The 57,671-nt window shown below is 57.5% G+C and carries 40 protein-coding genes, 7 pseudogenes and 1 riboswitch (1 of these 48 running past the window's edge); of the genes and pseudogenes, 27 read left to right on the top strand and 20 right to left on the bottom strand.

Annotated features, from left to right (window positions below; translation table 11 throughout):
- Together OK142_RS17905 and OK142_RS17900 are read right to left on the bottom strand one after the other, a co-directional pair.
- A protein-coding gene (locus OK142_RS17905) for an ABC transporter substrate-binding protein (RefSeq protein ID WP_444759029.1) crosses the window boundary here: on the bottom strand, positions 1–634 show its 5' portion. It extends 242 nt beyond the left edge of the window; only the first 634 of its 876 coding nucleotides appear in the window; the start codon lies at positions 632–634; the stop codon falls past the left edge of the window.
- Positions 628–2,754, bottom strand: coding sequence for a TonB-dependent siderophore receptor (locus OK142_RS17900; RefSeq protein ID WP_498684322.1), 2,127 nt, complete (start codon positions 2,752–2,754; stop codon positions 628–630). The genes OK142_RS17905 and OK142_RS17900 overlap by 7 nt, the downstream gene beginning before the upstream one ends.
- A 360-nt stretch (positions 2,755–3,114) precedes the next feature.
- Here OK142_RS17900 and OK142_RS17895 point away from each other — a divergent pair, with 360 nt between their 5' ends.
- The 3 genes from OK142_RS17895 to OK142_RS17885 are packed head-to-tail and all read left to right on the top strand — an operon-like array spanning position 3,115 to position 6,700.
- Positions 3,115–3,861: an AraC family transcriptional regulator gene (locus tag OK142_RS17895; protein ID WP_003498755.1), complete on the top strand. Its 747-nt coding sequence runs from the start codon at positions 3,115–3,117 to the stop codon at positions 3,859–3,861.
- A 17-nt stretch (positions 3,862–3,878) separates the two neighbouring features.
- A complete protein-coding gene (locus OK142_RS17890) occupies positions 3,879–4,700 on the top strand; it encodes an ABC transporter ATP-binding protein (protein ID WP_498684320.1) in 822 nt (273 codons plus the stop codon).
- Positions 4,697–6,700, top strand: a complete 2,004-nt coding sequence (locus tag OK142_RS17885) for an iron ABC transporter permease (RefSeq protein ID WP_498684319.1) — start codon at positions 4,697–4,699, stop codon at positions 6,698–6,700. The genes OK142_RS17890 and OK142_RS17885 overlap by 4 nt, the downstream gene beginning before the upstream one ends.
- Here the strand turns inward: OK142_RS17885 and OK142_RS17880 are convergent.
- Positions 6,692–7,543: a LysR family transcriptional regulator gene (locus OK142_RS17880; protein WP_498684317.1), complete on the bottom strand. Its 852-nt coding sequence runs from the start codon at positions 7,541–7,543 to the stop codon at positions 6,692–6,694. The genes OK142_RS17885 and OK142_RS17880 overlap by 9 nt on opposite strands.
- A gap of 92 nt (positions 7,544–7,635) precedes the next feature.
- Between OK142_RS17880 and OK142_RS17875 the strand changes: the two genes are divergently transcribed.
- The 4 genes from OK142_RS17875 (at position 7,636) to glf (ending at position 16,206) form a co-directional block, all read left to right on the top strand.
- The gene (locus tag OK142_RS17875; protein WP_498684314.1) at positions 7,636–8,889 is read left to right on the top strand and encodes an MFS transporter; all 1,254 of its coding nucleotides are present in this window, start codon (positions 7,636–7,638) and stop codon (positions 8,887–8,889) included.
- 732 nt (positions 8,890–9,621) lie between these two features.
- Positions 9,622–12,591, top strand: a complete 2,970-nt coding sequence (locus tag OK142_RS17870) for a beta strand repeat-containing protein (protein WP_498684313.1) — start codon at positions 9,622–9,624, stop codon at positions 12,589–12,591.
- Between the two features lie 318 nt (positions 12,592–12,909).
- Complete coding sequence (locus tag OK142_RS17865; protein ID WP_498684311.1) at positions 12,910–14,955, top strand: O-linked N-acetylglucosamine transferase, SPINDLY family protein; 2,046 nt, start codon at positions 12,910–12,912, stop codon at positions 14,953–14,955.
- A gap of 93 nt (positions 14,956–15,048) precedes the next feature.
- Positions 15,049–16,206, top strand: coding sequence for a UDP-galactopyranose mutase (gene glf / locus OK142_RS17860; protein ID WP_003498738.1), 1,158 nt, complete (start codon positions 15,049–15,051; stop codon positions 16,204–16,206).
- A gap of 123 nt (positions 16,207–16,329) precedes the next feature.
- Here glf and OK142_RS17855 read toward each other — a convergent pair whose 3' ends face one another.
- The 4 genes from OK142_RS17855 to OK142_RS17840 all read right to left on the bottom strand — a co-directional run bounded on the left by OK142_RS17855 (position 16,330) and on the right by OK142_RS17840 (position 24,721).
- Entirely contained in the window at positions 16,330–19,389 is a 3,060-nt protein-coding gene (locus OK142_RS17855) for an efflux RND transporter permease subunit (RefSeq protein ID WP_498684309.1), read from the bottom strand.
- 9 nt (positions 19,390–19,398) lie between these two features.
- The gene (locus OK142_RS17850) at positions 19,399–20,532 is read right to left on the bottom strand and encodes an efflux RND transporter periplasmic adaptor subunit (protein ID WP_498684307.1); all 1,134 of its coding nucleotides are present in this window, start codon (positions 20,530–20,532) and stop codon (positions 19,399–19,401) included.
- Between the two features lie 1,050 nt (positions 20,533–21,582).
- Complete coding sequence (locus OK142_RS17845) at positions 21,583–22,929, bottom strand: MATE family efflux transporter (protein WP_498684304.1); 1,347 nt, start codon at positions 22,927–22,929, stop codon at positions 21,583–21,585.
- A gap of 412 nt (positions 22,930–23,341) precedes the next feature.
- The gene (locus OK142_RS17840; protein ID WP_498684302.1) at positions 23,342–24,721 is read right to left on the bottom strand and encodes an enoyl ACP reductase FabMG family protein; all 1,380 of its coding nucleotides are present in this window, start codon (positions 24,719–24,721) and stop codon (positions 23,342–23,344) included.
- A gap of 640 nt (positions 24,722–25,361) precedes the next feature.
- Here OK142_RS17840 and ggt point away from each other — a divergent pair.
- From ggt to OK142_RS17825, 3 genes are all read left to right on the top strand, one after another.
- Positions 25,362–27,119: a gamma-glutamyltransferase gene (ggt, locus tag OK142_RS17835; protein ID WP_498684298.1), complete on the top strand. Its 1,758-nt coding sequence runs from the start codon at positions 25,362–25,364 to the stop codon at positions 27,117–27,119.
- 246 nt (positions 27,120–27,365) lie between these two features.
- Positions 27,366–28,064: a glutathione transferase, Atu5508 family gene (gene gst, locus OK142_RS17830; protein WP_498684297.1), complete on the top strand. Its 699-nt coding sequence runs from the start codon at positions 27,366–27,368 to the stop codon at positions 28,062–28,064.
- Between the two features lie 51 nt (positions 28,065–28,115).
- Positions 28,116–28,553: an NmrA family NAD(P)-binding protein gene (locus tag OK142_RS17825; RefSeq protein WP_498684296.1), complete on the top strand. Its 438-nt coding sequence runs from the start codon at positions 28,116–28,118 to the stop codon at positions 28,551–28,553.
- A gap of 114 nt (positions 28,554–28,667) precedes the next feature.
- On the opposite strand, the gene OK142_RS17820 is transcribed toward OK142_RS17825, so the two are convergent.
- From OK142_RS17820 to OK142_RS17795, 6 genes and pseudogenes are all read right to left on the bottom strand, one after another.
- Positions 28,668–30,617 carry a MacB family efflux pump subunit gene (locus OK142_RS17820; protein ID WP_498684294.1) on the bottom strand — a complete coding sequence of 650 codons (1,950 nt, stop codon included), beginning with the start codon at positions 30,615–30,617 and terminating at the stop codon, positions 28,668–28,670.
- A 9-nt stretch (positions 30,618–30,626) separates the two neighbouring features.
- A complete protein-coding gene (locus OK142_RS17815; RefSeq protein ID WP_498684291.1) occupies positions 30,627–31,820 on the bottom strand; it encodes an efflux RND transporter periplasmic adaptor subunit in 1,194 nt (397 codons plus the stop codon).
- 246 nt (positions 31,821–32,066) lie between these two features.
- Positions 32,067–33,431 carry a sensor histidine kinase gene (locus OK142_RS17810; protein ID WP_498684289.1) on the bottom strand — a complete coding sequence of 455 codons (1,365 nt, stop codon included), beginning with the start codon at positions 33,429–33,431 and terminating at the stop codon, positions 32,067–32,069.
- On the bottom strand, positions 33,418–34,092 hold the full coding sequence (locus tag OK142_RS17805; RefSeq protein ID WP_498684287.1) for a response regulator transcription factor: 675 nt from the start codon (positions 34,090–34,092) through the stop codon (positions 33,418–33,420). Before OK142_RS17805 ends, OK142_RS17810 begins: the two co-directional genes overlap by 14 nt.
- A gap of 198 nt (positions 34,093–34,290) precedes the next feature.
- Complete coding sequence (locus OK142_RS17800; RefSeq protein WP_137039495.1) at positions 34,291–34,575, bottom strand: YMGG-like glycine zipper-containing protein; 285 nt, start codon at positions 34,573–34,575, stop codon at positions 34,291–34,293.
- A gap of 474 nt (positions 34,576–35,049) precedes the next feature.
- Positions 35,050–35,486, bottom strand: a pseudogene (locus OK142_RS17795) (Fic family protein); the annotation flags it as partial.
- Between the two features lie 18 nt (positions 35,487–35,504).
- Between OK142_RS17795 and OK142_RS17790 the strand changes: the two are divergent.
- The 5 genes from OK142_RS17790 (at position 35,505) to OK142_RS17770 (ending at position 40,881) form a co-directional block, all read left to right on the top strand.
- Complete coding sequence (locus OK142_RS17790; protein ID WP_498684460.1) at positions 35,505–35,675, top strand: hypothetical protein; 171 nt, start codon at positions 35,505–35,507, stop codon at positions 35,673–35,675.
- A gap of 309 nt (positions 35,676–35,984) precedes the next feature.
- Positions 35,985–36,734, top strand: a complete 750-nt coding sequence (locus OK142_RS17785) for a L,D-transpeptidase (protein ID WP_253204081.1) — start codon at positions 35,985–35,987, stop codon at positions 36,732–36,734.
- A gap of 170 nt (positions 36,735–36,904) precedes the next feature.
- A riboswitch (glycine riboswitch) is annotated at positions 36,905–36,998 on the top strand.
- Between the two features lie 449 nt (positions 36,999–37,447).
- Entirely contained in the window at positions 37,448–38,299 is an 852-nt protein-coding gene (locus tag OK142_RS17780; RefSeq protein ID WP_498684284.1) for a LysR family transcriptional regulator, read from the top strand.
- A gap of 155 nt (positions 38,300–38,454) precedes the next feature.
- The gene (locus OK142_RS17775; RefSeq protein WP_498684281.1) at positions 38,455–40,191 is read left to right on the top strand and encodes a peptidoglycan D,D-transpeptidase FtsI family protein; all 1,737 of its coding nucleotides are present in this window, start codon (positions 38,455–38,457) and stop codon (positions 40,189–40,191) included.
- 15 nt (positions 40,192–40,206) lie between these two features.
- Positions 40,207–40,881, top strand: coding sequence for a trimeric intracellular cation channel family protein (locus OK142_RS17770; RefSeq protein ID WP_498684279.1), 675 nt, complete (start codon positions 40,207–40,209; stop codon positions 40,879–40,881).
- Here the strand turns inward: OK142_RS17770 and OK142_RS17765 are convergent.
- The 4 genes and pseudogenes from OK142_RS17765 to OK142_RS17750 form a co-directional block, all read right to left on the bottom strand.
- The gene (locus tag OK142_RS17765) at positions 40,875–41,579 is read right to left on the bottom strand and encodes an HpcH/HpaI aldolase family protein (protein ID WP_498684278.1); all 705 of its coding nucleotides are present in this window, start codon (positions 41,577–41,579) and stop codon (positions 40,875–40,877) included. The two genes, OK142_RS17770 and OK142_RS17765, sit on opposite strands and share 7 nt — an antisense overlap.
- A gap of 13 nt (positions 41,580–41,592) precedes the next feature.
- Positions 41,593–42,399, bottom strand: coding sequence for an SDR family oxidoreductase (locus tag OK142_RS17760; protein WP_216331607.1), 807 nt, complete (start codon positions 42,397–42,399; stop codon positions 41,593–41,595).
- A gap of 8 nt (positions 42,400–42,407) precedes the next feature.
- A pseudogene (locus tag OK142_RS17755) lies at positions 42,408–43,535 on the bottom strand (hydantoinase B/oxoprolinase family protein); the annotation flags it as partial.
- Positions 43,536–43,568: 33 nt separating this feature from the next.
- Positions 43,569–44,694 (bottom strand): annotated as a pseudogene (locus tag OK142_RS17750) (IS3 family transposase).
- Between the two features lie 162 nt (positions 44,695–44,856).
- Here OK142_RS17750 and OK142_RS17745 point away from each other — a divergent pair.
- The 9 genes and pseudogenes from OK142_RS17745 (at position 44,857) to OK142_RS17705 (ending at position 51,457) form a co-directional block, all read left to right on the top strand.
- Complete coding sequence (locus OK142_RS17745; RefSeq protein ID WP_498684275.1) at positions 44,857–45,393, top strand: MarR family winged helix-turn-helix transcriptional regulator; 537 nt, start codon at positions 44,857–44,859, stop codon at positions 45,391–45,393.
- Positions 45,394–45,594, top strand: a pseudogene (locus OK142_RS17740) (recombinase family protein); the annotation flags it as partial.
- 271 nt (positions 45,595–45,865) lie between these two features.
- On the top strand, positions 45,866–46,630 hold the full coding sequence (locus OK142_RS17735; RefSeq protein ID WP_216331600.1) for an AfsA-related hotdog domain-containing protein: 765 nt from the start codon (positions 45,866–45,868) through the stop codon (positions 46,628–46,630).
- Positions 46,631–46,635: 5 nt separating this feature from the next.
- Positions 46,636–47,328, top strand: a complete 693-nt coding sequence (locus tag OK142_RS17730; protein WP_498684273.1) for an HAD family hydrolase — start codon at positions 46,636–46,638, stop codon at positions 47,326–47,328.
- Positions 47,325–47,840 carry a DUF2165 family protein gene (locus tag OK142_RS17725; RefSeq protein ID WP_301183737.1) on the top strand — a complete coding sequence of 172 codons (516 nt, stop codon included), beginning with the start codon at positions 47,325–47,327 and terminating at the stop codon, positions 47,838–47,840. Before OK142_RS17730 ends, OK142_RS17725 begins: the two co-directional genes overlap by 4 nt.
- Before the next feature lie 94 nt (positions 47,841–47,934).
- Positions 47,935–48,309, top strand: coding sequence for a MerR family transcriptional regulator (locus OK142_RS17720; protein WP_498684272.1), 375 nt, complete (start codon positions 47,935–47,937; stop codon positions 48,307–48,309).
- A 91-nt stretch (positions 48,310–48,400) separates the two neighbouring features.
- On the top strand, positions 48,401–49,552 hold the full coding sequence (locus OK142_RS17715; RefSeq protein WP_498684270.1) for an MFS transporter: 1,152 nt from the start codon (positions 48,401–48,403) through the stop codon (positions 49,550–49,552).
- A gap of 14 nt (positions 49,553–49,566) precedes the next feature.
- Positions 49,567–50,253, top strand: coding sequence for a hypothetical protein (locus tag OK142_RS17710; protein ID WP_216331595.1), 687 nt, complete (start codon positions 49,567–49,569; stop codon positions 50,251–50,253).
- A gap of 27 nt (positions 50,254–50,280) precedes the next feature.
- Positions 50,281–51,457 (top strand): annotated as a pseudogene (locus OK142_RS17705) (acetyl-CoA C-acetyltransferase).
- A gap of 204 nt (positions 51,458–51,661) precedes the next feature.
- Here OK142_RS17705 and OK142_RS17700 read toward each other — a convergent pair.
- A pseudogene (locus tag OK142_RS17700) lies at positions 51,662–51,913 on the bottom strand (RHE_PE00001 family protein); the annotation flags it as partial.
- A gap of 815 nt (positions 51,914–52,728) precedes the next feature.
- Between OK142_RS17700 and OK142_RS17695 the strand changes: the two are divergent.
- On the top strand, positions 52,729–54,264 hold the full coding sequence (locus OK142_RS17695) for a hypothetical protein (RefSeq protein ID WP_498684267.1): 1,536 nt from the start codon (positions 52,729–52,731) through the stop codon (positions 54,262–54,264).
- A 75-nt stretch (positions 54,265–54,339) separates the two neighbouring features.
- Here the strand turns inward: OK142_RS17695 and OK142_RS17690 are convergent, their stop codons facing one another.
- Both OK142_RS17690 and OK142_RS17685 read right to left on the bottom strand, forming a co-directional pair.
- On the bottom strand, positions 54,340–55,878 hold the full coding sequence (locus OK142_RS17690) for a GNAT family N-acetyltransferase (protein WP_498684266.1): 1,539 nt from the start codon (positions 55,876–55,878) through the stop codon (positions 54,340–54,342).
- Positions 55,853–56,644, bottom strand: coding sequence for a helix-turn-helix domain-containing protein (locus OK142_RS17685; RefSeq protein WP_498684264.1), 792 nt, complete (start codon positions 56,642–56,644; stop codon positions 55,853–55,855). The genes OK142_RS17690 and OK142_RS17685 overlap by 26 nt, the downstream gene beginning before the upstream one ends.
- Positions 56,645–56,731: 87 nt before the next feature.
- Between OK142_RS17685 and OK142_RS17680 the strand changes: the two are divergent.
- Both OK142_RS17680 and OK142_RS17675 read left to right on the top strand, forming a co-directional pair.
- Positions 56,732–56,926 (top strand): annotated as a pseudogene (locus OK142_RS17680) (HNH endonuclease); the annotation flags it as partial.
- 84 nt (positions 56,927–57,010) lie between these two features.
- Positions 57,011–57,574, top strand: coding sequence for a hypothetical protein (locus tag OK142_RS17675; protein ID WP_498684263.1), 564 nt, complete (start codon positions 57,011–57,013; stop codon positions 57,572–57,574).
- Positions 57,575–57,671: the final 97 nt, after the last annotated feature.

Below are 57,671 nucleotides of genomic sequence, written 5' to 3'. Positions count from 1 at the left end.
GCAGGTCCATGGCGGCCGTAAACCCTATCCTCTGCAACAATCCGGCGATGGCCGAGTTGGGTGCGAATATCCGCAGGCGCGGCACGCCCGGCAGGGGCTGGGCCACGATCAGCTCCCGCCCCGAAACCGTGCTGCCGAGCCGGGTCTTCAAAATCTCCATGCTCTCATCAAACCGGGCCAGCAGTGCAGCGGCTTCATCCGCCCGGGCAAGTGCCGCCCCGGCCTGAGTGACGCTGCGATAGACGGCCGCCAGCATGTCGCCGTCGGCAGCCTGATCGTCAATCAGATGGGTCGGCGCGATATCGCCGAGCGCTGAAGCGAGTGATGCATGGCGGAAACGGGAGGACAGGATGAGATCTGGCTGCAGCCTGCGAATGGCTTCAAGGCTCGGCTGCTGCCGCCGCCCGACATCGACAACATCACCAAGCCGGTCGTTCTCGACATTCACCCAGGCGCGGTAACCGGAAGGCTCCGCACATCCAACCGGCGAAATTCCAAGGGAAAGCGCAATTTCAGTAGCGGTCCATTCGAGGGTAACGATACGCCTGGGCACAGGCGCCGCAAACGATTTCGGCGTGGTGGCCAGAGCCACCACGCCGGTTATGAACGATCGTCTGCGAATTGCTGTTACCATTTAACGCTCACCGTGCCGACCACGGTCAATCCCTGACCGTAATAGCACTGCGTGGTCGTGTTGCAGCCGGCGACATAGGTCTTGTCGCCAAGATTATAACCATTGAGCTGGAAAGAGTAGCGATCATGTTCATAACGCGCGAAGGCATCCACCAATGTGTAACCCGGCACGAAGAATGAATTCGCCGTATCCCCCGCCGTCTTGCCGACGTGACGCGCACCCACGCCCAGGGTCAACTTCCCATCCCAGGCATCCGGCATCGGAACGTCATAGCTGACGAAGAGCGACTGCTGCTGCTTTGGAACCGTATAGGGCATCTTGCCGACCTGCGTTGCCGTTTCGCTCCGCGTAACTTCCGGGTCCTGCCAGCTGGCCGCAGCCGTCAGATTGACGCGATCCCAGAGCGTCGCGTTTGCCTCGAGTTCAATACCGCGGACACGCACTTCGTCGGTCTGATAATAGATGCCCGCGATGCGGTTTACCACGTTTTGCTGGGTCGCCTCGAAACCGGAAAGCGTGAGGCTGAAGTCCTCTCCCTTAGGCGCGTATTTGACGCCCACTTCCTTCAATTCGCCCGTCGTGGGCTTCAGCGGATCTGCCGCAAGCGTCAGGACCGGGGCAAACGAGGTGGAATAGACGGCGTAAGGAATGATGCCGTTGTCGAAGACATAGGCGGCCCCTACCCTGCCGGTGAAGGCACTGTGATTTCGCCTGTATTGTGTGGTGATGCCGCTGGACAGGGCCGTGCTGTCGGAATCGTTGTCCACATAATCCTGACGTCCGCCGGCCGTCAGTCTGAAGCCGCCGATCTCGATCTGATCCTGAAGGTAGATGCCCACCTGACGCTGTGTCTGGTCGAGACGTGTCGTCAATGTCGCCGGGGTCACGCCGATGTTGTAGACCGGGTTGAAAAGATCGAGTGTCGGGCCAGCACGCGAGCCGGTATCGTTGACGAGGTTCTGCCATTGCAGGTCGACACCGCCAAGCAGGGTGTGGCTGACGGGACCCGTATCGAACTTATATTCGAGATTGGTATCGAGTGCGGCAGCGTTGAGCGTCGGCTGCGCATTGTAGACCAGACGGGAAAGCGTGCGCTGATTGGCGGCAAGGCCGTTGCCGAACAGGTTCTGGTAGTTCACGTCGAGATAGGAATAGCGGAAATTCTGCCGCAGCACGAGATCGTCGCTGAAGGCGTGCTCGAAACGATATCCGACATAGGCCGTTTCCTTATCGTAGATCGCAAGCGACGGATCGCCATCGGAGAAATTGCGGGGGATCGTCAGTCCAAGTCTGTTCGCATAGACACTGCCTGCGGCCGGAATGAGCGACGGCACCTGGCCGGCATCATCCTTCATATAGGCGCCATATACCGTCAGGCTGGTATCCTCGTCCGGCGACCACTTTACCGTGGGGCTGATGGCGACACGGTCGTTCTTGCCGAAATCGTTCATCGCGTCGCTGTCACGCAGAACACCTTCCAGCCGGTAGCTCAGGCCAGAATCGGTACCGATGGGACCGGTCGCATCGAAACCGATCTCCTTCTGATTATAGCTGCCGAAACGCGTATAGAGTTCGCCGCCGGCAACATCTTTCGGGTCCTTGCTGATCATGTTGACGACACCGCCGACATTCGTCTGACCGAACAGTGCCGAACTCGGTCCACGCAGGACCTCCACGCGGTTCAGGAAATACGGCTCCACACGAAAGCCCGCATAACCGCCGGTCTGGTTGGCGATCTGCGGCACCCTCAGCCCATCGAGATAAAGGTCTGCGGCAAAGCCGCGAATGGTAAAGTAGTCAGAGCGCGGGTCGTTGCCATAACGCTGGCCGTTGACGTTCGAGCTATAGAGCAGACTGTCCGCTACGGTCTGCACGGCACGATCGGTCATGGCGCCCCGCGTAATGACGGAAACCGACTGCGGCGTTTCCGCAACGGGCGTGGATGTTTTCGTTGCGGAAGCGGAATCCCGCGCCACGTAGCCGCGCTGTTCAACGCGCGCGCCCTTGGCCGCTGCCTTTCCCTGTACCACGATAGGCTCGAGCTGCGTGGAGCCGTTGGCATCCTGCGCAAACGCCACTGCCTGTCCGGCAATCACGCCCAATGCGACGCCGGACGTCAAAATGAAAAGCCGCGCGCGTCTGGAGGAAAAAGCAGATGGCTTGCGAGTTGTGAGGCCGGTGTGTTGCATTATGCGGAACCTGTCGTGTGATTACTGCCGGAGCGGGTAAAGACCTCGGAGTTTTCCGCCACAAAGCCATATCCCGCCGCATTCGGCCGCTTAAGTAGACTTTTTTTATCATCATTGTCAGGTCAAACTTGATCGCAGACGGGCCATTAAATGGCCTGAATGAACCAAAATAGCGAAATAACCAATAATCGGGTCATCTTTTCCTTTTGAAAAAACAGATGCGTCCGTCTATTGCTCCATTCATGACAATGCACACCAAGTTTTTCTGGTCCGGTTGCATTGGGAGATACAATGAAACAGCCACAAAAGGCCGTTGACCTTCAAAACGTGCCAAGGCCCGTGGCCGCGATGGCGCGCATATATGAAAAGAGCGTCGATTTCGGCTGGCACAGCCATCGACGGGGCCAGTTGCTGCAGATTGTCGACGGTTTCATGACCGCTCGCACACCCGATACCTCATTCATCATTCCGAGCGGATACGGTCTGCTGATTACCCCGGATATTCCGCATGCGGTGAGGTCCCATGGGCGTGTGTCCATGCAGTCGCTTTATATCGAGCCCGAACCCGGTCTGGCATTGCGCTGGGAGCCGACGCGCGTCATCTCCACATCCGTGCTCCTGTCGGCGGCGGTTGGATCCTTTCTAGAACAGCCGACGCTTTATGATGAAGATGGCCGCGGTGGACATCTGGCAGCCCTGATCCTTGAAGAGATCGCCAACGCGCAGGAGGGTCCTTTCGCGCTTCCGATGCCAAGCGACAAACGCCTTCAGCGCTTGTGCCGGGACCTGTCCGAAACACCGGCGATCGACCTTGATATCGACCACTGGGCCGACAATCTCGGCATGAGCCGCAGGACCATGACGCGAAAGTTCCGCACTCAGACCGGCATGAGTTTTGCCGAGTGGCGACGCCGCCTGCGCATGGCGCATGTGATGCGCAGGCAGGCGGAAGGAGCGCGCCTTGAGGAGGCGGCAGCGGATGTCGGTTATCGCAGCCTGTCATCGCTGCGAAAGGCGATGCGCGAGGTTGCAGTTTGAACAGCACGCAGATTGATATGCCCGCTGCGCAGGCGAGCGGTTTGAGCGTCGCCTACGATCAGGCCCATGCTTTACGCGACGTCGACATTCAGGCGCAGATGGGGCGCGTTACCGTCATCTGCGGGGCGAACGGGTCTGGAAAGAGCACGCTTCTCAAATGCCTGGCAGGGCTGGAAATACCGACGGCCGGCAAGGTGCAGCTCCTGGGGCGAGAGCTATCGGAATTGCGCCGCCGCGATATTGCCCGACAGGTTGCCGTCATGGCGCAGTCGCCTGAAATTCCGGTCGGTCTTACGGTCGAAGAGCTGGTCGAACAGGGTCGTTACCCACACCGTCCCTGGCTTGGACGCCTTTCAGCCACTGACCGCGACATCATCGACAGCGCCATCCGGAGGGTCGATCTGCAGCACCTGCGCGCGCGCCAGCTTGCGACACTGTCCGGGGGCGAAAGACAGCGTGCCTGGGTCGCCATGGCACTGGCGCAGCAACCGAGCGTACTTTTTCTGGACGAGCCGACCAGTTTTCTCGATATCCGCCATCAGGCTGAACTGCTGACATTGCTGAGACAGCTCAACCGGACGGAAGGCCTGACGATCATCGCCGTGCTTCACGATCTCAATCAGGTCATGGATATCGCCGATGATGTAATATTGATGCGCAAGGGGGAAGTGCTCACCACCGGTCCTGCAAGGCAGGTGCTGACAGCCGACCTGCTGCAACTGGCGTTTGGCTGCAAGGTTGATCTGGTTGCGCATCCCGGCGGTGCCGACCGTGCCTATTGCCTGATCGACTGGATCGGCGCTGCCGGCAGTCCGCGCGATCATCAGGCATCCGAATGAAAATGTCGCTACCGTCTGCCAGCTCGCACCGTCTCACCTCGGCGCTTCTCTTGCCTGCTGGCATATTGCTTATGCTCGTCCTGGCGGCACTCGACATGCGTATGGGAAGCAAGCTGGTCGGCTGGCACGACATATTTGCCTTCCCGACACGCCCCGCCACGCTGGCCCAGGCCATTCTGGAAACGAGCCGTGCTCCACGCGTGGTTGCGGCGATCCTGACCGGAGCCGCCCTGGCCCTGGCAGGCTCGGTTTTCCAAAGCGTGCTCAGAAATCCCCTGGCTGCGCCGGATATTCTGTCCGTCACCAGCGGCGCCCAGCTCGTTTTAGTCATATCCACATTGTTGCTGCCGATAGCCATGCCGCCGATCATGGCAACGACATTGGGCGGCCTGGCAGGAGCCGCAGCCTGCATCGCGCTGGCCGGCGGGTTCCGCGCTCCGCCGGGACGGCTGGCTCTCGCGGGCGTTGCGATTTCCCTCTGCTTTGCCGCAATCTCTTCCGCAATCGTCCTTCTCGCCGACGACAGGGCTTCCGGTCTGGTGCTCTGGTCTTCCGGTATTCTTGACCAGACCGGATGGTCGAAAGTCATGGTTGCCGGCCCGGCCATTCTTTTGTCTTTTCTGGTGCTGATGGCGCTTGCGCGGCCGCTCGACCTGCTCGGCCTCGGCGATCAGGCATCGGCGAGCCTCGGGCTGACACGAAGCGTTACGTTATCGGGCATCTTTGCCGGCGTTGTACTGTCCGGCGCTGCGGTTACGCTTGCGGGCCCGATTGGTTTCATAGGGCTCGCAATCCCGAACATTCTTCGGGCGCTCGGCATCATCAGGCACCGCTTTAATTTGCCTCTCTCACTGATCTGGGGAGCAAATACGCTGTTTCTTGCCGATGTCATCGCACAGCTTTTCGGCACCAACGGTACCATTGTCCCCACCGGCATCATCGTCGCCTGCTTTGGAGCGCCGGTCATGCTGCTTCTGCTGCGGACCTCGAGATTGGGGGCAGAGCGGCGCATCGGCTCGCCTTCGGCGCTAAGGCTCCCTTCCCTTCCCCTGCTGATCACAATTTTGGCGGTAACTTCGCTGGCAGGTATCGGCGCAGCATTGGCGATTGGCGATGGTGTCTCCCTGTCAATGACGGACATTGCTGCGAACGTCGATATCCGGGCTCCGCGTTTACTTGTGGCGCTTGGCTGCGGCGCCCTGCTGGCGGCAGCCGGCACTGTCTTGCAGGCCGTGACGCGCAATCCGCTTTGCAGCCCTGAAACGCTCGGTCTCACGCAGGGAGCCGCATTATTCAGCTTGGTCGGCCTTTTATCCGGCTTGGTGCCCGGAACGTTGATTTTCCAGATGGCGACGCTCATCGGCGCCCTTTCCGCCGTTCTCCTCCTGCGGTTTTTCGGGCCTAAAAATGCACCGGAAAGACTTATTCTGGCAGGCGTTGCCATCGCGGCAAGTTTTGGCGCAGCCGGAACCATCGTCGTTGTCGAAGCGCGATTGCAGACGGCACAGGCACTTTCCTGGCTGACGGGCTCAACACATGGACGCGGTTACGCAGATGTTCTCGTCCTTTTGCCGTGGGCCGTCATTTTGGTAACAATCGGCATCCTGTGTACCCGCCACCTGGACACGCTTTCGCTGGGAGACGAAAAAGCGCGATCGCTCGGCCTGGTAACGGACAGGGCCCGAACATGGGCCATCCTCTATTCCGCCTGCGCCGTCGCCGTTGCCGTCTCGTCCATCGGAGCCGTCAGTTTTGTCGGCCTCCTCTCCCCGCACGCCGCACGGCTTCTGGTCGGATCACGACACGCACGCAGCCTGCCGGTGGCAATGGTGATCGGTGCCTTGCTGATGGTCTTCGCAGATCTTGCAGGACGCAGCGTCATCGCCCCCCTCGAACTACCGGCAGGCATTGTTACCGCGGTCATCGGCGCGCCGATTTTCCTGCTTTTGTTACGCCCCAGGACGCTGAGAGCCACTTCCAGACCAGCCACATCAGGATGATCGAAACGCTTTCGTGATCCGTCGGAGCACGGCGTTCGCATGGTCGCCCGTGACCGTCGAAATCATCACGGTATCCAGCTTTGGAAGCTCCGGCAGCGGACGGCTCCTGACCTCCCGCACACCAGCAGGAACTGCGCTCCGCGCCAGGAGCGCGATGCCGATCCCGGCTTCGGCAGCTGCCCCGACCGCCGTTGCCCCTGTTCCGACGAATACCTCGCGCCAAATGATACCCGCGCTATCCAGCGCCCGGAGGGCCATAGCACGCAAATTACAGGGCGCAGGCTGAAGCACGAGCGGCACCGGGCCATTCGAAGGCAGATCGAAGTCCGCGCTGCAATACCAGCCAAAGCTCTCCTGAAACAAAAGCTCGCCGTCTCGACGAATATCGTCATGCCGCAACACCACGATCGCATCGAGCTCTCCGGCGTCATAAAGCTCTAGCAGGGTTCTGGTGCCTGCGGTGCGAAGATGAAGCGTAACACTCGTTTCGCGCTCGCTGATTACCCGAAGGATCCGCGGCAGATCGGCCCCGATCAGGTGATGCGTCACACCGATCGCCAGGCGCCTCGGCTCCTGCCCAAAGACGTCACGCGCGCGGCGGCCGGCAGCGACATAGGCTCGCGCGGGCTCCAGGAAGCGTTCGCCCGCAGCTGTCAACCGCACCCGACGCGGTGTCCGCTCGACCAGGCGATGCCCCAACATCTCTTCGAGCCGACGCAGGCGCAGGGATATGGCGGCCTGCGTCGTATTCATGACGCCGGCAACCTGCGTGAACGACTGCAATTCGGCAACAAGAAGAAAAGCCTCGACGGCCTCGGAATCCAATGAGCGCATGGGAAGCATAACAAGCTGTTATCACTGAAATGCGCAAGCCCTTAATTCTGTCGGCTCTTCGGGAAGGCTATTGCACGGAAACTCTTGATAGGAGCTTTTCCATGTCGTCACAGATTTCTTCGACCTCGCCTGCACCCGTTGCCGCCACCGATCCCAGGATCTGGGCCGTGCTTGCCGTGGCAGTCGGCACGCAGACCGCCGGCTCGTTCGTGTCGCAGGGCATCTACATTCTCGTGCCCTTCTGGCGTGAAGCCTTTGGCGTCTCTCTTGCATCCGCGTCACTCGCCGTGACCGTCATGAACGCTATCCAGATCGTGACCATGTTCACGCTTGGCCGCGCCATCGACATTCATGGTGAACGCCGCATCGTCGGCATTGCCATGCTCGGCATGGCGATTGCTATGGCATGCGCGGCGGCATTCGCAAACAGCCTTCCCGCGCTGCTTGTCTGCATCGCGTTTCTGGGCGGCACCTATGCAGCCGTGCAACCGGGCGGCACGCGGGCGATCATGCGCTGGTTCCCACCCGCCAAACGCGGCATCGCAACGGGGTTTCGACAGGCCGCGGTTCCCTTCGGAACGATGATCGCAGCCGCTCTCCTTCCCTTCATGGCAGTTCATTACGGGTGGCATGCCGCAGCATGGCTCTGTGCCGGCGTTTCCGTAGCGGGTGCTGCACTCTTCTGGGGACTTTATCGCGAGGGAAGCGATGTAGCGGCCAAAACCGAACGGCCGCTTCCTCTGGCAAAACTCTCCCGCATCGTTGGGGAGAATCCTGGCTTCTGGCCCGTATTGCGGCTTGGCATTGCCATGTCCGCGTTTCAATTTACCCTCACGGCGCATGTCATCGGGTTCATGGCGGACGGATTGGGGCTTGGCCTTTTTGTCGCATCCTCGATGTTTGCCGCAACACAGCTTGCGGGCATTCCGGGCCGTATCCTGTTGCCCTGGATCAGTGATCACTTCCGACCGGGGCGTCGCGGTCAATCCTTCGGCAGAGTATCCATCATCGCCGCAGCCGCCGCCGCGGCCCTCGCAGTTCTGCCCATCGGCACTCCGCCCCCAGTAACCCTTATCGTGCTCATAATCCTGGGAATATTTGGGATTGGGTGGTTTCCCCTTTATCTCCTGGAAATCGCGGAAAGTGCACCGAAAGGTTCGATAGCATCGACGATCGCCTTCGCTTCCACGATTTGTCTGGGGGTCATGGCAATTGGCCCCTACATATTCGGGCTACTGGTCGACCATTTTGGCTATGGCGCAGCATGGTCAACCCTGATCGTGCCGGTGATCGTTACAGCGCTGCCCCTCGCGATCCCATCATCGCGTGTGCCGCCAGAGCAAAAAACTGGTTAAGTCCCGCTGTCGGCCGGTGGCTCGAGATAACGAGGATCATCAAGGGGAACCGATGGGGTGAAGGCGATCCTGCACCATGGCCAGCCGAATTCCTTCGTGCCGTTCGATCGTCACGTATGCCCCACCAACCGAATTCTTCGAGGTGAAGCTTCGGTTGGTGGGGCATACGTGACGCGCCCGCCGCATTAACGATCACTTTCGTCTTCCGCAATGAATAAGACGTGCGACGCGATCTCTTCACCTCATTCTTCTGTGCGACCCCAGGAAGAACGACCCAACATTTTTCAAGAAAATCAGACTTCTAATCTTACTTATTGTGAAATTTTCCTACTTTAACGGGAAAAATATACGGATATTTGCTGCGCGGAAGCGACCGCCCCTCGGTTATTTTAGAAGTTTATACTTTGTGAATATATGCAGTTCCTTAAACTCAAGAATTAAATGGAATCCTCCAAATATTAACTCGCCTTTAAATGTTAGTCTGATACGAAACACACGTCGCAAGAACTCTTAAGCGGCACAAAATTATTACGCGGCATTCGCACAAGCTAGCGTGGAAAATCCGGGCCCGTCATCCGGCTCGAATTGCATGATGCTTTTCCAGCGCAGGTTCACATGAGCCATGTTCTCCACAATTTCGCTTTATTTGCGGATGCCGGACCGCTGTCATCGAGAACAGTGCCTGGCGGCAGATAGGCGTGACCAGTCGCCCTTCGGTACAAGGACACGTTCATGACCTCCATCCTCTCTTCATTATCTGCTGTGCAGATTTCCAAGCTTTCGACATCCACGATCGCCAGCCTGACCTCGGCAGACGTGAATGCCCTGGATAGCACCAGGATCGGCGCACTCACGTCGGCTCAGATCGCAGCCTTGAGCAGCGATAATCTTGCTCTTTTCAGCTCTCAGGACGTACGCGCCCTCTCGGTAAGCGCCGTCAAGGGACTAACCTTGTCCCAGATCGCTACATTGAGTTCCACTCAGGTTAGCGGCCTGTCAGCGACCCAGGTCACGGCTCTCTATGTGAGCCAGATCGACGCTCTGTCCACCGGCCAGATCGAGGCTCTTAATTCGGCTCAGATTGCTGGCCTCAGCTCCGCACAGGTCGCAACACTGAACAGTGCCGAACTCGCACTCTTCTCCACCGGCGAGATCGCAGCCCTCAGCGCCAATGCCATCGCCGGCCTTTCCTCGGCTACCCTTGCCGGCCTCAGCTCCGCAAACGCCGCGGGACTGACGAGAACGCAGATTGGAGCTCTGTCTTCGGCGCAGCTTGGTGCGCTCTCCTCCGACGCCCTTGCAACTTTCTCCAGCGACGAGATCAAGGCCATCAGCGCAAGAGCGCTTGCAGGCATCGACGCCAGCAAGTTGAGCACCGCCAACATCGCCGCCCTCAGCAGAACCCAGGTCGCAGGTCTCTCCTCGACCCAGTTCGCAGCCCTGTCGACCGACCAGATCGCAGCCCTCAACTCCGATCAGGTTGCAGGCCTCAGCTCCGCACAGGTCGCAACACTGAACAGCGCCGAACTCGCACTCTTTTCCACCGGTGAGATCGCGGCCCTCAGCGCCAACGCCATCGCTGCCCTTACTACGGGCACCCTTGCCGGTCTCAGCTCCGCAAACGCCGCTGCCCTGACAAGAACGCAGATTGGAGCTCTGTCCTCAACGCAGCTGGGTGCGCTCTCTTCAGACGCCCTTGCAACCTTCTCCAGCGACGAAATCAAGGCCATCAGCGCAAGAGCGCTTGCAAGCCTCGACACCAGCAAGCTGAGCACCGCCAACATCGCCGCCCTCAGCAGAACCCAGGTCGCAGGTCTTTCCTCGACCCAGTTCGCGACCCTGTCGACCGACCAGATCGCAGCCCTCAACTCCGATCAGGTTGCAGGCCTCAGCTCCGCACAGGTCGCAACACTGAACAGTGCCGAACTCGCACTCTTTTCCACCGGTGAGATTGCGGCCCTTAGCGCCAATGCCATCGCCGGCCTTTCCTCGGCTACCCTTGCCGGCCTCAGCTCCGCAAACGCTGCTGCTCTGACAAGAACGCAGGTCGCAGCCCTGTCCTCGACGCAGCTGAACGCTCTGTCCTCCGATGCCCTGGCAACCTTCTCCAGCGATGAGATCAAGGCCATCAGCGCAAGAGCACTTGCAGGCATCGACGCCAGCAAGTTGAGCACCGCCAACATCGCCGCCCTCAGCAGAACCCAGGTCGCAGGTCTCTCCTCGACCCAGTTCGCAGCCCTGTCGACCGACCAGATCGCAGCCCTCAACTCCGATCAGGTTGCCGGCCTCAGCTCCGCACAGGTCGCAACACTGAACAGTGCCGAACTCGCACTCTTCTCCACCGGTGAGATTGCGGCCCTTAGCGCCAACGCCATCGCCGGCCTTTCCTCGGCTACCCTTGCCGGCCTCAGCTCCGCAAACGCCGCAGCCCTGACAAGAACGCAGGTCGCGGCCCTGTCCTCGACACAGCTTGGTGCCCTCTCCTCCGATGCCCTGGCAACCTTCTCCAGCGACGAGATCAAGGCCATCAGCGCAAGAGCGCTTGCAAGCATCGACACCAGCAAGCTGAGCACCGCCAACATCGCCGCTCTCAGCAGAACCCAGGTCGCAGGTCTTTCCTCGACCCAGTTCACAGCCCTGTCGACAGACCAGATCGCAGCCCTCAACTCCGATCAGGTTGCAGGCCTCAGCTCCGCACAGGTCGGAACTCTCAGCAGCGCCGAACTCGCACTCTTCTCCACCGGCGAGATCGCAGCCCTCAGCGCCAATGCCATCGCCGGCCTTTCCTCGGCTACCCTTGCCGGCCTCAGCTCCGCAAACGCAGCAGCCCTGACAAGAACGCAGGTCGCAGCCCTGTCCTCGACGCAGCTGAACGCTCTGTCCTCCGATGCCCTGGCAACCTTCTCCAGCGATGAGATCAAGGCCATCAGCGCAAGAGCACTTGCAGGCGTCGATGCCACGAAGCTGACAACCGCCAACATCGCCGCCCTCAGCAGAACCCAGGTCGCAGGTCTCTCCTCGACCCAGTTCGCAGCCCTGTCGACCGACCAGATCGCAGCCCTCAACTCCGATCAGGTTGCCGGCCTCAGCTCCGCACAGGTCGGAACTCTCAGCAGCGCCGAACTCGCGCTCTTCTCCACCGGCGAGATCGCAGCCCTCAGCGCCAATGCCATCGCAGGTCTCTCCTCGGGTACCCTTGCCGGCCTCAGCTCCGCAAACGCCGCTGCTCTGACAAGAACGCAGGTCGCAGCCCTGTCCTCGACACAGCTTGGTGCCCTCTCCTCCGATGCCCTGGCAACTTTCTCCAGCGACGAGATCAAGGCCATCAGCGCAAGAGCACTTGCAAGCCTCGACGCCAGCAAGTTGAGCACCGCCAACACCGCCGCCCTCAGCAGGGCGCAGGTCACGGCGCTCTCCTCGGCCCAGTTCGCAGCCCTGTCGACCGACCAGATCGCGGCCCTCAACTCCGATCAGATCGCCGGCCTCAGCTCCGCACAGGCCACCACCCTTAGCAGTGCTGAACTCGCGCTCTTCTCCACCGGCGAGATCAAGGCGCTCTCCGCTAATGCCATCGCCGGTCTCTCCACGGCCACCCTTGCTGGCCTTGGTAACACCAACGCCGGGGCGTTCACGTCCCAGCAGATACAGGCAATGAACGACGCTCAGGTCGAAGCTGTCATCAAGGCCTACAAGACAGTGTAAGACTTCAATAAACAAGACAATCTACGACGCGGCCTCTGGCCGCGTCGTTTTGTTAATTCGCTTTCGTTTCCGAATGCTTCGGAAGAACATTGAACAGGCGTCTTGCAGCCATGGCAGCGTCAACGCCGCAAAAGCCGGCATTCAACCGGGAAGAAATTTTTACTTGCCGATCCGTGAACCTGCCACGACCTCTACCAGGATAGACAATACAGCCCCAACACATCCAGCCACAGGCAAGTTATCTGCGATAGTTAAAAACAGCTGATTAATAGACTGCTTCTAACTTCGACCCCTTTTGTTGCCTTGCCGCAGGATGTCATGACCGCCAGCCACGTCTCTCCTTCAAATGATGCCGCCGCTCCGAGCGCACTTGATCTTGCGCAGAACCAACGATTGAGTCTCATAGATCTGCTGAAGGTAACCGAGGCTCTCACCGCTGCCGGACAGCAGGCTGCCGCAGTAGAGCTCTACAAGACCTGGGTCGCATTCAACGACAAGAACCCCACAGTTCATCTCGCCTACTTCAACTATGCCGTCGCTCTCAGCCAGCTCGGCGACCGCGCCGGCGCCATACAGGCATTTCGCGCCTGCTTGAAGGCTAATCCAGAATTTGCCCCCGGCCACATCAATCTCGGTCGTGTGCTTGAAGATGCGGGGCTTATCGGTCAGGCGGTGGAGCAATGGTCGAACTATGCCGTGGCCACGCACCATATAGACGCCGAGGCGGTTGGACATCGGCATATGATTTTGCAGAATATCGGTCGCGTCCTCGAAATTGCCGGGAAGTTTGAAGAAGCTGAAAACGCATTGCTGCAGGCGTTCGAGTTGCGGCCGGATTCGCCAGAGGCAGGGCAGCACTGGGCATCGTTGCGGCAGCGCCAGTGCAAATGGCCGGTGCTTGCACCGTCAAACCACCTCGCCCCCCGCAAGATGATCGATGCAATTTCGTCTCTGACGTTAAGCTGCTACGCTGACGATCCGATGTTCCAGCTGGCCAAGGCATATCGCTTTAGCAAAACACTCGTCGGCGCATGTCCGGACCTGAGCCGTTTTCCGCGCAGGTCGCCAAAGCAGAAGTCCGGAACCGGTCAGCGCCTGCGCGTCGGCTACCTCTCATCGGATCTTCGCGATCATGCCGTGGGCTTTGCTCTTTGCGAGGTTCTGGAGTTGCATGACAAGAACAGCCTTGAAGTTTTCGCCTATTATTGCGGCAATGTCCGCAACACGGACAGCACGCAGGAGCGAATAAAGGCCGCGGTCCATTGCTGGCGGGATATCAACGGCCTGGATGATGCCACTGCCGCATCGCAAATCATCTCCGACGAAATCGATATACTGATCGACGTGAACGGCTATACCAAGGACGCGCGCGCAAAGATTTTCGCCTATCGCCCTGCGCCTGTCATCGTCAGCTTCTGCGGCTATCCGGGATCGACGGGAAGCCCGTTCCATCAATATCTGATCTCTGACGGATACATGATCCCGGAAGAAAACGAAATCTATTACTCCGAAAAGGTGCTGCGCATCGCCTGCGACCAGCCGCTGGACCGAAAGCGGTCCATAGCCGCCCGGCCGAGCCGAGCCGAGGTCGGATTGCCGGAGGATGCGTTCGTCTACGCCAGTTTCAATGGCATGCAGAAAATCACGGAAAACTGCTTTGCACGATGGATGACAATCCTGTCACAGACGCCCGGCAGCCTATTGTGGTTGCTGACCGGCGATGACGATGTCAATCAGCGCCTGCGAGACGTCGCGGAAAAAAGCGGTGTCGCGCCGGAACGGCTCGTATTTGCACCGAAGGTCCAGAACCCGCAGCATATTGCCCGTATCGGCGTCGCCGATCTGTTCCTGGATACGTTCCCCTATGGTGCCCACTCCACGGCCGCGGATGCGATAACATCCGGCCTGCCTGTTCTCACCATGTCGGGCAAGACGTTTGCCGCACGCTTCTGCGGCAGCATCGTTACCGCAGCCGGTGTCCCGGAGATGCTTTGCTCTTCGCCGGAAGACTATGTCGCCCGCGCCATCGGTTTCGAACGCGATCGGAAGAGCCTCCTGGAGGTGAGAGATTCGATCGCCCGGCAGCGCGAAACGAGCGTGTTGCGGGATATTCCTGCTCTGGCGCGACGTCTGGAGTACCTCTTTTGGCAAATGCAGGGCGAATGTGAGCGCGGCGAAACACCCGTGCCGGATCTCAGCAATCTCGATCTCTACTATGAATTGGGTGCGGAAACCGTATTGGAAAACATCGAGTTTGAAGATGAACAGAGCTACCGCAAGCGCTATCTGAAAAAGCTCAATCAGCGGCACGACTACGCACCGATCCCATATGATCGTCGCCTCTGGCAGAAGCCAGACAACTGAGCGAGATCGGCTAGCCAAAACACGCGCTCAGCTGCGCTTTTCAATGCAAATTTTACCGCCTACGGGGCGTCATATAAGCAGGATTGATTTTCAATGCGCGCAGACGAAAAAATCATCATCGTAGGCGCCGGCCTTTCTGGAGCGGTCATAGGACGAGAACTCGCACTGGCAGGCCATGCAGTCGAGATCATCGATGCCCGCGACCATATCGCCGGCAATTGCCACACAGAGCGTGACAGCGAGACCGGCGTCATGATCCACGTTTACGGTCCCCATATCTTCCACACCGACGACAGGGAAGTCTGGGATTATGTGAACAGCTTCCAGACTTTCATGCCCTATAAGAACCGCGTCAAAACGACGAGCAGCGAGCGCGTCTATTCCCTGCCGGTCAATCTGCACACAATCAACCAGTTCTTCGGCAAAAACTTCCGGCCCAATGAAGCGCGAGCCTTCATCGAGGAAAAGGCGGACAAGTCGATCACCGATCCGCAGACTTTCGAGGAGCAGGCACTGCGCTTCGTCGGCCAGGAACTCTACGAAGCCTTCTTCAAGGGATATACGGAGAAGCAATGGGGCTGCTCGCCGACAGACCTGCCGGCCTCCATCCTGAAACGCCTGCCCGTGCGCTTCAACTATGACGACAACTACTTCTTCCACAAATATCAGGGCATGCCGGAGACCGGCTACACGCACATGATTGAGCGCATTCTCGATCATCCGAACATCACGGTTAAGCTCGGCACACAATTCCGCCGTGCAGAGGCACCAACGTCTAAACACGTCTTCTATTCCGGTCCGCTCGACGGCTATTTCGACTTCGAACTCGGCCGCCTGGCGTACAGAACACTCGACTTCGAGCGCTTCACCTATGACGGCGACTATCAGGGCTGCGCGGTGATGAACTATGGCGACGCCTCAATACCCTTTACCCGCATCACCGAACACAAGCACTTTTCTCCGTGGGAAGAACATACCGGCTCCGTCTGCTACAGGGAGTTCTCCCGCGAATGCGGGCCTGAGGACATCCCTTATTATCCCGTTCGGTTGGTCAAGGACAAGGAACAGCTCGCCGAATATGTGGCACGTGCCGAGCGGGAAGTGTCGATAACCTTTGTCGGACGACTTGGGACCTATCGCTATCTTGACATGGATGTGACCATTCGCGAGGCGCTTGACACCGCCCGCCTCTATCTCGCCAAGCGATCAGAGGGCAATTCCATGCCGGCATTCCTGCATTCACCCGTCTGATGACCCCATGAAAGGAGTATTTGACAGTCGCTTTCGCCAAACTCCGGTTATCACCTTCAAACCGGAAACGGCACGAGGGAGTGGCCAATCACCAATACTTTCAAAAGTCGGACAGATTGATCGTTATGGTGCCGCAACGCCATCCTGCCTGCGGTGATCCGCGGCCAGCACCATGTAGACGGCAGGCACCACGAAGAGCGTGAACAATGTGCCGATGGCAAGCCCCGTGGCAATCACCAAACCCATATTGTAGCGGGCAGCCGCACCAGCGCCGGTGGCCAGTATCAGCGGCACTACGCCCAGAACCATGGCTCCGGTCGTCATAAGGATCGGGCGCAGCCGGATGCCGCAGGCGCCTTCAATCGCCTCGCGCTTGGATTTGCCGGAAGCCTGCAGCGTGTTCGCCACCTCTACGATCAGAATGCCGTGCTTGCTGATCAGTCCCATCAATGTGACCAGCCCGACCTGCGTATAGATGTTCATCGTTGCCCCGCCGATTCCAAGGCTGATGAAAGCCAGTGCGCCCGCTATAGACATGGGCACCGACACAAGAATGATCAGCGGATCGCGGAAACTGTTGAACTGCGCCGATAGCGCCAGAAAAACGATGATGAGCGCAAGAGCGAAGGTGGCGGCCATGCCGCTCGATTCCTGCACGAACTGGCGGGACTGCCCCCCAAAGTCTACCGTGTAGCCCTGCGGCAGCGTCCGCGCCGCGATCGACCTCAGCGTCTCCAGGGCATCCCCGACGGCAACGCCCGGCGCGGGCACGCCGGAAACGGTGGCAGAGTTCAACTGCTGGAAATGCGCGACCGATCGTGGGGTTGCCTCAAGCTTCACCGTGGCAATCGCCGAGAGCGGGATCTTCGCACCGTTCACGCTTGCGATCGGGTAGTCCATGATCTGATCGATGGTCTGGCGCGAGCGTTGTTCAACCTGGGGAATGACTTGGTAGGCGCGGTTGTCGATGCTGAAATAGTTGACATAGCCACCACCCAGCATGGAAGCGAGTGATGCTCCCACGGTGCTCATCGGCAGGCCAAGCGCCGATGCCTTGCTACGATCGATCAGGATAGAATATTGCGGATTGTCGACGTAAAGATCCTTCGTCAGGAAGATGAACTCACCGGATTTCTGCGCTTCCTGCAGGACGGAGCTGGATACTTCGTTGAGCTGGTCGAAGCTACCCGTGCTGCCGATGGCGAACTGCACCGGCAAGCCGCTGGCGCCGGGCAGCGGCGGCAACTGGAAGACAACCGCCTGGCCTCCCGCGATTTTCGCCATTTCGGCCTGCACCAGCGGCTGTAACTGGTCTGCCGTTCTTGCACGTTCGTCCCACGGCTTCAGCACCATGCCCTGGAACGATGTGCCTGGCACCTCAACCTGCAGGCTCTTGTCGGTCTCCGGGAAGCTGCGGAAGATCTTGGTGACCTGGTCGGAATTGAGCAGTTTCTGTTGAAGCGTTGCGTTGGGGGCATTGGTCACCTGCGCGGCGAGAAATCCCTGGTCCTCATTGGGGGCCAGTTCGCTCTTGGCGCTTGTGTACAGAAAATAGATGCTGCCAAGCACAATGGCGGCAAATACCAGCGCCACCGGTATCGTATTCAGGCTGCCGTGCAGCAATCGTGTATAGGGTCTATGAATTTCCGAGAAGCGCCGATCGATAAAATCCGAGATACGCTCCTCCCAGCCGCTGCGGTCGGTCAGATGCGGCTTCAGGATGCGCGAGCACATCATCGGCGTCAGGGTCAGCGCGATGATCATGGAAACGGTCACGGCGCCGACGAGCGTGAAGGCGAATTCTGTGAAAAGAGCACCGGTCAGGCCGCCCTGGAAGCCGATCGGTACATAGACGGCGATCAGCACCACAGTCATTGCGAGGATCGGCCCGACCAGCTCGTGAGCGGCAGCCAGTGCTGCCTGCATCGGCGCGGCGCCCTCCTCGATGTGACGGTTGACATTTTCCACGACGATGATGGCGTCATCGACCACAAGGCCGATGGCCAGCACGAAAGCCAGCAGGGTCAGCAGGTTTATTGAAAAGCCAAAAATCAGCATCATCGCGAAGGTGCCGACCAGCGATAGCGGGATGGCGACGATGGGGATGGCAACCGAACGCGGTGAACCGAGAAAGGCGAACACCACGAAAATGACGATCACCAGAGCCTCGACCAGGCTCTTCACCACCTCGTCGATCGACTTGGTGACGAAAATACTGGAATCATAGACGATATAGCCTTCGAGCCCTTGTGGCAGCTGTTTCTGAATCTCCGGGAACGCCGCACGCACACCGGCAATCACGTCGAGCAGATTTGCCGTCGGCGCGATCTGGATGCCGATGAAGACACCGGTCTGCGCATCGAAGCTGATCTGGACATCGGGGTTCTGCGACCCGAGTTCGACGGTGGCGATATCCTTCAGGCGCACCGTCGTGCTGCCGATCTGCGTGACCACCATGTCTTTGAACTCGTCGGCCGAATGCAGGTCCGTCCGTGCCGTAAGCACCGTCTGGGTCATCTGACCGCGCGTGGTGCCGATGCCCGAGATGTAGTTGTTGGCCGCAAGTGCATTCCGCACATCCCCAGCTGTCAGCCCGTAAGCCGCGAGCTTGTCGGGCACCAGCCAGGCCCTCAATGCGAAGGTTCTGCCGCCGAGAATTTCGGCGGTCTGAACGCCGTTGACGGCTTGCAACTTGGGCTGGACCACCCGCGTCAGATAGTCGGTGATCTGGTTGCCGGCCAGAACATCGCTGCGAAAGCCGATATACATCGCATCGATCGTCTGGCCGATCGAAACCGTCATGATGGGCTGTTGCGTTCCCGACGGCAATTGATTGATAACCGAGGATACCTTGGCGTTGATTTCCGTCATCGCCGCATCCGCATTGTAATTGAGCCGCAGGTTGACAGTGATGATCGACGTCCCGCTGGTGCTCGACGAGGTCATGTAATCGATGCCATTGGCCTGGGCGATGGCGTTTTCGAGTGGCGTCGTGATGAAGCCGGCGATCACATCCGGCGCAGCACCCGGATAAGCGGTCGTCACCGTAACCACGGCATTCTGGGTAAGGGGATATTGACGCACCGAGAGCACGCGGGACGACTGGTAGCCGATCACGATGATCAACGCACTCACCACGAGGGCAAGAACGGGACGCCGGATGAAAATGTCGGTGATGTTCATCGCCGCGCCTCAGTTGGGATTGGCAGGATCTGCGTGGGGATCGTTGGATGGCTGCACCGTATTGTCGATCACCACCGGCGAACCATTGCTCAGTTTCAGCTGGCCGGAGGTCACGACGACGTCACCCGCGCTGACCCCCTTGATCACCGCGATCTGGTCGCCACGCGCCTGCCCTGTGGTGACGAACCTCTGATCGGCCACAAGCTGCGGCTTTCCATCCTGCCCCGCTCCCTTGTCTGTTATTATATAGACGACATTGCCATAGGGATTGATGGTGACAGCGGTCTGCGGCAAGGCGATATAGTTTTGCGGCTCACCGACCACCACCGAGACATTGCCGAACATGCCGGGCAACAGCTTGTGGTCGGAGTTGGAGAAGCTCGCCCGGATCGTGAGGTTGCGGCTCTGGCTGTCCACCAGCGGATTGATCGCCGTGATCTTGCCGGAGAAGGTCTGGCTGCCATAGGCATCAATTGTTACGTTTATATCCTGCCCGACCTTTACCTGCGACAGAACCTGCTGCGGCATCGAAAAGTCGAATTGTATCGGGTCGAGCGACTGCAAGGTGACGACAGGGGTTCCTGCAGCAAGATATTGGCCAAGGCTGACAAGTTTGATGCCAAGGCGCCCGTCGAAAGGCGCTCGAATTGAATATTGATCGATCAATGCCTGTTGTGCCAGGACCTGTGCCTGCGCGGATCTCAAGACCGCCAAATTGCTATCGACCTGGCTTTGCGCAATGGTGCTGGCCGCGATCAACCTGGTATCGCGGTCATGGGCAATTTGCGCGTTCGCCTCCGTCGCCTGATATTGTCGGAGCAGAGCAATCTGCTGGTCGGCAAGCAGTTGCACGACCAGATCGCCTTTTTTGACGTCTTGACCATCCTGAAAGGCGACCTCCTGCACGATGCCCTGAACCTGCGGCGAAAGGCTGGCGCCCTCAACGGCGTTGAAGCTGCCTACCGATTGCAGCGTTGTCTGCCATGGGCTCATCGCGGCCGTGATCGTCGAGACAGTCTGCGGCGGCGCCTTGAGATTGGCAAGATATGTCGCGATTGCGCGGTTCTTGAACGCCTGAAAACCGAATATCCCCCCGAGAATCAGGCCTATGACGATCAGCATGACCACCATGCGTTTTATCATGATTGCCAGTACTCCTGTTCAGAGACGAGTCAATACGAAGTTTGATTGGCGTTGACGCAGCCAACCGCACGATTTCCCGCGCGGGCGGTGGTAAAACCATCGCCCCCTGCGTCCAGTGCGCCCATGCGTGTTGATCGTGATATGAATTGGCGGCGTCGCATCGGAAAGCGTCATCTGGCGGCAACTCCGAACCGCCGAAGGCAATTTTGACAGCGCCGTGCCTGGGATATGTGTGATCCCTCTGCCGGCCATCTTCAAGCAAACCGGATCGATCAAGCGCATGGGCCTGCCTCTATTTCCGATTGAGCACGCGCTCCCTCGAACATATTCACAATAACTGATTTATTGTGCCGGGGCTATATCGAAGAGCGCTGGAGCATTTCCAGCAAAGAAGCTTCCGGCGCGTGAATGGAGGACCGTTTTTCCATCAACACTCAGGGAATTCATTGATACGGCGCTTCGACATCAGCGGATCAGATATCCGCTCATCCCTTTGAGGTGAAACTCGATCCATAATTTAAAATTCGCGTAGAGCGTCGACCTTAGGCGCTCTTTTTATTCCAAAGAAAAGAGCGCGCCATAAGACAATTGGGTCAAACAGGTAAACATTGAAACGCAGAGACTTGATGTTGACGATATCTTTTGACCAATAGGAAATAACTACACACTCGAGGACACGCCAACCCCATTGTCATCACCCACGAACTGAACAGTGCTCTTGCTCAGCAAGTCTAGAGCCGCTTATCTATTGGACAAGGATTTAGCCGGTTTGATCGCCGTGGCAGCGTGTCTGGAATGACTGATTTTGGGCCGGGAGCGGAATGACAGCGACGAGAGATGATGTCTTTTTAGCATCCGTTTTGATGCGGGCACCGCGCAGCGTGTTATCCATCAACCCACAAAATGCATTGAATAAAACAGCGCCTCAGAAAGAATATATCGGCGTGAATCTTCGGCGCTTACTCACAACGTAGTGGTTCAGATCGACTTGGCGACACCTGTTCTGATGAGGTCTGCCTTTATCTCAAAACGCTTCCTCTCACCGGATTTCTAGCGGTCTCGCCGCCAGATAAGCCCTGCCAGAACGAGCATCATGAGGTCTGCCATCGGCGCTGCCGCCCAGATGCCTATTTTCCCCCAGATCAAGGGAAGTGTCAGGGTCAGTGGAATGGCAAACAGATAGGTCCGGCCCAGCGAGAGGATTGCGGTCTGACGCACCTTCCCAACGGCTTGTACATAGCTCGCGGCCATCAGGACAGGACCGAAGGCGAAGTAGGCGGCAACATAGACTGGAACAATCCTGGCCACTTCCAGCGCCACCGTGGCATCGCTCACGAAGAGCCATCCAAGGCCATCGCGCGCCAGGCTCAGGGTCAACTGAGTAAGGAGGCCGTAAACCGCACTGACACAAATGGCCAAACGCAATGTATCCGATGCCCGGTCGGCTTGTCCTGCCCCAATGGTGTTGCCGACAATCGCCTGTAGGGCGAGGTTCATGCCCATAAGGGGCAGAAACGCGAAGGTCATGACACGCATGACGACGCCATATGCGGTCACCATGGTTTCCTGATTGCCAAGATTCAGGCGATGCAATGAGAATAGAACCGCCGCAGAACTCAGGGAGAGACCGATGAAGTTCATGCTTCTCGGTATTCCCAGGGCCAGCATCTCACCCCAACTTCGACCAATCCGAAAACCGACAACTGGCAAAATGCCCTTGCCCGCCATGCGATAGCCAATGATGAGCAAAAGCGCAATTAGCTGTGCCAGCGCAGTTCCGCCGGCAGAACCAGCGGCTCCGAACTGGAAATAGCCGATCAGCAATGTATTGAGAGCAATATTCGCAAGCGTCAGGATTACACCGGCCATGGCCATGAACGCCACGCGCCCCTCGGTGCGGAGCGCGTCCGAATGAACTGTCAGCAGAAACATGACCGGCGCTGCGACAAAGGAGACCGCCAGAAAGCGCCACCCCGTATCGGCGAGGTGCTGGTTGCCACCTGCCGTCCAGGTAACGATCACGCCGCCACCGAGGAAAAATAGGGCGATCGTAACCACACCAAGCACGACAGCCAGACCCTGTGCCGAAGCGAGGACCTCACAAGCCTCTGACATGTCACGCGCGCCAAGACGGCGCCCAAGCACGCTGGCCATGCCGGAACCGACAATAGCTGATGCCGCTACCAGTAGCATGGAGAAAGGAAAGACCAGCGTTACCGCACCAAGCGCTTCGGGCCCGACAAAGGCACCCAGTAGCATAGCATCGGCGACGATCAGCATCCCATTGCCCATGGTCACAAGGATGATCGGCAGGCTGGTTCGAATAAATACGGAAGAAATCGATCCACGCAGGAACGAATTGGTCGGCACGGAGGCCGAACGGTTTTGCTCACTCATCTCAACATTCCAAAATGGGCAAGTCGGATTTTCTGAGTGGGCGCTTGCATTGCCACCGCACCAACTACCCAAAAGGGGATATTGCGATCAGCTTGAACGAGCAGGAGTTCACCAATGACAGGGCGTCATGCAAGCGGCTGGCCTCCTGAAGCCGGGAGATTTATATGACTGCATCGCTACGCGGTCAAGCAAAACCCAGTCGGCCCTCATCCTGTTGGCTGAGGGGGACATTTACCCAGAACCGTCAGTTCAGGTTCCGCTTCGAGCTGGGCAGCAGGCAGCATAGGTCCAACGGCAGCTTCGGGGGCATCTCGGTGTCCGTCAGAACGGCTGGAAAGAAGGAGCGTTCTTGTCACAAGATTTGTCGCTCCATGGCCAAAGCACCCAGCTTTCAAGCTAAGTTGGGAAGCCGTCACGCCACCTCAAGGTGTGAGGGTTCCATTCCCTGCGCGATAGGCGGCGCAGAAGACTCCGAATGCGGGTGGGAAGAGTTAAGTCGCCGAGCCACGATATCGTGGTTGAGCCACAGGACGGGACCGGAGGGTTCGGAAGATTCGCCAAAAATTAGCTGCCCGGTTGCCTTCACAACGAGACCGCTCAGGAGGTCGCTGATCATCACCTTGCCATCCCGATGCATCTGGGTGATCTCGTTTGACGTGCCAATGGTCAGATCGGCCTGTGCCTGACTGTTTGCCATGGGCCAAGCCGAAAAGACATAGAACGGGCGCATGACCTCGCTGGCCTGCATGGCGGCGATCTTCCGGAAAACATCCTTCATGGTTAAGCCATCGGCCAGAAGCTGCTGGCAGGCCTGCCACTGTTCGTCTGCCCATTGGCCACCGTTTTCTTTCTTCAACGCAAGCAGCAGCGGTATGAGGGGCAGCTCGATACCCGTGAACACATCGGACGAGTTGGTCCGGATTTCGGGACAGTTATAGACAGTTGCCTTGATCCCTGTCGCCCAGGCTTGCTCTGCAATGCCTTCGAGCCGCATCTTCGCATATCCCTGGGTGTAGTTGGTATAGGTCTGCCAACGATAGCTCCCATCGATCAGGACCGCCGATCCATGATAACCATAGGCCGTATATCGCACTTGTCCGCCCGAAGCTTCGACGCGCTCGCGGATCGCCGTGCTGAAATCAATGAGATGGCGAAAGGTGTTTGCGGAGACATCGTCAAAATTCTGCAGAATGAGCTTTCCCATGTCACTGTCGAGCAGGGTCTGCGAAGACATGTGGCGGGCGCCGGTTCCCTTGTAGATTCGATTGGCGACGACCAGAAATACCTTCGCCTTCGGAATGCCCCCAGCCATTGTGTGGGCGAAGAAAACATTGCGGCCAGCGCTAATCATTCCGTCTAGAACGGTCATGACCCTTGAAAGCGACTCCGTAAAACGCGCAGTAGCGATGTCGCGGCATTGCCCTACATAGTCCCAGTCGAGCTTGTCGTGTTCCCAGCTCTCCAGCGTCATCTTTGCCAGGAGATCGGTGGGAGTTGGACCGTCTGCGGGCGCATCGAGATCGAAACCCGCCATAAGAGGTATGTTGATAATCCTGCCGCCCAGCTGGGCCTCCGCCGAAGACAGTTCCTCGGCGTCAAGCGGCCGGAGCGCGTTGTTCTCGTCGCGCCGCCCGACGGTGATCCCCACAATCTCCATTCCAGCCCGCCTGGCTTCGTCAAGCAAGCCGGTGGCGTATCCGCGGCCGAATAGTTCGCCGAACAATACGAAAACATCGCCCTTACGGAAGACCGTGTTTTCGGAAAGACTATTCAGTGCAACCGGATTTTCCATACTGTCAACTCTTTGCCTCGTGTATCGTAGAGCAATGGCTCACACGACCTGTGATAAAGACATGACCGTATAGTCGCCGGATGGGAACTCATTTTCGGTGACCGTTCATTTCAAAACGTGAAATCGATCCCCTGTTGTTCTTACACTGCAGCGAAATGCCAAAGCCGTTGGAGACAGGCGCACCCATACCAAAACGAATTGCTTCGAAACGCTCGTCTACGGATGCTTGAGAGGCTATCGGCGTTTCCTGAGGCGCAAAGCAGCCCTATTTTTTAATGCCGGGAGGCGGCTTGCATCGAGACTTATGCAATTTACAAAGTTCTTGATGCAAATCGAACCGGCGACACTGCTGTTAACGGAGGCTCCGTTTCAAACGATATGTCGACCCTTCGACATGATGGACATGCGGCGAAACAGCCACCATAGTGTCAAAAAAAGCGGCGCACCAGACCGACGCTGAATAGCGGGGCAAACCAACGGACGGGGCCGAAATACCGGTGAAGGCCGAACCTTTGCGGGAACGAAGGAACAGTCCGGACAATGGCCCGTGCCTTAGTCGATATGGGTTCGGCCTGCGTGCTGGCTCAGTTTGATACCCTACTTGCATGAACTGGTTGTCCCTCTCTGGAGGATAAGGCTAATGAAAATAAGAGTTCTCAGTGAGGCTGTTCTCGCCTTGATGCTTTCCACCGCAATCGCCTCCGCGCAGCAGGCGTCCGACACGGTGGCGCCCGAGAAAGCAACGGATGTTGCGACTGCCAAACGTATCGAGTCAAAGAGCTTCATGGTGGCGGCGGCCAATTCGCTGGCGGCTGAGGCGGGTCGCGACGTGATCGCAGCGGGTGGTAACGCCATCGATGCAATGGTGGCGGTGCAGGCCATGCTCGGCCTCGTTGAACCGCAGAGTTCCGGTCTCGGCGGCGGGGCCTTCCTGGTCTACTACGACGCAAAAAGCGGCAAGCTGACAACGTTTGACGGCCGCGAGACGGCGCCGATGGAAGCCACGCCAAAGCTCTTCCTGGATGACAACGGCCAACCGCTTAAATTCATGGACGCAGTGGTCGGCGGCCGCTCCGTTGGCACACCGGGAACAGTGCGGCTTCTGGAGGAAGCCCACAAACGCTATGGAAAGGCGGAGTGGGCAAGCCTCCTGAAGCCTGCGGAAACGCTGGCTACCGAGGGCTTTAAGGTGTCACCGCGCCTTGCCTCCCTGATCGCGTCCGAGGGCGACCGGTTGAAGAAATATAAAGAGGCCCGGTCATATTTCTTCGACACCTCCGGAGCCGCCCTGCAGACCGGTGCCCTGTTGAAGAATCCGGCCTATGCCGAAACGCTTGCGGTGCTCGCCAAAGGGGGTGCCGATGCTTTTTATAGAGGGAGAATTGCCGAGGCGGTCGTCAACACTGTGCGTGGGGCACCCGACAATCCCGGCGTGCTATCGCTGACCGATCTGTCCAACTATCGCGTGATCGAGCGCGAACCTGTCTGTCTCAATTATCGTGCTCTTGATGTGTGCGGCATGGGACCGCCCTCTTCGGGCGCCATCGCCGTCGGCCAGATACTAGGCCTGGTGGAGAATTTCGATTTAAGGAGCCTGGGGCCGAAAAATGGCGAAAGCTGGCGCATTATCGGCGATGCGCAGCGTCTCGCATTCGCCGACCGCGAGCGTTACGTCGCTGATAACGATTTCGTGCCACTGCCGATCAAAGGCTTGCTGGACAAGGCCTATCTAGGCGAAAGGGCAAAGCTGCTCGACGGCGACAAGGCGCTGGCCAACGATGCCGTCAAGGCTGGCGAGCCGCAATGGGACCACGCGCTAGTTTTCGGCCGGGATGCCGCGCTCGAGTTGCCTTCCACAAGCCATTTTGCCATCGTCGACAAGGATGGCAACGTGGTCTCGATGACGACGACGATCGAAAATGGCTTCGGCTCGCGCCTGATGACGAACGGCTTTCTGCTCAATAACGAGTTGACGGACTTCTCCTTCAAGACCCATGACGGCGGCCTGCCGATCGCCAACCGCGTTGAGCCCGGCAAACGGCCGCGCTCCTCCATGGCCCCGACTATCGTGATGAAGGATGGAAGACCACTGCTCGCCATTGGTTCCCCCGGCGGCAGCCAGATCATCGGCTATGTGACACAGGCGCTGATCGCCTACATTGACTGGAGCATGCCGGTTGAGGCGATCGTCGCCCAGCCGCATCTCATCAACCGGTTCGGCACCTACGACATCGAGGCCGGCACCAGCGCGGAAGAACTGATCGGGCCGCTGAAGGCGCTGGGTTACGAGGTGAAACCGGGCGAGATGAATTCCGGTTTACATGCTATTGAGATAACCGCCCAGGGTTTGGCCGGCAGCGCCGATCCACGACGCGAGGGAATGGCTGTAGGGGAGTGAAGGCTCAACCTGGGGAAGGACGGCGGCCTCAAGAGACTGAGCATAGCGTCGTGTGGAGGCTAGGTGGCTAACCTGCAAGTGTGTCCTGTTTTAGCGAAGAAATCGCAACGAACAGGACATAACGTCCAAAAACAACTCTTCCTGTGCCATCGAGGCCGTCAAAGCGTCAGAGCATTCCTTAGTGCACGTCGGGGAACCGGTTGTAACCCACTCCGTTAGTTGTCTGCATGACCAATGGAGGACGGCATGAAGAACTTCGCCCTTTATTACTGGCCAGTTCCTTTTCGAGGTCAGTTCATCCGCGGAATTCTGGCCCATCGTGGGTACTCCTGGGATGAATACGATGTCGATGCGATTGAAGGAATTATGGATTGTGGGGTGGAAAAGCAGCCGGTTGCCTTCATGGGGCCACCGGTTCTGATTGACCGTGAGCGTAATTTTGCAATCTCCCAAATGCCGGCGATCGCCATATACCTCGGTGAGCGGCTGGATATGCTGCCGGCAACTGTTGAGGGCCGCGCACTCAGCGCCAAGATCGTTAACGATGCCAATGATGTCCTTGATGAGTTGACTCTCGACGGCGGGCGCGAAATGTGGACACCTGAAAAGTGGGAGGAATTCATCCCTCGTTTCCAAAAATGGGTCCGTATTTTTGCGGATACGGGAGTACGAAACGGCTTGAGTGCTACTTCAGGCTTTATGCTCGGAACGGAAAAGATCGGCGTTGCAGATATAGTGACCGCAATCCTTTGGACGACTGTAGCGGACCGGTTCCCAGCCATTAAGGGCCTCATCGAGGACACCTCACCCATAATCTGGGGTCTCTCCAGAAGAGTGGGAGCTACAGCTCCGCTGGCTGCCTTGAACCGCAAGAGTTTTGAAGACTATGGCAACGCTTATTGCGGAGGAGAGATTGAGAAATCGCTCCGAAAGGTAGCGGGTTGATTAACGTCTGCACGGCGCCATAGCTTTGTCTGCTTTGCAGCCGGTATTTTCATGGAAATGCTGGTGAGGTCTGGCTTCGGTCTGGATGAGGGCCGGCTGGTGTCCCTGATCCGATCCGACCATTTCATTCAGCTTACTTCCGTGGAAGACATCGGCAGGTTTGTTGCAGCCGTGCTTGCCGACAAGTCCCGCTTTGGCGGCGCAACACTTAAGATCGCAAGCGATCGACTGACCGGACCCGAGCTTGAGGTCGCCTTCAGCGAAGCAGCCGGTCGCCCGATAACCTATAAACGGTTTCCGGACGATGTTTTGGCTGCAAACGCTGATCGCGCACATATGGCGGAGAGTCTGGTAGACGGCCCGCTCGCCGAGCAGGTCGATCTGAAACTCATGCACGAAATCAACCCCGACCTGCTGACTTTCAGGTCCTGGCTCGCGGGCAGTGGGCGCGAGTCGCTAGTTGCAGCCTTGTCAGCATCAGTCTCGTGACATTACGCGAGGTTCAATAATAACAACCGGGACGTAACGGGGGCAGGATTGCCAGGCAGCTTTCGACCTCATTGCCGTCGTTACCTTCCCGTAGCCGGGGGCTTAGAGCTGACATCAGTCGCGCGACAGGGCTTCGATCGGGTCCAGCTTTGCCGCATTTCGGGCGGGAAGGAAGCCGAACACGATTCCGATCATGGTCGAGCAGGCGAAGGCCACCATGATGGAGCCCGAAGAGAAGATCATTTTGAAGTCGGGGCTCAGCAAATTGAAAAGAGCGCTGATCCCGAGGGCGAGCATCACGCCCATGAAGCCGCCGACAAGGCAGACCATGACGGCCTCGATCAGGAACTGGGAAAGGATGTCGCTGCGACGCGCGCCGACGGCCACACGAACGCCGATCTCCTTGGTACGTTCAGTCACGGACACCAGCATGATATTCATCACACCGATGCCACCGACAATCAGCGAAATCACGGCGACTGACGAAATCAGCAGCGTCAGGGTTTGCGTGGTGGTCTCGATAGTCTCGCGAATGGTCGCCGAGTTGGTGAGGAAGAAGTCTTTCGCGCCATGCCGACGCTCGATAAGGCGCGAAACTGCGGCTTCGACATTGCCCGGGTCGACATCGTCTCTGATACGGACCGTTATGCCGTCGACGTTCGGACGACCCAGCATGCGGCCCATGACGGTTGTGTAAGGCGCATAAACCGTCAGCGTATCAACCGCCGGGCCGAAGGAGTTTTCCCGTTTCGTCACACCCACGACCCTCGCCGGCATTGTGCCCAGAAGGATGACCTGCCCCACCGGGTTTACCCGGTCTGGAAACAGGTCTCGCGCGGCGTTTGCATCGATCACCACATTTTGGCTGTAGGCGGTAACGTCCTGGGCGTCGAATAATTGTCCATGCGCCAGCTCGAGACCCCGTACACGAAAGAAGTCCGCGCCAACTCCGGTGACTGACGCATTGACGGCCACGGCGGCGCGCTTGACAGTTACGCTCGTCGTAACTGTTGGTGTCACGCTGTCGACATAAGGCTGGTTCACCAGCGCTTCTGCATCGGCGGGAACCAGGGTCCGTATCTTGCCCGCTTCCAGATCGCCGAAGCCTTTCCCGGCCCGCACCTCGATCGTGTTGGTGCCGAGCGAACTGATACTGCTCAGGATTTGTTGCTGCGAGCCGGCTCCCAGTGCCGAGATAGCCGCCACCGAGGCGATGCCGATGATGATGCCGAGCATGGTCAGAAGCGAGCGCATCTTGTGCGCCCATATTGCCGCGCCCGCCATACGAAAGGCTTCGGCCATCCGGTCAATTGCACCACGCCAGCCAGCGCCCGGCGCTTGCTCGCGGATGGGACGGGCCGTCGCGGCGGATTTGGATATATTGCGTTCGTCGGAAATGATAACGCCGTCGCTGATCTCGACAACCCGATCCGCGTGTTCGGCGATCTTCTTGTCGTGAGTGACGAGGATGATGGTGTGCCCCTCGGCGTGAAGCTCGCGAAGGATCTTCATGACTTCGGCACCACTGTGCGTATCCAGCGCTCCGGTCGGTTCGTCGGCCAGAATTATCTCGCCGCCATTCATCAGGGCGCGGGCAATCGACACCCGCTGCTGCTGGCCGCCCGAAAGCTTGCCCGGGATATTGCCCGTCCGCTCGGCCAGGCCCAGCCGGGTCAACAAGGAGATCGCTCGCTTGTGCCGGTCGGATCGGCTGCGTCCGGCATAGATGGCCGGCACCTCGACGTTGCTGGCCGCGCTGAGATCGGCAAGCAGATGATAGCGCTGGAAGATGAAACCAAAACGCTCACGGCGTAGCGCCGCCAGTTCGTCAACGGACATCTTCGAGGTCTCGCGTCCTTCGATCCAGTAGCTGCCGTCCGTCGGACGATCGAGGCAGCCAAGGATGTTCATCAGCGTCGACTTGCCGGAGCCAGAAGCGCCGATGATGGCCATCATCTCGCCGGCCTCGATGTCGAGGTCGACGTCTTTCAGCACCCGCACCATCTCGTCGCCTGCGGGGAAGGCGCGGGATACCCCACGTACGCGGATCAGTGGTTCCGTCATAACGCGCCCCTACCGCTTCGCCGCGGCCAGTTGAGCCTGGCCATCCGTGCGTTCGTCCGTGGATGCTCCAAGGACGATGGTCTCGGCTGCCTGAAGACCGCTAAGGATCTGGATGTCCGCGCCGTTATCGATGCCGACCTGGACCTGCCGGATCTGGACCTCGCCCATCGCGTCCAGTATGCGGACACGCGCCGTGTCCCCGGCCCGTGGCGCGCCTTCCACCGCGCTGAGCGGAATCAGCACGGCGCCGCTGACGCGGCTCAAGACGATGGACACCTGCGCCGTCATGGAGGGCCGCAGGACCCCGTCCGCATTCGCCACGTCGATCAGCCCGGTGTAATAGACCGCGCCGTTGGTTGAGCCAATCCGGCTCGCGGCGGCGTTGCTCTCGTTGGCGATGGAGGCCGGGGCCGGTTCCACCTGTCGCAACTCCCCATCGAAACGGCGCTTCGGGTCGCCAAGAATGCTGAACCAGACCGGCAGGCCCCGCCGTACACGCACGACGTCAGCCTCGGAGATATCCGCGCGCACCGTCATTGTGTCCAATCGTGCGATCATGACGATCGTCGGCGCAGTCTGCAGGGCATTCACGGTTTGACCTTCGTCAGTGACGATCGCAACCACAGTGCCAGCGATTGGGGCAGTGATGCGCGTATAGTCCAGTTCTATGCCCGCAGACTCCAGCGCGACCTGCGCTTGGGAGACCTGAGCGTCCAGCGACTGAACCTCGGCCCGCGCGGTGTCTCGCATCGCAACCGCGGCGTCATACTGGGCGCGCGGCGTGGAACCACCTGCCAGCAGGTCACGCTCGCGCTCGAAATCCTTCTCGGCTTTCACCAGACCGGCGCTGCGCGCGGCGTGAACGGCGCGGATGTTGGCCAAAGCGGCCTCGCGGTCCCGCAAGGTGTTGCGCCGGGTCTGGGAATCAATCTCGGCCACCAATTGGCCAGCCTCGACGATGTCACCGATCTTGACAGCCAGATGCTCAATGCGACCCGAGGCCTGAGCGCCGACACGCACCAGCTCGAGCGGTTCGAGAACCCCGGTCGCCAGAACCACCTCTTCAATGTCACCCGTTCGCGCCTGCGCGGTCACCAGTTCAAGCTTCGCTGGAGGACGCAGAAACAGGAGCCAGACGACCAGCAGACCGACAAGGGTTGCCGCCGCCAGGATGAAACGCTTGCGGGTAATGTGTCGTGTCATTTAATCGTGGCCCATGCTATTGAAATTTGCGGGCTTTCTCTGTCACGAGAGTTACCTGAAAATTACGGAGAGCGGTCGCCGCGCCTATCCGTTTGGCGCGCGCTGTAAGATCAACCGATCGGCAAAGAGTGCTTGCAATGTGGATGGCGTGCCAGAGATTGCGCGCCAGACATCAATCGATCGCGGCCGTGCTCAGCCGACATCGACGGATGAAACCGCCTTGACCTGTTGGTGCAGACGACGGGCCTACCGTTGCTGGAAAACGCGCTTCTCGCGCCAGCGTACGGCAAATGTGCTGCCCTTGCCTGGAGCGGACGAAAGCTCAACATAGCCGCCGTGACGGGTGACGATCTCGTTGACCATGCTGAGCCCCAGGCCCGCACCTGAGCCGTGAGGGCTGATCCGGTAGAACGGCTCGAATATGCGCGATTGCTTATCGCCGGCAATTCCGCAGCCCTGATCGGCGACAGCCACGCTGCCGTCAGCCTCAATACTGACCGATATCTGTCCTTCGCCGCCTCCGTATTGGACTGCATTACGCACCAGATTGACGAATGCACGCTCCAGAGCTTCGGCATCCCCGGGAACGAACAGGTTTTCCGCATCGCTATCGAACGAAATCTCGTAACCTTCGGCAATCGCCAGGGGAGCAAGGTCGGCAACCACCTTCGACACAACGCTGTTGAGATCGACAGGCGCATTCTGCTGGGGCTTCTGCCGGTACTTCTCGGTGTCGAGAAGCTGGTTCGCGATTGCTGTAAGTCGCTTGATGGCCGTCTGCAGGTGTGTCTTGTCCGCACCTGGTGAAAGCGTATCGATTCTTACTTGCAGGACAGCAATCGGCGTTCGAAGTTCATGGGCCGCGTTGACGAAGAAGCGCTCCGTCGCCTCGAAGCTGCTATCGAGACGACGCAGTGCCCTGTTGATGTCGCGCACCAGACGAAGCACCTCAGTGGGCAAGCCCCGCTCTTCCACCAGGGCGCCACGTGTGTCGAGATCGATCCTGTCGAGACGTCTGGTCAGATCGCTGAAGGACCGCAAAGCCAAGCGTGTGACAAACGGGACGCCAATCAGGGAAATGGCGACGAGGATCAGCGCCGGCACGCCGATGGCAAGGTTCCCCAGCAGCACGGTCACACCATATTGGGACATCGAAACACCGCCAGCAAAAATCGTGGCCTCACCGGCCTCCGTGTCGAAACGCTCCATGCGGGCGACACTCAACGGATCATTCAGGTCACCATGGAGCTCGACACTTCTGAACGTCCGCAGGAATGGCATGTTGTCGGCAATTTTCCCGGGAGGCGCACCGTGTGCGAGGACAATATCCTTGCCCAGATCTGCCACGAACCACAGGTCAGGCGCGTCCTCCATAATCTCTTTAAGTTTGGCCGTCGGCACCAGATGGACCCGGCCATTCGGCTCGAGACGGACCGAGTCTGCGATTTCCTGAGACAGCCAGATGGAGGTGATCGCCACATCGGGCTTGAGACCAGAAAGGAGATAGAAAACCAGGCTGAGCGAGGCGATGACCGCGCAGAGCTGCAGGACAATAAAACCAAAAGTGAATCGCCAGCGAAGGGATGTGCTGGTCAGCCTATTTCTGCTCATGAAGATAGTAGCCTATGCCACGAATGTTCTTGATAACAATGTCGGCCTCCGCTTCGCTAAGCTTTCGGCGCAGGCGAGACATGTTGGATTCCAGTGAGTTCGACTGGATTTCGTCGTCAAAGGAATAGACCTGCCCCTCAAGGGACGAACGCAACACGGTACGACCACGGTTTCTCAAAAGAGTTTCGATGATGAGCAGTTCCCTTCGGGTGAGCGCAAGCCGGACACCGTTGACATGCACATCGCACGAAACACGATCGTAGGTGACGTTTCCTGCCGACAGGACGAATGAGCCGGTTGTCGGCACTCGCCTCAGCACAGCGCTCATTCTGGCAATCAGCTCGGGAATTTCGAACGGCTTCGGCAAATAGTCATCGGCACCGTCATTGAGACCGGAAATTCGCTCGTCGGTCGACCTCAGAGCGGAGATGATGATCGATCGCGTATTTGAACCCGTACGGTGCAAATCGGCGAGGAAGGTACTGCCGTCACCATCCGGCAGTTGCCGGTCGATAAGGACAATATCGTAATCCGCCATGGCGATTGCTTCCCGCGCCATCGCCAGATCTCCAACAGCGTCAAGCACGATGCCATGCTGCGAGAGGGCCGTCCTCAAGACATCCGTCATTTCCGGATCGTCTTCGATAAGCAGAAGTTTCATAGTGGCCTGATCGTGCAAGTCCGGGACAGCTGTTCTCAAGAATTCTAACAGCAAATTTATATGTATGTTTCAGATAAACTCGACTGTCATGATCGACTGGCCGCCAAGTCAATCGGCGGTCCAGATGTCCAGCACCGGGGAACCGAAACCTGCTGAGTATCCAGCTGGCTTTTAGCCCCCGTCGCCAAGGTCAGCTCCTTATCGGCAGCGGCCGTAGTTATCCCGATATCTGCAACCGTAATCGCGTCGGTCCCGATGTTCCCAGCGATCGCGGCGGCTCCTGTCGTTTCGTTCACTGATGTTCCCGATCACAGCCCCTCCCGCGCCACCCGCGGCGGCTCCCACTGCAGCACCTTGCCACGTGCCGCTTGCCAGCCCGCCAATGATGGCGCCACTGGCCGCACCAATACCGGCGCCCTTTTCCGTCTTGCTGCACGCCGTCAGCGTCAAACAAACCAATATGCCTGAAATGATCTTTTTCATGTCTGTCCTTTCGATCCATCGCCGCTACGGTCGCTCTTCGACCGTTGAGACGCGCCAAGGCGGCGACGTATGGCCACCGAAAATTACGTGGAAGTTACGCAGAACCCTCGACACCGACACCAGTCGAAAGCGCAAAGTCATGTAGGATGCGCGTTTTCGCGATCAGTAATTCTCAGGTAATTCCGCCCGCCTAGTCGACAGGCTCCGACGTTTCACCCTTGACCACTGCGTTTGAGGATGGTGGATCAAATGACTGGAGCAGACCATTGCCAGGCGCGCGGCCAGGCTGGAGTCATTATGCGAACGGCATGTTCCGGAATATTCAGAAGAAAACCGAGTGACCAGAATGAGGGGAAAAGCAGTCGTAAAGCTTGCCTGTAGATGTGTTTGAACGCTTTTTTTGCTCTTAAGCGGAATCGAACAATCGTTCACCTAGTTAATGACATTGGTTGAGTTCATTAGACTAGCAGCAATTTATTTCTGCAATGACAGGCAGTACCGGGTATGCCGACGTTCGCCCGTACGCGTCAGTGCACCGATCTCCGCGAGCCGCTGAAGGTCGCGTGTAGCTGTAGCGCGGGATGTGTCTGTGATCGAAATGTAGTTTCGGCACTTAGACCTCCCTTGAAGCCAGCCGTACCTTCCTTGAAGATGCGCGCGACTACCTTTTCCTGCCGCTCGTTCAACTGGCCTCGAAAACGATCATAAAACTTTGCTTTCTGAATGAAGAAATCTATGCGCTCAAGCGTCGCCCGTTGAGCATCCAGGATCGTTTCTGAAAAGAAAATGATCCAGCCGGTGATATCGAGCGTGCGCTGGTGTCGCTTAAGCTCGGAATAGTAGGCCTTCCCGGTCTTCTCGATTGTGAAGGCGAGTGAAATGAGACTTGGCTGCCCTATGTTTTGCGATAGGAGAATATACGGCCTTATATGGCCAGTTTGATTATCTACCGGAAATCGCCCCCGCTTCTGAATGGCCATATCGACTGGACGATGATCAGTCAGGCCTGTGGGATCGAAGCCGAGGTGACGGCAGAACTGAAAAAGCAGCTCCGGCCAAGCCTGGATGCAATCATCCGCTGGCTCGGCGCACCCATTTAAAGGAGCAAGCGCCGCAGATTTGATCCATTGGCGTCAGAAGTGGGACCCAAAACCGGTTACCGGACGGATTTTATGACCGACCCGGAAGTTATCGGAAGAGGGCAAAAAGTTGTGTTTGCAAGATAGACCCGAGTACACACCGAAGCCGTTCTTACCGGGAATGGCGCAGGGCCAATCTGCGCATTTGCGCAGTATCGAATGGGCAGATTTCATGGTTTCTGTCGCGCAGCAGACATCCGGGCCGTGGCGCTTTGCCGGTTGTCCGCCCCGATCCCGGCATAGCCCCTAGAATTCGACAGCAGAACAGCCTTGGAACAGAAAATCAATTCTCACTTGTCTCGCAGATCGCTGCTCACCTTGGCAATCAGCTCATTTCTGGCCACAGGTTGCGAGCAGGTTCCCAAGACGAAACTCGAAGTTGCCGCGGCTACCCTGCCCGAAAACAAGAATGAAACGACGTCAGCCGCAAAAACGGAGAAGGACAACAGGCCAAAGCCTGCGGGTACCGGTTTCGCTTACGACGAAATTTATGCTGCGCTGGCGGATGGCGGCTTTGACGTTCCAGCAGTCAATTACCGCGCCATTGACCCACAATACCTCCGACAGGAGGTCGAATACATCACCGCAGAGCCTGCCTATTCAATTGTCGTGGATACAAATGAGAGGTTCCTCTACTGGGTTCTTCCCCGTGGCCGAGCCATACGTTACGGCGTCGGGCTTGGAACTCAGGGCCGATCATGGAAAGGGCGCGCCGTCGTTCAATGGAAGCAGAAATGGCCAAGGTGGAAGGCGCCGGACGATATGATCGCCCGCAATCCTGAACTCAAGCCATATGGTGTTGAAGCAGGCGGAATGGCCCCCGGCCCCCGGAATCCTCTCGGCGCGCGCGCCATGTACATTTTCCAGAACGGCAAGGATACGCTCTATCGTATTCATGGGTCACCGAGCTGGAGAACCATAGGTAAAAATTCTTCCTCGGGTTGCGTCAGGATGCTGATGCAGGATGCGATCGATCTTTATGATCGCGTGAAAGGAAAGACGCCCCTTTTGGTCATCTGATAGCGTCATTCTGAGCGCGCAATGATTAAGAATAACGCTGCGGGTCAAATTTATGCCATAAACGGCACCATATCTCGCGCCGTTCGGTTTAGCGGATCCAGGGCCTTTCGCTCTTGGAAACGGCAGATCACAGTGCTTCAAACCTCGTGACAGAAGCATGGGACAACACATATCGAGCAGCGGGAGAGACCGATATCTCCCGACATCGGCGCCGACGGAGCAACCACCCCGGAAACTCTCAGGCAAAAGGACCGCTGCAAGATCATACAAACTCTGAAAAGCGAGCTGATGCTCGCGCCGATGGTGTAAGTTCGCCGAAACAAGGTGAGCGAATCTCTCAGGCCAATGACAGAGGGGGTGCCAAAAGCCCAAAAACGGGGCAAGGAGCACCTATGGCTGGAAGTCACCCTTCCCTATCGACAGTCGATTGCGTTGACGCAGTTTCAAGACCATTTTCATTGACGGTGGCGGCAATTGCATTTGCCGCACACGGCCCTGGCAGGCTTGACGCATTCCGGTGCGTCGGCGCTTGTGTCAGCCGGCTTCAGCGGCGGCATTTCACCCCGGTCCCCCTCAAAAATTGAACAGCTCCACGCGGTTTTACCGGGCAACGCGCTCGACAGGTGTGGCGCAAGCACCTCGCGATCCGCCTTCTCGCGATGATACCGCTACGCGGTTCTTGTACGAACACTACCTAATTCAGGAAATTTAAAATGGTCGATTGGGAAGATTTGGGATTTTTCTCCGCCTTCGCTCACCACGGGTCGATCACGGCAACCGCCAAGGCGCTACGCGTCGATCATACGACTGTAAGTCGGCGCATCACATCGCTGGAAACCTCGCTTTCCGTAAAGCTCGTTGATCGCAGGCCAAGATCATATGTACTGACCGATATGGGACGCGACGTCGCGAACTTCGCCGAGGAAATGAGCAGGTCTGCATTTGCTCTGAGCCGTTGCGCCGGTTCCGGCCAGAACGGTATCGAAGGTGATATCGTGGTATCCGCGCCGCCATCGCTGCTCTACAGCTTCATTGCGCCGCAAATCTCCGCGCTGCAATCTCAGCATCCTGACGTAAGGCTCCGTCTTGTCGGCACCATGGAAGCGATGTCCCTCTCCAAGGGAGAGGCGGATATTGCCATCAGCCTGAAGCGGCCGAGCGAAGCCACGCTGGTTGCGCGTCGCCTCGGACAATTGCCCTATTTCCTCTATGCCGACCCTGCCTACCCGACGAGAAACGGCCCTCCTCTCTATATCAGTTACGATGATACCATGCGGGAGTCGGATCACTATCGCTGGCTTTACGACAGGCTTTCCGCCGACGAGGTGTTCATGTGCAGCAACGACCTGCGCATACAGGCGGCGGCCGCCGCCGGCGGCTGCGGAGTGGCACTGCTGCCCGCCTACCTCGCCGCGGAACACGGTCTTGTGAGGTTCGATCCACTCGATCCCGGCGTCAGGATCGACGTTTGGCTGGTGATCCACGAAGACGTGCGCGACACGCCGCGGATACGTGTTGCCATGGACTTCATCAGTGAAAGCCTCAAGCCCTTGTGGTGTTCCTGATTATGCGCAGATCAAGCCTGCGCCATTGCCGAATTTTCCGGGATTTGGCGCGGTGTAAAATGCCGCGTGACAGGGTCTGTCCTGCGCGCGTGCAGTGACCGGTTGTACCTGCCCGCATTCCCACCCTTCCCGATACCTGAGCGTGGAGTATTTTCATGTCTTTGATTGCTCGTTACAGGAGAGGTACCGTCGGATACCTTGTTCTCCCTGCCAAAAAACGCAGCGCAAAAACATCCGCTCGAAATCGTCAGCGGGTGGGCCTGCTAATCGTGGCATTTGCGATCGGTTATGCCGCGATCGCAGTCCGCCTTCTGCAATATGGCTATTTTTCCGAGAGTGACGCGACGGCGAGTATTCCACGATCTCCCAATATAATCGCCTCCCGCCCCGACATTCTGGACCGCAACGGCCAGCTTATCGCAACGGATATCAATCTCATCTCGCTTTATGCAGAGCCTCGCCGCGTTGTTGATGTAAATGAGGCCATCGAAAAGCTCGCCTCTGTTGTTCCCGACCTGGATTGGGCTGATCTGCACAGAAAACTAACGTCTGACTCCGGTTTTCAGTGGATCAGGAGACAGCTTACGCCCCGCCAGGAAGCTGAGATCATGCGCCTTGGCATTCCGGGCATCGGATTCAGACCCGAAAAGCGGCGGTTTTATCCTGGCGGGCCAGTGGCATCTCACATTGTCGGGCATGTCAACATCGATAATCAGGGGCTGGCGGGCATTGAGCGCTATCTCGACAGGCAAGGCCTGGCAGACTTGCGTGGAGTTGGCCTTACCGATCCCACCCAGCTTGAACCGGTCCGGCTGTCCATCGATTTGCGCGTTCAGAGCATCGTGCATAACGTCGTTAGCGATGCCTTGAGGAACTATCGGGCGGAAGCGGCGGGTGCCGTCGTAATCGATGTCGACACAGGCGAGGTTCTCGCGATGGCGTCCGTCCCCGACTATGACCCGAATGAACCTTCGCGGCGCCTTGCCGATGGCACGATCGACAGGGATTACGAAAAGGGATGGTTCAACCGCATGAGCAATTCAGCGGTTGAAATGGGCTCGACCTTCAAGGCGTTCACCCTTGCCATGGGGATTGATGCAGGCGTCGTCAATCTGAACTCGGTCGTTGATGCCTCCCGCCCGCTGAAAATGGGTGGTTTCATCATCAGGGATTTTCACGGCCGAGGACGGCCGCTGACAATCCGGGAAGTCTTTCGCTACTCATCAAACATCGGCACGGCAAAAGTCGCTGATCTCGTTGGCCTGGAAAGTCACCAGCAATTTCTCTTCAGACTGGGCTTGTTGTCAAAGATGCAGACGGAGTTACCGGAAATTGCCTCGCCCGCAGCGCCAAGGAACTGGAAAAAGATCAATTCCGTAACAATTTCCTTCGGTCACGGTCTGGCCACGACACCGTTACAGACGGCTGCGGCTGCGGCGGCCCTCGTAAACGGTGGCATATTTCGGCACCCGACCTTCATCGCCGACAGTGGGAGGCATCACCAAATCACCGGCAGACGTGTCCTGCAGGCCTCGACCAGCGCAAAGGTCCGCGAGCTGTTCTGGTACAACGGCACCCAAGGTTCGGGCCGAAACGCCCAGGTGGCCGGTTTTGATGTAGGTGGGAAAACCGGGACAGCGGAAAAGGTTATCAATGGCAAATACGCGAAGAACCTGAACTTCAATACATTCCTCGCGGCATTCCCCATGCACCGCCCTCGTTATTTGGTGCTGTCGATCATTGACGCCCCGCTTTCCGGTGAGCGTGGCGGGCGCCTGGCGGCCTTCAATGCCGCGCCGATGGTGCGCGACATCATCGAGCGCGCCGCACCACTCCTCGGGGTTCGACCGTCATTCGGGAACCCGCAGGCATATCCTTTGATGAACTACTGAATAGGCGATGAACCCATGTCATTCGCAGATACTGAATTTTCAGATTATTTGATGATCTTTCCCCCGACGGACGACATTATCCATATTCTCTATTTCGTTGCGATTGTCGCAGAGGCCATGACAGCCGCACTCGCCGCCGGCCGTCGCGAAATGGATTGGATCGGCGTATTTCTGCTTGGATGCATTACCGCCCTCGGCGGTGGAACCGTGCGCGATGTTTTTCTGAACCACTATCCGCTATCGTGGGTCGAAAATCCCAGCTATCTCCTCGTGACGGGATTATCTGCACTGGCGACGATCCCGATCGCCCGATATATGTATCACCTGCGCAAGATGTTCCTTTTTCTTGACGCGATAGGACTGGTCGTCTTCACCGTCATCGGCTGCCAGATTGCGTCAAACCTCAACCTGCCGCTGGTTGTCGTGGTGGCGGCAGGCGTGCTGACTGGATGTCTGGGCGGCGTACTTCGGGATATCCTGTGCAACGAAGTACCGCTCTTGTTTCGTTCGGAACTCTATGCAACCGTCTCGGTCTTTACGAGCCTGATCTACTTGATCGTGCCCCTCCTGGGGGGGGCCCACGCGATATCCTCGCTCGTCGCAATGGCCCTCGGGTTGATGCTCCGGCTCCTAGCAATACGCTTTAACTGGTGTGTACCGACATTCGTTTACACGAAAGACCCTCACTGAGGAGCGAGCGCATTCTTCACCGCCGCAAGGCCGCGGCGTAAAAACGGGTCGGAGTGCACGTAAAAGAACTGCACTCCACGCGCCCGCCAGTGCGGGATTTCTTCCAGCGTTGCAAGCGTGCCGGCGATCTTTCCCGCCGCGCAAATTTTTTCAACGGCGATGGCGACCTTGTCGATCACCACGTCCGGGCGCGGTTCGCCGAATGGCGGTGCGGGCGGATATCCCATGTCCTGCGACAGATCGCCGGGGCCGATGAAAAACACGTCTATCCCCTCGACTGTCAGCATCTCCTCAAGAGCGTCGACTGCATCGACGGTCTCGATCATGGCGATGACCAGCCGCTTCTCATAATCGGACGGCAGGGCGTAACGCACCGCATCGACAATTGCCCGGGCCTCGTCGGCATTGCTGACCATGGGCACCATGATCCCGTCGGCGCCGGCATTGAGGTAGCGGATGATGATCGGCCGTTCGTGCGAATGCGGGCGCACGATGGCAGCACCACCCACCGAGCGCACCACCTGCCCGGTTGCCCGCACATCCTCGAAGCTCCAGGTGCCGTGCTCGCAATCGACGAAGACCGCATCCGCGCCAAGTTCCACCAGCCGGCCGGAAAGACCTGAATGTGTATGGTGCGGCGTGAACATGCTGATAGCCTCACCCGTCGCAAGACGGGCGCGCAACTTTGCTCCATTCATGGAAGTCTCTCCCTTACTTCTTTTTCAGCATATCCGGCGTGTCGTCCGGCGCCCCTACCCAGCGCGCGATCTCTATGTCTTTCGAGGTGTCGCGCATATGGGTCGGGCAGATGTGCAGTTCCGGAATGACCGCGCTGTCACTCAGGCTGGCGCAAAGCACGATGGCGCGGGCCACGTCATGCGGGTCCATCATCACGGCGCGTTCTTCCTTTAATGGCGGACGCGCGCGGTTGTTCATGATCGGCGTGTCGGTCTCACCCGGCAGTATGGTCGTCGCCCGGATACCCTGGTTGCGATAGGTATTGTGCAGGAAGGTCATGAAATTCTTCACGCCCGCCTTCGCCGCGCCATAGGCCACGCCGCCCAGCAGGTTGGGATTGAGCGCGGCGAGCGAGGAGACGGTGATGATGGTCCCCTCACCTTTTTCGATCATCTCCGGCAACACGGCCTGTGTCAGGTTGAACACCGCAGTCAGATTGACGTTGAGGGTGGCGTTCCACTCTTCCTCACTGATGAAGCGGGCGTTGAGCACCTTGCTGGCGGAACCGGCATTGTTCACGAGGATATCAATGGGACCGACGGCCTCCCGGATCGATTTGACCGTGTCGAAGATCGCCTCGCGCGAGGCAATGTCGAGCGTGCGGGCGATGGCCTTGCCCTTCTTCTTTTCGATCAGTTCCGCGACTTCCCGCAGCGGATCGAGGCGGCGGCCGGTTAGCACGACCGTCGCTCCTTCCTTTGCAAGCAGGATTGCGGTTTCGCGGCCGATGCCCGAGCCGGCGCCGGTTACCAGCGCAATCTTTCCCTTTAGCAGTCCCATGTCGTCTCCTATTCGGCTGCGGCAGCAATAGCGCCAGAATAGCCGAAGATTTCCTTTGCCGCCTTCGAGGTTACCAGGCCTTCGGAAATATCCTGCTCGATCAATTCGCGCGAGCGTTCGGCAGCACGACCCCAACCGCCACCGCCCGGCGTCTGCACTTCGAGACGTTCGCCCGTCTGAAGAACCACCTTGCCCTTCGGGAAATGCGATTTTCCTTGCTTCATCACCTTGCCGGCTGATCCGCTCTGGCCTTCCACTACGCCGAAGCAGGGGTGGCGCACGCGTTCCGATGCGAGGTAGATGTTCATCGGGTTCTTGCCGAGATTGCGCAGAACGACACGCTGGCCAAGGCCGCCGCGATGTTTGCCGGCACCGCCGGAATCGGCGATCAATTCCTTGCGTTCCGTCAGGACCGGAACGGCGACCTCGAACATTTCAACGGCCGTGACCTTGCAGTTGGACGGGAAGCTCAGCGTATCCAGCCCGTCGAATTCGGCGCGCGCGCCCTGCCCGCCATGGAAATTCTGCACGGAGGCATATTGCGTTCCGTCGTTGCGCTGGCCGACGCAATTGGCCGCCCAGATCGGCGCTCCGCCGCTATCGCCCAGCACCTTTTCCGGCACGATGCCTTCAAGCGCCTTGAAGATCAGCGAGGGGATAACGTGACCGATCAGGTTGCGCGAATTGCCCGCCGTCCATTCCTGCGGATTGAGAATGCAGCCGAGCGGCGCTTCGTCAGTAATCGGAACGATGCAGCCCTCATTATTGGGGGTTTCCGCATCGAGCAGGCATTTCAATGCGTAGACCGAATGGGCGTAACGGTAGTTGGTGCGGCAGTTGATCGAGTGCAGCACCTGATCCGACGTGCCGGTATAATCCACATGGATGGAATCATCCCTGACGATGACAGAGGCTTTCAGTTTGACGTCGACATCGTAGCCATCGAGCAAGACCTCGGCGGAATAGGCGCCATTCGGCCATTCGCGGATGGCCTTGCGGGTCTGCGCCTCGGAACGGGTGTGGATGGCGTCGGCAAGTCCGTCGACATCGTCCAGCCCGTATTCGTCGAGGAATTTCACCAGTTCGCGGCCCATGACATTGTTGGCGGCGATCATCGATTCCAGATCGCCGCGTACTGAATAGCCCCTAGATTTGTGGACGCCCTCGGGTTACATTTCCTGCTGTCGTTCGAACTCGACGGGTGACAGCATCCCGTTCCTGACGTGCTTACGCTTGGGGTTGTAGAACATCTCGATGTAGTCGAACACGTCCTTCCTCGCCTCCTCGCGTGTCCGGTATGTCCTGCGCCGTATTCTCTCGCGTTTGAGGAGATTGAAGAAGCTCTCCGCCACGGCATTGTCATGACAGTTGCCGCGACGGCTCATCGAGTGTTCAAGATTGTGGTGCTTCAAGAACGCCGCCCAGTCCATGCTGGTGAACTGCGAGCCCTGATCGGAATGGACCAGAACCCTGCTCTTCGGCTTTCGACGCCACACCGCCATGAGCAACGCCTGCAGCACGACATCGGTGGTCTGCCTGCTCTGCAGCGACCAGCCGATGACGCGGCGCGAAAACAGGTCGATCACCACGGCCAGATAGGCAAAGCCCTCCTGGGTCCGGATGTAGGTGATGTCTGTCACCCACGCCCTGTCCGGCGCATCGACATCGAACTGCCGGGCAAGGGTGTTGTCGACCACGACCGACGGCTTGCCGCCGTAGGAGCCGGGCCGACGCTTGTAGCCGATCTGCGCCTTGATCCCGGCCATTCTCGCGAGACGAGCGATGCGGTTGGCGCAACTGGTCTCTCCCTGATCGAGGAGGTCATCATGCAGCTTGCGATAGTCGTAGACCCTGCCGCTTTCCTTCCAGGCTTTGCTGAGAAGCTCGGTCTGACGGACATCTTCCCGAGCCCGTTTGCTCAGCGGGTTCTTCGCCAGGCATAGAAGCCACTGGGCCGGATACGCAGGCAGCGGCACATCGCCCGCACCGTGAACTGCTGGCGATGCTTGGCAACAAACGCGTATCTCACTTTGCATCCTTGGCGAAATACGCGGTGGCTTTTTTTAAGATGTCGCGTTCCTGGGTGACGCGCGCCAACTCCGTCTTCAGACGACGTATCTCTGCCGCCTGATCCCCATCGCTTCCTGATGGCTTCGAGAACTTCTTCTTCCACGCGTAGAGCGAGTGTTGGCTCACGCCCAGCCGCTGCGACACCTCCGCAACCGGATAGCCCCGCTCGGTAATCTGCGCGACAGCATCGCGCTTGAACTCGTCACTGAAATTGCCAGATCCCATCATGGCCTCCTTGCCTCAAAAAAAGGGAAGAGGGCGTCCACAAATCTAGGGGCTATTCATTCGTTCATGAAACAATCTCCTCATCTTGCCTATCAACGGGGGAAACTTTCGAATAGAATTAGGTGACCGAATTTAAATGTATTCAGAACACATATATATAACATGAAGAACGCGCAACTGACGAACTTGATCGGGGCCTTGGCACTAGCTCTCGCTGATGCCCAATTGGATGCTGCGCAAGAAGCGAGCGGACTCGGAACCGCCGGTTGTGCAGCCTTGGTTGCCCTTGGCCACTACCCTGAGTCGTCGATACGACAGATCGCTGTTATAGCGGGTCTGAGCCATTCCGTAATGGTTCGCACTGTTGATACGCTTGTTACAAGCGGCCTAGTCACAAAACGCGCCGGGCGCGACAAACGGGAAGTGCTTTGTCGCCTCACACCGACAGGTGAAGCCCTTCGAATTAAGTTGATGGAGGCCCGCGCTGGCACCCTAGAGCGCGCTCTCGGCACGCTTTCAGCCGATCAGGAGTCGGCCTTGCACGGTCTGGTGTCGGAAATGCTCATCAATCTTACGGTCAACAGAGACCAGTCTGACCATATGTGTCGACTATGCGATGAGGCAGCCTGCGGGCCGGATTGTCCGGTAGAGCGACAGGTCGAAGCGATCGACGGCAACCAACGCGGAATGCGGCATTAATCGGATCGCAATATCGGCCTGCGTGTGCTGACCGGAAAGGGGGCTCAAATCGACACCACGACCGCATTTGGCCGCATGGTGTTCGGGATTTTCGCCACCTTGGCCAAGTTTGAGCGGGGTCTGATCCGGGAACGCACCATGGCCGGACACGCCACCGCAAAGGCGCGCGGCCGCAAACGCGGCCGGAAATTCGCCCTGACGCCGCGATGACACGTTGGCACATATCGACGTTGCCCTCCGACGCCCTCTCCGCTTCCAGCGTCGGTCGGCACCGCTGGCTTGTCGAATTGATCTGCATCGCTACGGCAATTCTTGCGCTTTCGACGCTGAAGCTGTGCAAATTTCTTCGATGTGAAAAAATCGGATGACGCAACAAATCTACACTTGACGTTAGGTTGAATTTAATACTCTATTGCCACGGGAGGATAAGGAAGTGAGTTAATTTAAGCATTCATCCTATATTGGGGCTAAAATGACTATATTTATTGTCGTGCCAGATCAATTTTCAGATTTCTCTAATAATTGTGGAGCTTTGTCATTCTCCAATGCCTGCGAAATGCTGAAATCCCGCACTCACGCTGCCGATGACGTCTTCATTCAGGGGCAAGGCCTCAGTGAAAATGAATTAATATCTTTTGAAGCTACTGCCCATCTTAATGATGCGACGAAATCCCTTGTCTTTTGGACAGGAAACGATCGTCCCAAACCGGCAACCTCCAAGCTCACCCATAAACATCGACCTGAAAACACCCTGATTTCAACGCCACTTCTGATTGGAACCGACCACTACCGCTCTCACCTTATCTTGTCCGCCCAAAACGAGCTTTTGCTCGATCATGTGACTGGTCAGCATGTGCAAGGGATGGTCTTGGTCGAAGCTTGCCGGCAGATGTTCATTGCCGTGAGCGAACTCGCCTACATGGGCGGCGAACCCCGGAAATCCTACGTGGTTTTCAATCAAATCGCGGCCAAATTCGTCAACTTCACCTTCGCCTTGCCGGCGCAGATTGAGTATCGCCTGGTAAACCTCGACGATACACGACCGGACAGAATCGGGATTTCATCAGCTTTGAGCGTTTGGCAGAACGGTTCAGTGACCACCGAACTTAATGTCGCTTATACTCTTTTCGAACCAGGAATGCTGAAGCCAAAAGAGATTGCCAAGGGCAAAGCGGCGGTCGCAGCCTACGCTGCCACCGTCGAAGAAGCCCTGTACCCACAAGCGCTCGTTGGATGAATGTCATGGAGACCTCACCGATCATAGCTTTCTTCGATGTGGACGAAACCTTGATCCGCACCAAGAGCATGTTCTCATTCCTGCGATTCCTTGGCCAGCACGGTCTGGCCAAGGACACGGAAGAGACCATCGATCGCTTATACAAGTTAAGTGCGCACGGTGTGGACCGTTCGGAAATCAATCGCCTGTACTGGATGTCTTATCGGGGCCTTGGCGCTGAAGACGTCAAAAGTGCGGCACGTCACTGGCTGGATGAAGCCTGCGGGGCCGACCGCGAGTTTTTAATCACGGTCACAGTGAAACGGCTTCGGGCACATCAACAGTCTGGCCACCGGATCGCGCTCGTTTCAGGTTCGGGGATAGATATTCTCCAACCCCTAACGTCCCTCATCGGCGCCGACTACACTCTGGCGACCAGATTGAAAGAATTGAACGGGCGATATACCGGCGAGATCGTTCTTCCAGTCATGATTGGCGAGGGCAAAGCGCAAGCAGCATCGACATTGGCTGCGCAACTGAAGGCAGAGCTTCGAAACTGCTTTGCCTACGGCGATCATATTTCCGATTTGCCACTCCTCAATCTCGTCGGACATCCAGTGGCCGTTGGCGAAGAGGGAGCTCTTGGGGACCATGCCCGCGGTCTTGGGTGGCCGGTACTATCGACAAGTGAGTTTTCAACCGCGGGGGCTGCAGCGTGAATCCGGTTCTCATTTCGAAAAGCATACTCATGCTCGGTATTGCAAGCTGGATGACCGTTGCTGTCATTAACAACGCGACGGATCCGTTAACAAACAGGTTCTTTCTTGGGGCGATGCTTGAAATGCGCCTTCTTGAAAACGAACCCGCCGGCTTGGGAAGCGGCCTTCTCTGGCGAGCCTGGGCGATACCTGGGGTGGCAACCGCGCTGCTTTGGGGTATCGTCACGGTTCAAGCTGCAATCGCGATCTATCTTTGGAAGGCAGCGCTGCAGTTGACTATCGCAACAATTCGCAAAGCTCAAGAACCGATCGAGGCAGCAAGAGCGACTGCGGTAATGGCACTGAGTAGCTTTATGGCGTTGTGGTTCGCGTTCATGGTCGGTGGCTTCTGGTTCGGATACTGGATCAAACAGGGACCAATTCAGCAGGTTCACATGACACTGTTGATCATCAGTATTCTGTCTACAGGATATGTTGCCAACCGGCTGCTGGAACAGCCACGGCCCGAATAAGCGATTTGAACCATTGAGCGAAACCGGCAAAGGAGTTAAAGCTTCAGTCAGGTGTAGATAGCACATTACGAAGGACCGGATATTGCCCTATAAGATGCAGATTGGCGAACTGGCTGCGCGCGCAAATGTCAGTCATCGCACGATCCACTATTACGAACGGATAGGACTTTTGGCCCCCACCGAGCGGGAAGGAGCCGGCTATCGCTATTACGATGAGACGGCAGTCAAACGCCTGGAAAAAATCGCAGTTCTGAAAAGCCTTGGCCTCAGTCTCGATGAGATCGCCAGTGTCATTGACCTGTATTTCTCAGACGGGACCGGTATTCGTGGAAAAACAAAAGTTCTGGAAATTCTCGAAGGACAACTGACGAAAACGAACGCTCAACTCGTAGAACTCAACTCGTTCAAAACCGATCTTGAAGCGAATATCGACCGGATGAAGATGTTGATAGCGCAGGCCCGTGCCTAATCAAGTCAATGGCGAGAATAGCCGGCACTTAAATCTACACCTGACGTTAAGTTGATATTTTGCATAAACAACCTCAACCGGAGTTAAAGTTATGACAGTCCGACACGCCAGCCTTCTCATGCTCCTGATGTCATGTGGCTTTCTGGTCGTCGGCCAGCTCTATGTGACGATACCGCTTGTAGCCGATATCACGGGCCGGTTCGGTATAACACCAGCGAACGCTGTCTTGTCCGGCTCGGCCTTCGGATTCGCTTATGCGGCCGGTTTTCTGATCTTTGGTCCGCTATCCGATCGCTATGGGCGCAAGAGAGTTATTCTGGTGGGTCTTATCGCAACGGCCCTGGCAACGTTTCTGGTAGGGTTGGCGCCGAATTTCGCCATATTATTGAGCGCCCGCGCTATTCAGGGCTTTGCCGCCTCAACATTTCCACCAGCCGCACTGTCGTTGGTAGCCGAAGAACTGCCGCCGCAACATCGGCCCCTGGGTGTCTCGCTGATGAGTTTCGCCTTCCTCGGCGCGGCACCCCTTGCACAATTCTTCGCCGCGCGGTCGAGTGGCGGTTTGCCAATAATCATGTTTGAGCTAAGCCCTCTCTACTTGATCGGTGCCGTTGGATTGTTCTTTGCCGCAAAGAGCGGTGGCAATGCCCAAGCAGTGCAAACGAGGAACCCGAAATCCCGATTGATGCAGTTACTCCGCGATCCTCTCGTTGTGTCGGGATGGGCGGCGGCGATTACGGTGTTGTTCGGCTTTGTCGTGTTTCATGCTGGCGCTCAAGCGCTTGGCGGCGGGGCCGGTATTGACCTTCAGACACTCCGCCTGGTCGGGTTACCTCCCCTGCTTCTGGCTTTCGCGGCTGCTCCGACGACGCGACGCTTCGGCCCCACGCTGACGGCACGTTTGGGTTTGATCATCGCAGCGTTAGCCCTGGCAGTTGCCGCAGTTGGCGGAGCGGTGGCATTGACTGTTGCGTCGGTGTTCCTGTCGGGCGGCGTGGCTCTGGCCGTGCCGGGACTGATCGCCACGGTCGCGGGGCGTGCCACGAACGTTAACCGCGGGCTGGCGCTCGCCATCTACAGCTTCTGCCTGTTCCTCGGTGCGAGCTTCGCACCGCCCATCACGCAATCGCTCGTGGGTTTCGGCTTGTTGCCACTTTGGTTCCTGCCTGCCGGACTTCTGCTCGCAGCCGTGATCGGCATTACAGCCACGAACCGCCGTCCACAAAACGCAACTCAGCACTGAAAGAGGTGATTGTTATGCTCCGTACCCTGTCAGCGATAGCCGCAACAGTCCTCGGTGTCATTGCCGGTAGCGCCGCCACCTCCCTGGCGGATACGAAGAAAGGAAATGCCGTGACCGCCGCAAGTCCCGTGATCGAATCTGCCGATACCACCGTCGCCAAGATCATGCCACCCGGTTACGCCGAAATCGCACAACGACGCGTGACGGTAGACGGCGAAGGCGCACAGCTTGTCCGCTACGAAAGGGCTGATCGGCGTAACGCCGACCTTGGAGGTGAGCACTTCAGCGTCATCGTTGCAGACGATGGCCGCCTGAAAGGCTTCACCCGCATGGACCTTGATCTGGTCGGCGGCCGATTGCCATCGCGGGAAGACACCCAGAAGATCGCTATGGATTTTCTGCGAACCGCTGCGCCGGACCTGCTGCCGGGAATGAAAATCAGCTGGATCGAACCGCATGACGAACCGCTGCGCGCCACGCGCAACGGTCGCACCGAAAACTTCACTCTCACCGGTATGAAAGTGAAGATGCGCAACGGTGCCGATGGTCGCTGGATGTGGGTGATCGTCGGAGCCGACCGCAAGGTCATGGTCTTCGAGCGCGATATTGTCTGGGTGACATTTCCGGGCCACCGCAAGACCGAAAAATGGCTGCATGATTCCTGGTTGGTCGAGCAGGGACACAAGGTTCGTCCTTCCTAACAGACACAGAAGAAAGGAATACTGGAGATGGGTGCAATCGTTGTTGTGGGTGCCGCCCGAACGCCGGTAGGAGCGTTCAACGGAGCCTTTGCGAGCCTTGCTGCGCATGAATTGGGCGCAGTCGCTATCCGAGAAGCTTTGGCTCGAGCGCATGTCGAGGGTGCGGAGGTGGACGAAGTGATCCTTGGCCAGATCCTCACGGCCGGACAGGGACAAAACCCGGCACGTCAAGCCTCGATGGCCGCGGGTTGCCCGGCCGAGACCACGGCTTGGGGACTTAACCAGCTATGCGGCTCTGGCCTTCGTGCCATCGCGCTTGGCCTGCAACAGATCAAGAATGGCGATGCCCGGATCCGTGGTAGCGGGTGGACAGGAATCCATGTCCGTGGCTCCCCACTGCGCGTATTTGCGCGGCGGCGTCAAAATGGGCGACTTCAAGATGATCGACACCATGATCAAGGATGGTCTCACCGACGCCTTCTTCGGTTACCACATGGGCACCACCGCAGAGAATGTGGCACGTCAGTGGAATGTGACGCGAGAGACCCAGGACAAATACGCGGTGGCCTCACAGAACAAGGCCGCGGCAGCACAGAAAGCCGGCCGCTTTAAGGAAGAGATCGTCCCAATAATCGTGAAGGGCCGCAAGGGCGACACGGTGGTGGAAGACGATGAGTATATTCGCCGCGATACAACGTTCGACGGATTGCAGAAGCTACGTCCCGCCTTCGATAAGGACGGCACCATAACAGCCGGCAACGCATCGGGAATCAATGATGGGGCGGCCGCAGTTGTGCTGATGAGCGAAGAAGAGGCTGTACGGCGAGGCGCGACACCGCTGGTGCGGATCGTATCGTGGGCGACCGCGGGCGTTGACCCGCAAATTATGGGAACAGGCCCAATCCCGGCTGCGCGCAAGGCCCTAAAACAGGCAGGCTGGTCAGTGTCTGACCTTGATCTTGTGGAGGCCAACGAAGCCTTCGCCGCACAAGCCTGCGCGGTCAATAGCGACATGTCGTGGAATCCTGAGATTGTGAACGTCAATGGTGGCGCCATCGCCATCGGACATCCGGTCGGCGCATCCGGCGCACGTATTTTCAATACGTTGATATACGAAATGAAGCGCCGGGGCGCGAAAAAGGGGCTGGCCACGCTTTGCATAGGCGGTGGAATGGGTGTCGCGATGTGTGTCGAGCGCGGTTGATGTTGCCATCCCAACACAATTGAAAAGCGGCATCTCGTCGCCGTGGCACGCGCATCCACGGGATCGCTCGAGGGTCGGTGCTGAAACCAATAAACTTGATTAGTGGAATGCCAAAATATCCATCAACTAAACCCGTGTAGAAAAAATTGAAGAAGTGTTTTATGCATGATCCCCTCACCGAAGATGCCGTTGCGAAATACATCTCAGCTCGTGGGTGGGTGTGCGAATATCCGTCGTAGCGCCGTGGAGGACGAGGTCTTCCAAGTGGACGAGTTCGCCGTCGATCCACAGCGAGGCGCAGGCGTCGGTGAAATGAGAGCGCTCGGTCCATCCTGGCCCGACATGCGATCGGGCCATGCGCTCGTCCAGACGCGCAAGTTCGACACCGGCCCGAAATGCCGGCTCCAACGAGGCTTTCATGCTGATTTTCGAAACATCGTAAGCCATTGATTTTATGGCAAACAATTTGCTAAACGAACTCAATATAAATATTTGAGTTTCTCACATGGTACGGTTAAGGGTTGGACTTATAACCATCGATAAGCATAGGTTGTCTATGGTTAGAAAATTTCTATATTTTACTTCATAAATATACAACGCACGGCAATACACAGCGTATGCCGATATTTCAGTGATTAGGGAAATAAATACTCTACAGCGCTATTTCATTATTATACTGCGTGACAATGCTCGTTCTCGCGAGGGCGTGTGCGTCATCGGAAAGATATGCATTCCGCGTTGGCGCTTTCGGCTTGTCAGAGTCGCGACATTAAACTGCCGCCACATCATATATCCCTCGGGCACGCCGCAAGATCCGCGCGAACGTGCGCCCCTGCTTTGCACCTGTTACTTTCGGAATTTGTGTTTTATGTCGGGGATTTAGGGTCGATGATCGTAGCTGTTTAGCGTACTGGATCATAGTTTTAGGCTGTCGTGGGATAGTGTAGCGCAGGGAATGGTTGCGGGGGCTCACCGCCACCGATACCGACATTCGATCCAAGTAGCCGTCTGATAAAATAATTAATCAGTGACTGGGGGGCACGCAACATCCGGTTCCTGCGATTGGTCGAGCGAGAAATACCTGAACTGGCAGCGTAATGAGCGTGATATAGCCTCATCTGAAATTGCGCAGAAACGGCGATATTAGGAAGTGAAAAAGCTCGAATAGCGTAGGATCGCATAGTAAATTTTGGCACACTGGGGTTGCTATTTGTTCTTTTTTTGTTCTAATTAACATCACTCAGCTCTTTTTCTCGATAACTCAATTTGCCATGGAACACTGCTTTACCCGCCAAGAGCTTTATGACCGCGTTTGGTCGAAGCCGATTTCGCACCTAGTTGTCGAACTCGCGACCACGACAGGCAATCTCAGCACATTGCTGCGACGCGCCGATATTCCAACGCCACCGTCAGGACATTGGATGCGGAAGGAGTTCGGAAAGCCCGTCGAGCAACCACCTTTGCCGCCAGCACCAACTGGATGTGTCGAGCCGCTGGTGCTGGATACCGAAAAGCCGAGCGTTAAGCGCAAACAGAAACACGTCAAAGCGAGCCCAGATGCAGTTTCCGTTTCCGTGGATACACAACAGGTTCTTGCGCCCCCTACTAAAGATCCGGTGCAAGTCGCGCTAAAGCCACGACCGACACAGCCCACGACGATGACAAGAGCAGAACTCTACGGCGCAGTGTGGACGACGCCAATGTCGCGCTTGGCCGAGGACTATGGGATCAGCGGCAATGGTCTTGCCAAAATCTGCGATCGAGAGGATATCCCGTATCCGCCACGCGGATATTGGGCGAAACATGCTGTGAGCAAAGCACCCAAACAGACGCCGTTGCCAAAATCGACCAGCGTGCATTCCATTACCATTCGCCCGACACCGTTGCCGCCGCCTTCCATCGAACTGCCGCCGGAGGTCAAGCAGCAAGCGGACAAAGTCCGTGCAAGTGAAGCCGCCCTCGTGGTGCCAGAACGCCTTCTGAGGCCCCACGCAGTTATCGCTTCATGGCTGACAGAGCACGAACAGAAGAAGCGTCAAGCCCGGAGCGAGCGCGATCCATGGAGGCGCAATCTTTATGACCCTGGTGATTTCTCCGAGACGGACCACCGCAAACATCGCATTCTGGATGCGCTCTTCAAGGCGATTGAGCGCCAAGGAGGAAAGGTTAAGCAGGGAGAGCGAGGCGTCCTGTTTGCCGAGGTTCTAGGCGAAAAGGTGGAGTTTCAGCTTCGCGAAAAGCAAAAGCAGGAACGTCGGCCTCTGACCGATAACGAAAAGCGATGGAAGTCCCCCGGCGACAAAGACTGGAAAAAGGATTTGGTACCGACAGGTTGGCTCGTTTTAGAGATCAAAACCTGGCAGTGGCCGAATGCTCTGCCGCGGCAATGGCTCGAATCTGAAAAACAGCCAATGGAGGGCATGCTGCCGGACTTCTTGGCAACCTTCGTCGCAGCCGGACCATTGCTCGTTCAACAGCGTAAGGATCGAGAGGCGTCGGAGCGCGAGCGCCAACTTGCCGAGCAGCGCCGCTATGAAGAACAGCGGCGTCGGAAGCGCGACGCTAACCGCTGGCGACACTTCCGGGAGTTAGCTCAGGACTGGCACGAACTCGCGGCCGTGCGCGATTTCCTGGTGGTGCTGCGATCAATGAACGTCACGCCCACCGCCGAAATCGATGGTCGCAGTATTGAAGAGTGGATCGCATGGGCGGACGAGTGGCTCCAGCGGGCCGATCCAACAGCCGGCGGCGTCGGCAGCGTTTTCGAGCAGGTTGCTGGAACCACCGACTGGACATATCGAGATTGACCAATCTGGAGGCAAAGAATCTTAGAGAGATCAATTTCGCGCCCAGAGATACCAACGGCGGAACCGTACGCTGCTTCAGACATCAAACTCCAAATTGGCACGATTGAGAAGCCGCGGGAGGATGTCAGATGGAATTTCATAGATCGACTGTTGTGGGTTACCGTTCACAACACCCAAATCTCGTAGTTCATCCAGCCCGACCACGGGATCTATATAGGCGGCTAAAAGATAGTTGATGACTTTTACAGGCCTGGCCGTCGTCGCCTGCCATTGCTCAAGTTGCTGCTCACTGTAAACGGATCGACCGCCCGTCAATTGCATCAATTCTCTGGTAGAGCTTGCTAATGTGACGCTCTCCAAAATTCCTAGCGTCGTCATGGCTTGCGAAGGACGTTCCCTTGAGGCGCCTTTGTAGAAGAACAACAGGGAGCCCGCGTCGCCGAGGTTTGATGGTGCTCGGCACAGGTAGACTTTCCGGATCGTGTTCCCTGGCCGCGTCGGACGGTCGGCCCGAGAAGCACCGACGAAGAGGTCCGGCTGCCTAGGCCTCCATAGATCAGGATATAAGGTGTCGTGATAGTCTTCCTTGATAGGAATTCCGAAGCCGCGAACTTGAGCAGTCACAAGGAAGCGGGGGTAATTTCTCCTGGCGACTTCGAAAACCGACATGGACGGATCATCAACTAGCTTTGCGGACGAAAATGCCCGTTCATAGATGAATTCCCCGTTCTCTTTCGTAGCGGAATGGATAAAGCCATAGAATTCCAAGAGGTTCATCAACGCCGCCTGGTCTTCATATGTTGTCAGATACGCCAAGTCGTAGCCGTTGCGCTGCGCATACCACAGGACCTGCTTTAAGAGCAGCTCACCGAGCTTAACACCGCGCTTGTCGGGCGCTACCTTGAAGGTGCACACTTTCAAAATTTTGTTGGCTTTCGTCACCGCATCTGTGTCGGTGGCCTTCTCATCTTTTCGGACAATCAGGCCAGCCAGTTCGTCGTCATCATAAACGACCCAACAAGGTCGGCGCTGGCGAACGCATTTCTCACGCCACCAATCATCGAACTCCGGATATCCCACGCGGAGGCTGTCGAAAAAGTTGTCTTTGTGATTGATCGTATGAGCCTCGACCTCGGCGACATGCCTGATAGGAACCTGTTTCGGCTCGTATGTTTGCGTAAGAAGATCAACCGCATCGCCAACAAACAGGATACGCCGGCCAAGCTCAGCCGAATGCTTGAATGCCCGCTCGTGAAGCCCCTTGTCCTGCGTGACGAGAAAGTCAACCACGTCGCTTTTCAATGCGTGGAGAAGAGTCGCATCGACTACATCATTTGGCCGCTTCAGAGCTCCGAACTCAGCTTCAAGATTATCTCGGCTGAGACCCCGCTGCTTCCCCAAGACTTGATATTTTGAGATCTTGCTAAGGGAGATTCGGCGACGTTCCGCGTTTTTGTCGCGGGCAATATCGTCGCGAGCGGCCTCGTGGACGAAAACCGCGATCTTATGCGCCGCAGCGAGGCTTGAGAAGTTAGCGTATGCGGCTTCTACAGCGCGGTAATCTTCCAGACCGATCAGAATGTTCGTATCAATGAGATACGACTGTTGCCTCATCTCTCAGGGCCTTTCGCAGATCGCGGCTAGCGTACAAAAATGACTGTGGTGGCTCAAAACCGAATTTCTCACGCAGCTCCGTCAGTGGGATGGGGCGGAAGAACGGTTTGATTTCTTCGAAGAGGAGAGCGAAGCCAAACTCTAAACCGTGAAAATAGCTATCGAAATCGTTTCTCTCGATAAATGCGGTGTCTTCAAATTCGGACCAGATTTGCTGCACGGGCAGTTTCAGCACATCCTTAATCTCCGCAATTCCGACCATCGCTCTAACTGGCGAGGTCGAATAGATATAGGCCACGGTTCCGCCAGGCGCTGAAACAGGAAACCGTCGGCGAAGCTCGACGGTTTTGCGTCCTTCCATAATTTTTTCCGAATATTGTGGGCGAATGGAAAGCACTACATCTCGTTGCGGACGAAACGGCTCATCGGCCAAAAGCGGAAAGACGAGCTGATCGTCGTTACCGTACTCAATGTCGAAAGTCTCTTTTACGCGCAGAACGAGGCGAGCGTCGGCAGGAAAGACCGCGTCTACGCGCAACGAAGCACCGAGTGCCTCCACATAGCGTTTGACCGTCGACAAATGAACTTCGCCACCTTTTTCAAGCTTTGAAATTGCTGCTTGCTGGACATTCATGCGGGACGCCATTTCTGCTTGAGTCATTCCAGACAGAAGTCGAAGCCGGCGCAGATCGACACCTGCCGCGTGCTCGTCGCGCGGCTCGGTTGCCGCTGAAGCTTCGATAACTTTTCCTGCCAGTTTGCCCATGCCATGCTACTCCGTGTTGTAGAGTTGCTATCGCGAAGAGACATTCCCCGCAAGGAATATTCTGGTTGCGTATCATGACACGGGGAAATAGATTACACTTCTGCGAACTTCACGCTGTTTTCTGGGGTAGCGAACTTCAAGCAATGCATTTTTTGTCGTGGGGATGCGACGCACTCGCGCTCGGTTGAGCACATTATCCCCGAATCATTGGGTAACACTGAGCATACACTGCCACCTGGAATCGTATGCGACCGCTGTAATAACTACTTCGCTCGGAAAATTGAAGGTCCACTGCTTGAGACTGACTACTTTCGTCATCTGCGTAGCATGATGGCGGTCCCGAACAAGCGGGGGCGTATTCCACCGATGAGCGGCCACATATCCAATTCGAAAATACCAATAAACATCTGGATGGATGACGCCGGGATTTTCATTGAGCCAAAAGACATGAGCCGTGCCAGTGAACTCGAACATTCCTTGCTTGCGGAAAACCAAGGCACCTTGCGAGTGCCCGTCCCACACAAATCAGAAGTCGATCGTCACATGATGTCCCGCTTCATTGGAAAAGTTGCGATCGAAGCTTTCGCGCTAAGAGTTATGCACGTCGACGGATGGCGGGAGGAACTAGTTTCTAACGAGGGATTAGAAGCTTTGAGAGGATTTGTCCGCGTTGGGGAGAAGCCTAAAGAGTGGCAATTCCACCGCCGCAGCCTCCATCGCTTCGATCAGCGGTTTTGCGATGGGACCGAAGTGTTTGAGATACTGCACGAATATGACTTCGTCTACACACAGAAGAATTTGCTGTTTTTTGTCATGGCAATATTTGGCGAAGAGTTTGCGATCGATATGGGCAACCCTGAGATACAGTCCTACGAGACCTATCTGAATGAGCAAGACGGCGTGAGCCCAGAGGTGGCTCGGTTTGTCTGAACAGTTTCGGGCTTTTTGTTAAGTGGATTTCCGCCTCGATTATGCTGCCACCATCATTGGTGCCAGCGCGTTGAAGTAAGCCTGATCCGGCGTCTGC

This window comes from Agrobacterium sp. BT-220-3, from assembly GCF_025910175.1.
Classification (GTDB): domain Bacteria; phylum Pseudomonadota; class Alphaproteobacteria; order Rhizobiales; family Rhizobiaceae; genus Agrobacterium; species Agrobacterium oryzihabitans.
Note: the sequence above shows the minus strand (reverse complement) of the source record. Positions and strands in the feature narration are given on the sequence as shown.

What these genes read in the sequence shown, in the direction of transcription:
- OK142_RS17720 (WP_498684272.1), top strand. Translation starts at nt 47,935, where the DNA reads ATGCAGATTGGCGAACTGGCTGCGCGCGCAAATGTCAGTCATCGCACG.
- OK142_RS17675 (WP_498684263.1), top strand. Translation starts at nt 57,011, where the DNA reads ATGAGCGGCCACATATCCAATTCGAAAATACCAATAAACATCTGGATG.
- OK142_RS17885 (WP_498684319.1), top strand. Translation starts at nt 4,697, where the DNA reads ATGAAAATGTCGCTACCGTCTGCCAGCTCGCACCGTCTCACCTCGGCG.
- OK142_RS17810 (WP_498684289.1), bottom strand. Translation starts at nt 33,431, where the DNA reads ATGAGCAGAAATAGGCTGACCAGCACATCCCTTCGCTGGCGATTCACT.
- OK142_RS17890 (WP_498684320.1), top strand. Translation starts at nt 3,879, where the DNA reads ATGCCCGCTGCGCAGGCGAGCGGTTTGAGCGTCGCCTACGATCAGGCC.
- OK142_RS17780 (WP_498684284.1), top strand. Translation starts at nt 37,448, where the DNA reads ATGGTCGATTGGGAAGATTTGGGATTTTTCTCCGCCTTCGCTCACCAC.
- OK142_RS17765 (WP_498684278.1), bottom strand. Translation starts at nt 41,579, where the DNA reads ATGAATGGAGCAAAGTTGCGCGCCCGTCTTGCGACGGGTGAGGCTATC.
- OK142_RS17800 (WP_137039495.1), bottom strand. Translation starts at nt 34,575, where the DNA reads ATGAAAAAGATCATTTCAGGCATATTGGTTTGTTTGACGCTGACGGCG.
- OK142_RS17870 (WP_498684313.1), top strand. Translation starts at nt 9,622, where the DNA reads ATGACCTCCATCCTCTCTTCATTATCTGCTGTGCAGATTTCCAAGCTT.
- OK142_RS17695 (WP_498684267.1), top strand. Translation starts at nt 52,729, where the DNA reads ATGGAACACTGCTTTACCCGCCAAGAGCTTTATGACCGCGTTTGGTCG.
- gst (WP_498684297.1), top strand. Translation starts at nt 27,366, where the DNA reads ATGAAGAACTTCGCCCTTTATTACTGGCCAGTTCCTTTTCGAGGTCAG.
- ggt (WP_498684298.1), top strand. Translation starts at nt 25,362, where the DNA reads ATGAAAATAAGAGTTCTCAGTGAGGCTGTTCTCGCCTTGATGCTTTCC.
- OK142_RS17845 (WP_498684304.1), bottom strand. Translation starts at nt 22,929, where the DNA reads ATGAGTGAGCAAAACCGTTCGGCCTCCGTGCCGACCAATTCGTTCCTG.
- OK142_RS17690 (WP_498684266.1), bottom strand. Translation starts at nt 55,878, where the DNA reads ATGAGGCAACAGTCGTATCTCATTGATACGAACATTCTGATCGGTCTG.
- OK142_RS17880 (WP_498684317.1), bottom strand. Translation starts at nt 7,543, where the DNA reads ATGCTTCCCATGCGCTCATTGGATTCCGAGGCCGTCGAGGCTTTTCTT.
- OK142_RS17775 (WP_498684281.1), top strand. Translation starts at nt 38,455, where the DNA reads ATGTCTTTGATTGCTCGTTACAGGAGAGGTACCGTCGGATACCTTGTT.
- OK142_RS17710 (WP_216331595.1), top strand. Translation starts at nt 49,567, where the DNA reads ATGCTCCGTACCCTGTCAGCGATAGCCGCAACAGTCCTCGGTGTCATT.
- OK142_RS17685 (WP_498684264.1), bottom strand. Translation starts at nt 56,644, where the DNA reads ATGGGCAAACTGGCAGGAAAAGTTATCGAAGCTTCAGCGGCAACCGAG.
- OK142_RS17770 (WP_498684279.1), top strand. Translation starts at nt 40,207, where the DNA reads ATGTCATTCGCAGATACTGAATTTTCAGATTATTTGATGATCTTTCCC.
- glf (WP_003498738.1), top strand. Translation starts at nt 15,049, where the DNA reads ATGCGCGCAGACGAAAAAATCATCATCGTAGGCGCCGGCCTTTCTGGA.
- OK142_RS17745 (WP_498684275.1), top strand. Translation starts at nt 44,857, where the DNA reads ATGAAGAACGCGCAACTGACGAACTTGATCGGGGCCTTGGCACTAGCT.
- OK142_RS17815 (WP_498684291.1), bottom strand. Translation starts at nt 31,820, where the DNA reads ATGACACGACACATTACCCGCAAGCGTTTCATCCTGGCGGCGGCAACC.
- OK142_RS17760 (WP_216331607.1), bottom strand. Translation starts at nt 42,399, where the DNA reads ATGGGACTGCTAAAGGGAAAGATTGCGCTGGTAACCGGCGCCGGCTCG.
- OK142_RS17735 (WP_216331600.1), top strand. Translation starts at nt 45,866, where the DNA reads ATGACTATATTTATTGTCGTGCCAGATCAATTTTCAGATTTCTCTAAT.
- OK142_RS17855 (WP_498684309.1), bottom strand. Translation starts at nt 19,389, where the DNA reads ATGAACATCACCGACATTTTCATCCGGCGTCCCGTTCTTGCCCTCGTG.
- OK142_RS17850 (WP_498684307.1), bottom strand. Translation starts at nt 20,532, where the DNA reads ATGATAAAACGCATGGTGGTCATGCTGATCGTCATAGGCCTGATTCTC.
- OK142_RS17715 (WP_498684270.1), top strand. Translation starts at nt 48,401, where the DNA reads ATGACAGTCCGACACGCCAGCCTTCTCATGCTCCTGATGTCATGTGGC.
- OK142_RS17840 (WP_498684302.1), bottom strand. Translation starts at nt 24,721, where the DNA reads ATGGAAAATCCGGTTGCACTGAATAGTCTTTCCGAAAACACGGTCTTC.
- OK142_RS17895 (WP_003498755.1), top strand. Translation starts at nt 3,115, where the DNA reads ATGAAACAGCCACAAAAGGCCGTTGACCTTCAAAACGTGCCAAGGCCC.
- OK142_RS17865 (WP_498684311.1), top strand. Translation starts at nt 12,910, where the DNA reads ATGACCGCCAGCCACGTCTCTCCTTCAAATGATGCCGCCGCTCCGAGC.
- OK142_RS17825 (WP_498684296.1), top strand. Translation starts at nt 28,116, where the DNA reads ATGGAAATGCTGGTGAGGTCTGGCTTCGGTCTGGATGAGGGCCGGCTG.
- OK142_RS17820 (WP_498684294.1), bottom strand. Translation starts at nt 30,617, where the DNA reads ATGACGGAACCACTGATCCGCGTACGTGGGGTATCCCGCGCCTTCCCC.
- OK142_RS17875 (WP_498684314.1), top strand. Translation starts at nt 7,636, where the DNA reads ATGTCGTCACAGATTTCTTCGACCTCGCCTGCACCCGTTGCCGCCACC.
- OK142_RS17790 (WP_498684460.1), top strand. Translation starts at nt 35,505, where the DNA reads ATGGCCAGTTTGATTATCTACCGGAAATCGCCCCCGCTTCTGAATGGC.
- OK142_RS17730 (WP_498684273.1), top strand. Translation starts at nt 46,636, where the DNA reads ATGGAGACCTCACCGATCATAGCTTTCTTCGATGTGGACGAAACCTTG.
- OK142_RS17805 (WP_498684287.1), bottom strand. Translation starts at nt 34,092, where the DNA reads ATGAAACTTCTGCTTATCGAAGACGATCCGGAAATGACGGATGTCTTG.